Source organism: Deinococcus ficus (assembly GCF_003444775.1).
GTDB classification, from domain to species: domain Bacteria; phylum Deinococcota; class Deinococci; order Deinococcales; family Deinococcaceae; genus Deinococcus; species Deinococcus ficus.
Genome location: NZ_CP021081.1, coordinates 2,199,651 through 2,254,063 on the forward strand (window position 1 = coordinate 2,199,651; position 54,413 = coordinate 2,254,063).

General features: G+C 69.2%; 58 protein-coding genes and 2 tRNA genes (1 of these 60 only partly in view). 32 read left to right on the plus strand and 28 right to left on the minus strand.

What is annotated here, in order from left to right; translation table 11 throughout:
- Positions 1 to 103 precede the first annotated feature (103 nt).
- Complete coding sequence (locus DFI_RS10690; protein ID WP_027463093.1) at positions 104 to 1,321, minus strand: erythromycin esterase family protein; 1,218 nt, start codon at positions 1,319 to 1,321, stop codon at positions 104 to 106.
- Positions 1,322 to 1,712: 391 nt separating this feature from the next.
- Here DFI_RS10690 and DFI_RS20210 point away from each other — a divergent pair, with 391 nt between their 5' ends.
- Entirely contained in the window at positions 1,713 to 3,218 is a 1,506-nt protein-coding gene (locus DFI_RS20210) for a P-loop ATPase, Sll1717 family (protein WP_155864557.1), read from the plus strand.
- A gap of 91 nt (positions 3,219 to 3,309) precedes the next feature.
- On the opposite strand, the gene DFI_RS20215 is transcribed toward DFI_RS20210, so the two are convergent.
- From DFI_RS20215 to dgt, 4 genes are all read right to left on the minus strand, one after another.
- Complete coding sequence (locus tag DFI_RS20215) at positions 3,310 to 4,512, minus strand: hypothetical protein (protein ID WP_155864558.1); 1,203 nt, start codon at positions 4,510 to 4,512, stop codon at positions 3,310 to 3,312.
- 455 nt (positions 4,513 to 4,967) lie between these two features.
- On the minus strand, positions 4,968 to 5,861 hold the full coding sequence (locus DFI_RS10695) for a tyrosine-type recombinase/integrase (protein WP_027463094.1): 894 nt from the start codon (positions 5,859 to 5,861) through the stop codon (positions 4,968 to 4,970).
- A gap of 132 nt (positions 5,862 to 5,993) precedes the next feature.
- Positions 5,994 to 6,070: transfer RNA gene (locus DFI_RS10700), tRNA-Ile, on the minus strand.
- Between the two features lie 162 nt (positions 6,071 to 6,232).
- On the minus strand, positions 6,233 to 7,417 hold the full coding sequence (gene dgt / locus DFI_RS10705) for a dGTP triphosphohydrolase (RefSeq protein WP_051307812.1): 1,185 nt from the start codon (positions 7,415 to 7,417) through the stop codon (positions 6,233 to 6,235).
- Between the two features lie 60 nt (positions 7,418 to 7,477).
- Here dgt and DFI_RS10710 point away from each other — a divergent pair, with 60 nt between their 5' ends.
- From DFI_RS10710 to DFI_RS10735, 6 genes are all read left to right on the plus strand, one after another.
- A complete protein-coding gene (locus DFI_RS10710) occupies positions 7,478 to 8,014 on the plus strand; it encodes an NUDIX domain-containing protein (RefSeq protein ID WP_043778203.1) in 537 nt (178 codons plus the stop codon).
- A gap of 5 nt (positions 8,015 to 8,019) precedes the next feature.
- A complete protein-coding gene (ribF, locus tag DFI_RS10715) occupies positions 8,020 to 8,913 on the plus strand; it encodes a riboflavin biosynthesis protein RibF (RefSeq protein WP_027463095.1) in 894 nt (297 codons plus the stop codon).
- Positions 8,914 to 8,924: 11 nt separating this feature from the next.
- Positions 8,925 to 9,257, plus strand: coding sequence for a DUF7079 family protein (locus DFI_RS10720; protein WP_051307814.1), 333 nt, complete (start codon positions 8,925 to 8,927; stop codon positions 9,255 to 9,257).
- 65 nt (positions 9,258 to 9,322) lie between these two features.
- Positions 9,323 to 10,189, plus strand: coding sequence for a 1,4-dihydroxy-6-naphtoate synthase (locus tag DFI_RS10725; RefSeq protein ID WP_027463096.1), 867 nt, complete (start codon positions 9,323 to 9,325; stop codon positions 10,187 to 10,189).
- Positions 10,190 to 10,275: 86 nt separating this feature from the next.
- Positions 10,276 to 11,214: an ABC transporter ATP-binding protein gene (locus tag DFI_RS10730; protein WP_022801316.1), complete on the plus strand. Its 939-nt coding sequence runs from the start codon at positions 10,276 to 10,278 to the stop codon at positions 11,212 to 11,214.
- 1 nt (position 11,215) lies between these two features.
- The gene (locus DFI_RS10735) at positions 11,216 to 12,010 is read left to right on the plus strand and encodes an ABC transporter permease (protein WP_027463097.1); all 795 of its coding nucleotides are present in this window, start codon (positions 11,216 to 11,218) and stop codon (positions 12,008 to 12,010) included.
- Between the two features lie 105 nt (positions 12,011 to 12,115).
- On the opposite strand, the gene mglA is transcribed toward DFI_RS10735, so the two are convergent.
- Together mglA and mglB are read right to left on the minus strand one after the other, a co-directional pair.
- Positions 12,116 to 12,703, minus strand: coding sequence for a GTPase MglA (mglA, locus tag DFI_RS10740; protein WP_022801314.1), 588 nt, complete (start codon positions 12,701 to 12,703; stop codon positions 12,116 to 12,118).
- A gap of 115 nt (positions 12,704 to 12,818) precedes the next feature.
- Complete coding sequence (gene mglB / locus DFI_RS10745) at positions 12,819 to 13,304, minus strand: GTPase-activating protein MglB (RefSeq protein WP_022801313.1); 486 nt, start codon at positions 13,302 to 13,304, stop codon at positions 12,819 to 12,821.
- A 147-nt stretch (positions 13,305 to 13,451) separates the two neighbouring features.
- Between mglB and DFI_RS10750 the strand changes: the two genes are divergently transcribed.
- On the plus strand, positions 13,452 to 15,416 hold the full coding sequence (locus DFI_RS10750) for a phosphodiester glycosidase family protein (RefSeq protein WP_244940264.1): 1,965 nt from the start codon (positions 13,452 to 13,454) through the stop codon (positions 15,414 to 15,416).
- An 18-nt stretch (positions 15,417 to 15,434) separates the two neighbouring features.
- On the opposite strand, the gene DFI_RS10755 is transcribed toward DFI_RS10750, so the two are convergent.
- Positions 15,435 to 16,160 carry an HAD family hydrolase gene (locus tag DFI_RS10755; RefSeq protein WP_051307816.1) on the minus strand — a complete coding sequence of 242 codons (726 nt, stop codon included), beginning with the start codon at positions 16,158 to 16,160 and terminating at the stop codon, positions 15,435 to 15,437.
- Complete coding sequence (locus DFI_RS10760) at positions 16,157 to 16,708, minus strand: 3'-5' exonuclease (RefSeq protein ID WP_051307817.1); 552 nt, start codon at positions 16,706 to 16,708, stop codon at positions 16,157 to 16,159. The genes DFI_RS10755 and DFI_RS10760 overlap by 4 nt, the downstream gene beginning before the upstream one ends.
- A gap of 119 nt (positions 16,709 to 16,827) precedes the next feature.
- Between DFI_RS10760 and mnmA the strand changes: the two genes are divergently transcribed.
- Both mnmA and DFI_RS10770 read left to right on the plus strand, forming a co-directional pair.
- Positions 16,828 to 18,015, plus strand: coding sequence for a tRNA 2-thiouridine(34) synthase MnmA (gene mnmA / locus DFI_RS10765; protein ID WP_027463100.1), 1,188 nt, complete (start codon positions 16,828 to 16,830; stop codon positions 18,013 to 18,015).
- 164 nt (positions 18,016 to 18,179) lie between these two features.
- Positions 18,180 to 19,649 (plus strand): FAD-dependent oxidoreductase, encoded by a 1,470-nt coding sequence (locus tag DFI_RS10770; protein WP_051307819.1) that lies wholly within the window; start codon positions 18,180 to 18,182, stop codon positions 19,647 to 19,649.
- 9 nt (positions 19,650 to 19,658) lie between these two features.
- On the opposite strand, the gene DFI_RS10775 is transcribed toward DFI_RS10770, so the two are convergent.
- Genes DFI_RS10775 through DFI_RS10790 form a run of 4 tightly spaced genes read right to left on the minus strand, consistent with a single transcriptional unit; the run spans position 19,659 to position 22,927 of the window.
- Positions 19,659 to 20,582, minus strand: coding sequence for an NAD(P)-dependent oxidoreductase (locus DFI_RS10775; protein ID WP_027463101.1), 924 nt, complete (start codon positions 20,580 to 20,582; stop codon positions 19,659 to 19,661).
- On the minus strand, positions 20,554 to 21,129 hold the full coding sequence (locus DFI_RS10780; protein ID WP_022801307.1) for a GNAT family N-acetyltransferase: 576 nt from the start codon (positions 21,127 to 21,129) through the stop codon (positions 20,554 to 20,556). The genes DFI_RS10775 and DFI_RS10780 overlap by 29 nt, the downstream gene beginning before the upstream one ends.
- Entirely contained in the window at positions 21,126 to 22,178 is a 1,053-nt protein-coding gene (locus tag DFI_RS10785; protein WP_043778207.1) for a 3'(2'),5'-bisphosphate nucleotidase CysQ, read from the minus strand. The genes DFI_RS10780 and DFI_RS10785 overlap by 4 nt, the downstream gene beginning before the upstream one ends.
- The gene (locus DFI_RS10790; RefSeq protein WP_244940265.1) at positions 22,175 to 22,927 is read right to left on the minus strand and encodes an endonuclease III domain-containing protein; all 753 of its coding nucleotides are present in this window, start codon (positions 22,925 to 22,927) and stop codon (positions 22,175 to 22,177) included. The genes DFI_RS10785 and DFI_RS10790 overlap by 4 nt, the downstream gene beginning before the upstream one ends.
- Before the next feature lie 111 nt (positions 22,928 to 23,038).
- Here DFI_RS10790 and DFI_RS10795 point away from each other — a divergent pair, with 111 nt between their 5' ends.
- A complete protein-coding gene (locus tag DFI_RS10795) occupies positions 23,039 to 23,647 on the plus strand; it encodes a DedA family protein (protein ID WP_027463103.1) in 609 nt (202 codons plus the stop codon).
- A gap of 123 nt (positions 23,648 to 23,770) precedes the next feature.
- A complete protein-coding gene (locus DFI_RS10800; RefSeq protein WP_043778210.1) occupies positions 23,771 to 24,751 on the plus strand; it encodes an aldo/keto reductase in 981 nt (326 codons plus the stop codon).
- A 116-nt stretch (positions 24,752 to 24,867) separates the two neighbouring features.
- On the opposite strand, the gene DFI_RS10805 is transcribed toward DFI_RS10800, so the two are convergent.
- Positions 24,868 to 25,530 (minus strand): hypothetical protein, encoded by a 663-nt coding sequence (locus tag DFI_RS10805; protein WP_027463105.1) that lies wholly within the window; start codon positions 25,528 to 25,530, stop codon positions 24,868 to 24,870.
- A 37-nt stretch (positions 25,531 to 25,567) separates the two neighbouring features.
- On the minus strand, positions 25,568 to 26,155 hold the full coding sequence (locus tag DFI_RS10810; RefSeq protein ID WP_027463106.1) for a hypothetical protein: 588 nt from the start codon (positions 26,153 to 26,155) through the stop codon (positions 25,568 to 25,570).
- A 49-nt stretch (positions 26,156 to 26,204) separates the two neighbouring features.
- On the opposite strand from DFI_RS10810, the gene hisZ reads away from it, so the two are divergent.
- Positions 26,205 to 27,395 carry an ATP phosphoribosyltransferase regulatory subunit gene (gene hisZ, locus DFI_RS10815; RefSeq protein WP_027463107.1) on the plus strand — a complete coding sequence of 397 codons (1,191 nt, stop codon included), beginning with the start codon at positions 26,205 to 26,207 and terminating at the stop codon, positions 27,393 to 27,395.
- The gene (gene hisG, locus DFI_RS10820) at positions 27,392 to 28,030 is read left to right on the plus strand and encodes an ATP phosphoribosyltransferase (RefSeq protein WP_027463108.1); all 639 of its coding nucleotides are present in this window, start codon (positions 27,392 to 27,394) and stop codon (positions 28,028 to 28,030) included. Before hisZ ends, hisG begins: the two co-directional genes overlap by 4 nt.
- 64 nt (positions 28,031 to 28,094) lie before the next feature.
- Here the strand turns inward: hisG and DFI_RS10825 are convergent, their stop codons facing one another.
- Complete coding sequence (locus tag DFI_RS10825) at positions 28,095 to 29,276, minus strand: MalY/PatB family protein (RefSeq protein ID WP_027463109.1); 1,182 nt, start codon at positions 29,274 to 29,276, stop codon at positions 28,095 to 28,097.
- A gap of 89 nt (positions 29,277 to 29,365) precedes the next feature.
- On the opposite strand from DFI_RS10825, the gene DFI_RS10830 reads away from it, so the two are divergent.
- Genes DFI_RS10830 through DFI_RS10845 form a run of 4 tightly spaced genes read left to right on the plus strand, consistent with a single transcriptional unit; the run spans position 29,366 to position 31,784 of the window.
- Entirely contained in the window at positions 29,366 to 30,055 is a 690-nt protein-coding gene (locus tag DFI_RS10830) for a 5'-methylthioadenosine/adenosylhomocysteine nucleosidase (protein ID WP_022801297.1), read from the plus strand.
- An 8-nt stretch (positions 30,056 to 30,063) separates the two neighbouring features.
- Complete coding sequence (locus tag DFI_RS10835; RefSeq protein ID WP_022801296.1) at positions 30,064 to 30,474, plus strand: CidA/LrgA family protein; 411 nt, start codon at positions 30,064 to 30,066, stop codon at positions 30,472 to 30,474.
- Positions 30,471 to 31,136, plus strand: coding sequence for an LrgB family protein (locus DFI_RS10840; RefSeq protein WP_027463110.1), 666 nt, complete (start codon positions 30,471 to 30,473; stop codon positions 31,134 to 31,136). Before DFI_RS10835 ends, DFI_RS10840 begins: the two co-directional genes overlap by 4 nt.
- Before the next feature lie 57 nt (positions 31,137 to 31,193).
- Entirely contained in the window at positions 31,194 to 31,784 is a 591-nt protein-coding gene (locus DFI_RS10845; protein ID WP_022801294.1) for a TetR/AcrR family transcriptional regulator, read from the plus strand.
- Between the two features lie 10 nt (positions 31,785 to 31,794).
- Here the strand turns inward: DFI_RS10845 and DFI_RS10850 are convergent, their stop codons facing one another.
- Entirely contained in the window at positions 31,795 to 32,529 is a 735-nt protein-coding gene (locus tag DFI_RS10850; protein WP_027463111.1) for a helical backbone metal receptor, read from the minus strand.
- 98 nt (positions 32,530 to 32,627) lie between these two features.
- Here DFI_RS10850 and DFI_RS20945 point away from each other — a divergent pair, with 98 nt between their 5' ends.
- The 3 genes from DFI_RS20945 to DFI_RS10865 all read left to right on the plus strand — a co-directional run bounded on the left by DFI_RS20945 (position 32,628) and on the right by DFI_RS10865 (position 35,903).
- On the plus strand, positions 32,628 to 33,251 hold the full coding sequence (locus tag DFI_RS20945; protein WP_027463112.1) for a c-type cytochrome: 624 nt from the start codon (positions 32,628 to 32,630) through the stop codon (positions 33,249 to 33,251).
- Between the two features lie 113 nt (positions 33,252 to 33,364).
- Complete coding sequence (gene sppA, locus DFI_RS10860; protein WP_027463113.1) at positions 33,365 to 34,972, plus strand: signal peptide peptidase SppA; 1,608 nt, start codon at positions 33,365 to 33,367, stop codon at positions 34,970 to 34,972.
- Positions 34,973 to 35,102: 130 nt separating this feature from the next.
- Positions 35,103 to 35,903: a class I SAM-dependent methyltransferase gene (locus tag DFI_RS10865; RefSeq protein ID WP_027463114.1), complete on the plus strand. Its 801-nt coding sequence runs from the start codon at positions 35,103 to 35,105 to the stop codon at positions 35,901 to 35,903.
- A gap of 55 nt (positions 35,904 to 35,958) precedes the next feature.
- On the opposite strand, the gene DFI_RS10870 is transcribed toward DFI_RS10865, so the two are convergent.
- The 3 genes from DFI_RS10870 to DFI_RS10880 all read right to left on the minus strand — a co-directional run bounded on the left by DFI_RS10870 (position 35,959) and on the right by DFI_RS10880 (position 39,207).
- Positions 35,959 to 37,743 carry a M3 family oligoendopeptidase gene (locus DFI_RS10870; protein WP_043778213.1) on the minus strand — a complete coding sequence of 595 codons (1,785 nt, stop codon included), beginning with the start codon at positions 37,741 to 37,743 and terminating at the stop codon, positions 35,959 to 35,961.
- An 88-nt stretch (positions 37,744 to 37,831) separates the two neighbouring features.
- Positions 37,832 to 38,497: a phosphate signaling complex PhoU family protein gene (locus DFI_RS10875; protein ID WP_051138456.1), complete on the minus strand. Its 666-nt coding sequence runs from the start codon at positions 38,495 to 38,497 to the stop codon at positions 37,832 to 37,834.
- A gap of 59 nt (positions 38,498 to 38,556) precedes the next feature.
- A complete protein-coding gene (locus DFI_RS10880) occupies positions 38,557 to 39,207 on the minus strand; it encodes an MBL fold metallo-hydrolase (protein ID WP_051307821.1) in 651 nt (216 codons plus the stop codon).
- 71 nt (positions 39,208 to 39,278) lie between these two features.
- Here DFI_RS10880 and DFI_RS10885 point away from each other — a divergent pair, with 71 nt between their 5' ends.
- The 3 genes from DFI_RS10885 (at position 39,279) to DFI_RS10895 (ending at position 41,471) form a co-directional block, all read left to right on the plus strand.
- The gene (locus DFI_RS10885; protein ID WP_027463117.1) at positions 39,279 to 39,875 is read left to right on the plus strand and encodes a peroxidase-related enzyme; all 597 of its coding nucleotides are present in this window, start codon (positions 39,279 to 39,281) and stop codon (positions 39,873 to 39,875) included.
- Positions 39,876 to 39,953: 78 nt separating this feature from the next.
- On the plus strand, positions 39,954 to 41,303 hold the full coding sequence (gene ffh, locus DFI_RS10890; RefSeq protein WP_027463118.1) for a signal recognition particle protein: 1,350 nt from the start codon (positions 39,954 to 39,956) through the stop codon (positions 41,301 to 41,303).
- Positions 41,304 to 41,395: 92 nt separating this feature from the next.
- Positions 41,396 to 41,471: transfer RNA gene (locus tag DFI_RS10895), tRNA-Lys, on the plus strand.
- 811 nt (positions 41,472 to 42,282) lie between these two features.
- Here the strand turns inward: DFI_RS10895 and dtd are convergent.
- From dtd to DFI_RS10915, 4 genes are all read right to left on the minus strand, one after another.
- Positions 42,283 to 42,729, minus strand: coding sequence for a D-aminoacyl-tRNA deacylase (dtd, locus tag DFI_RS10900; protein ID WP_027463119.1), 447 nt, complete (start codon positions 42,727 to 42,729; stop codon positions 42,283 to 42,285).
- Between the two features lie 2 nt (positions 42,730 to 42,731).
- Positions 42,732 to 43,028: a DUF1844 domain-containing protein gene (locus DFI_RS10905; RefSeq protein ID WP_027463120.1), complete on the minus strand. Its 297-nt coding sequence runs from the start codon at positions 43,026 to 43,028 to the stop codon at positions 42,732 to 42,734.
- Between the two features lie 29 nt (positions 43,029 to 43,057).
- Positions 43,058 to 43,636, minus strand: coding sequence for a uracil-DNA glycosylase (locus tag DFI_RS10910; protein WP_420810870.1), 579 nt, complete (start codon positions 43,634 to 43,636; stop codon positions 43,058 to 43,060).
- Positions 43,637 to 43,731: 95 nt separating this feature from the next.
- The gene (locus DFI_RS10915) at positions 43,732 to 44,103 is read right to left on the minus strand and encodes a hypothetical protein (RefSeq protein ID WP_027463121.1); all 372 of its coding nucleotides are present in this window, start codon (positions 44,101 to 44,103) and stop codon (positions 43,732 to 43,734) included.
- Positions 44,104 to 44,458: 355 nt separating this feature from the next.
- Between DFI_RS10915 and DFI_RS10920 the strand changes: the two genes are divergently transcribed.
- Positions 44,459 to 45,103: a C40 family peptidase gene (locus DFI_RS10920; protein WP_022801281.1), complete on the plus strand. Its 645-nt coding sequence runs from the start codon at positions 44,459 to 44,461 to the stop codon at positions 45,101 to 45,103.
- 88 nt (positions 45,104 to 45,191) lie between these two features.
- Here the strand turns inward: DFI_RS10920 and gatA are convergent, their stop codons facing one another.
- Together gatA and DFI_RS10930 are read right to left on the minus strand one after the other, a co-directional pair.
- The gene (gene gatA, locus DFI_RS10925; protein ID WP_027463122.1) at positions 45,192 to 46,649 is read right to left on the minus strand and encodes an Asp-tRNA(Asn)/Glu-tRNA(Gln) amidotransferase subunit GatA; all 1,458 of its coding nucleotides are present in this window, start codon (positions 46,647 to 46,649) and stop codon (positions 45,192 to 45,194) included.
- Between the two features lie 66 nt (positions 46,650 to 46,715).
- Complete coding sequence (locus DFI_RS10930) at positions 46,716 to 47,483, minus strand: DUF4388 domain-containing protein (RefSeq protein WP_027463123.1); 768 nt, start codon at positions 47,481 to 47,483, stop codon at positions 46,716 to 46,718.
- Positions 47,484 to 47,580: 97 nt separating this feature from the next.
- Between DFI_RS10930 and DFI_RS21035 the strand changes: the two genes are divergently transcribed.
- From DFI_RS21035 to DFI_RS10955, 6 genes are all read left to right on the plus strand, one after another.
- The gene (locus DFI_RS21035) at positions 47,581 to 47,871 is read left to right on the plus strand and encodes a hypothetical protein (RefSeq protein ID WP_338030642.1); all 291 of its coding nucleotides are present in this window, start codon (positions 47,581 to 47,583) and stop codon (positions 47,869 to 47,871) included.
- Complete coding sequence (locus DFI_RS21040) at positions 47,789 to 48,010, plus strand: GNAT family N-acetyltransferase (RefSeq protein WP_338030641.1); 222 nt, start codon at positions 47,789 to 47,791, stop codon at positions 48,008 to 48,010. Before DFI_RS21035 ends, DFI_RS21040 begins: the two co-directional genes overlap by 83 nt.
- 42 nt (positions 48,011 to 48,052) lie before the next feature.
- Complete coding sequence (locus DFI_RS10940) at positions 48,053 to 48,625, plus strand: GNAT family N-acetyltransferase (RefSeq protein WP_051307823.1); 573 nt, start codon at positions 48,053 to 48,055, stop codon at positions 48,623 to 48,625.
- 70 nt (positions 48,626 to 48,695) lie between these two features.
- Positions 48,696 to 49,034, plus strand: a complete 339-nt coding sequence (gene yidD / locus DFI_RS10945; RefSeq protein WP_027463124.1) for a membrane protein insertion efficiency factor YidD — start codon at positions 48,696 to 48,698, stop codon at positions 49,032 to 49,034.
- A gap of 68 nt (positions 49,035 to 49,102) precedes the next feature.
- Positions 49,103 to 50,242: an LCP family protein gene (locus DFI_RS10950; RefSeq protein ID WP_043778217.1), complete on the plus strand. Its 1,140-nt coding sequence runs from the start codon at positions 49,103 to 49,105 to the stop codon at positions 50,240 to 50,242.
- A 114-nt stretch (positions 50,243 to 50,356) separates the two neighbouring features.
- Positions 50,357 to 51,997, plus strand: coding sequence for an alpha-amylase family glycosyl hydrolase (locus DFI_RS10955; protein ID WP_051307825.1), 1,641 nt, complete (start codon positions 50,357 to 50,359; stop codon positions 51,995 to 51,997).
- 52 nt (positions 51,998 to 52,049) lie between these two features.
- Here DFI_RS10955 and DFI_RS10960 read toward each other — a convergent pair whose 3' ends face one another.
- Positions 52,050 to 52,520: a hypothetical protein gene (locus tag DFI_RS10960; protein WP_022801273.1), complete on the minus strand. Its 471-nt coding sequence runs from the start codon at positions 52,518 to 52,520 to the stop codon at positions 52,050 to 52,052.
- An 85-nt stretch (positions 52,521 to 52,605) separates the two neighbouring features.
- Here DFI_RS10960 and mnmE point away from each other — a divergent pair, with 85 nt between their 5' ends.
- Positions 52,606 to 53,925, plus strand: coding sequence for a tRNA uridine-5-carboxymethylaminomethyl(34) synthesis GTPase MnmE (gene mnmE / locus DFI_RS10965; RefSeq protein ID WP_027463127.1), 1,320 nt, complete (start codon positions 52,606 to 52,608; stop codon positions 53,923 to 53,925).
- A gap of 52 nt (positions 53,926 to 53,977) precedes the next feature.
- Here the strand turns inward: mnmE and DFI_RS10970 are convergent, their stop codons facing one another.
- Positions 53,978 to 54,413, minus strand: the final stretch of a protein-coding gene (locus DFI_RS10970) for an insulinase family protein (RefSeq protein ID WP_027463128.1). The gene runs 2,486 nt beyond the window's last position; the window shows 436 of its 2,922 coding nt (coding positions 2,487-2,922); its start codon lies beyond the right edge, outside the window — the gene reads right to left on this strand; its stop codon occupies positions 53,978 to 53,980.

The following is a 54,413-nucleotide window of genomic DNA, read 5'->3' on the forward strand; positions in this document are numbered from 1 at the left end:
AGCAGTCCTCAAGATCCGGACTCCCCCCGCCGGACCAGCCGCACCCCGGGTGCTCAGGCACGCGGCATGACCGCCGGTGGAAAGTAAGAAAGCGCGCCGGACGTCAGCCCTCCGCAGCCGGCAGGAACAGCAGACCGTCCATCCGGTCCAGGCCCTCCGGCTTCAGGGGCACGTAGGCGAAGGACGTGTCCGATCGTCGCACCAGCGAGGCCGGCAACTGGGCCGCCAGCCTCGGCGCCGCGTACAGGACTGGTCCTTCTCCCTGCGCCTTCAGGTGACCTTCCAGGGTGTCCGGCGCCGGGTCCGGCAGGCCCCCCCCGTTCCCCAGGGTGGACGCGATGAACGCGTACGCCGGTCCCAGGCGACGCGATAGGTGCGCGCCCGCCCCCCACCACTGCACCTCCCCGTGCGGCGGCGTCAGGCGCAGCCGGCCGGGCGTCCGCTGCAGATGCGAGTTGTGCGCGAACACCAGCGTGGGCCCGCGGCCCTGCTCGCGCCGCATAATCGTTTCCAGGGTGTCGGCCATCATCAGGTCCCGCAGCGCCAGCATGTGCGCCACCCGCGCCGGGCCGGGCGTGGCCATGTTCGCGTGGTACCGCAGCAGACCCAGCGCCGTCCGGGCGTGCACCTCCGCCAGCCAGAAGTCCGGCCGGTCCTGCAGTTCCGGAGCCTCGCGGGTCAGCAGGGTCAGCAGATCGTCCGCGATCACGCGCAGGGCCTCCGCCGTGGCCTCCCGGCCGACAGACTGCGCGGGGTCCAGGGCGGCGGCCTCATTCGTCCAGCGGGCGTCCTCCCCGCAGAGGTCCTCGATGGTGCCCGTGGGGGTAACCGGGACCAGGCCGTGCTCCGTCAGGAAGGCGTGCGCGGCAAGCAGGTGCAGGCGGGGACTGGCGGCCCACATGTTCTCCATCGGCGCGTCGAAGCCGTAGAAGTGCACGCGGTCGGTTCCCGACCGGGCGGCGTTGAAGGCCCGCAGCCACGCCACCAGTTCCCGGTTCTCCTCGAAGCGGCCGAAGCCGTGGCTGAACCCCCGGGCCATCACGTCATCCAGGTTGTCGGGGCCGCCCAGCACGAAGTCGTTCACACGCTGGCCCGCGTAAAAGTCACTTTCCAGGGCGATGGACCGGTAACCATGCTCCCGCACCAGCCCCTGAAACAGCCGGTTGCGCCAGCGCGGGAAGTCCGGGGTGCCATGCGTCGGTTCGCCCAGGCCCAGCAGCTTAGGCCGGGCCGGCAGGGTGGTCAGCAGGGCGGCAAGGGCAGGCTCCGGGGCGGCCGGGTCAATCGCCCAGCCGGCAGGCAGGGAGGAAAGGATGGTCATGTTTGGCTCCTTTGCCAGAGGGCGCGCCCGCAATGGCCCTCCCAGCATTCCTGTACCTCATGTGAGCCGGCTTACGAGAAAGCTTTCATGGGAGCTTCATCTTGCGAGTCGTGGATGAGGGTCCGTGTACGCCACGGCATGCCCCACCACCCGTCCACGACGAAAAAGCCCCCGCCGGGCGGGGGTCTTCTCTTGGTGCGGATGCCCAGACTTGAACTGGGGACCTCACGCTTATCAGCGGTGGGAAATCTACTGCGTAACGAAAACACTGTCCAGCACAGGATATACCAAAAAATACAGGCGTGGCAAAACTTGCTGGAACTCACGACATTCGAGGGTTAGAGTGTTGAAGCAGCCTATTAAATTTCCCGTTCGAACTCCTAGGAGAAGCATGAAGCAATTGGGCTCTGTTAATGACTTTGGATCCGTAGATGCTGACAACGATAGACTTTTAAGAGAGGCATTTGAGGATCACGAGGCATATAAGAATGTTCTCAATCGTAGCCGTTTTTTGGTGATCGGCAGGAAAGGAACAGGTAAAACAGCGATTTATAGGAAGCTAATAACCCTAAATTCGCATGATACTTTTACATATGGATTTACTTTCGTAGACTACCCATGGCATCTACATGACATTCAGACGAAAATGGGCGTTCCAGAATTCGAAAAATATAAGCACAGTTGGACATACTTTATTCTAATGAGTCTTTCAAAACTGATATTAAATTATGATCAGTCTATTCCTGCTAGCCAAGAGGCTTTAGATTCTTCCGCAATTCTCGAGAATTTTGTATTAGATACTTACGGTAGTCGAGATGTGGACATTACTAGGGTTTTTACTCCAGCATACTCCATTAAATGGAATGCTTCTGTCGAGGCAAATGCAGGATTTGCTAAAGCTGGGGCAAGTACTCAGAACGTTCCTATGAAGGAGCTTCCCTCAATAATCTCAGAAGTAAATAGTACGATAATGTTTCACACATTACGCTCCCTCAATCCTGATCACAAATATATAATTGCATTCGATCAGCTTGATTACGGTTTTAAGCCATCAGACGAAACATATAAACAGCGTATAATTGGACTCATTCTTGCAGCAAAGGAGTTGAATAATGCAGCCAGAGAAGAGGGAATTAATCTACTAGTTACTGTCTTTCTCCGGGATGATATATATTCAATCCTTCAATTTGAAGATAAAAACAAAGTCACAGTCAATTTTGTATCTCTTATTGAATGGGATACTCCACGCACCAACCACACTCTCAAAAATCTAATGGAAAGGAGATTCCTTGAGCTTCTAAGAGAAGGCGGGGAATCGGTCGATTGGGATAATGTTTTTGATGAAACCCGCGAAATGCCGGGACGTCAAGCCAAATATAAATATATCTTAGATCGAACTTTTAACAGACCGCGAGATATGATTATGTTTTGCAATTCTATCTTATCCAAGTATAAGGATAGAGGTGGAGTTAGGGATGTTCCAAACAAGTTCAATAATGCCGATATCAACGACGCAAAGGCAGATTACAGCACCTATTTTCTAAACGAAATCGACGACGAGGTACATAAGCACATACCTGACTACAAGAGATATCTAGATGTTATCAGGAGAGTAGGCGTATGGTACTTCGACTTAGAGGATTTTTCTCACTCAATGACCATCGAATTTGGTCCAGGCAAAGATCACGTCCAAGCTTTAAAAGATCTTTTCGAATTTTCAATTATCGGCTTCCTGCGGTCAGGTGGTCGCGCTGGGGGAACCACAACTATTTACAAGTACAAAGAGCCGAACGTTAGCTTTGACCATGCTGCCAAAAGATTCCGTGTTCATCCAGGCCTGATTGAGGTTCTTGATTTAAGAAGGAACAATGCTAACAACGATACAGATGACGAATGAGTTGAATAAATCAGATCGTTGATAATCCAACTTACCACCGGAAGGAGGGAGAGGCGCACGGCCTTTCCCTCTTCTTTCTGCTTATGCTGCTTTAGGTAAGCCAGTTACTCAGTAAGCGATTCATCCGTTCAGCTGGAACATAGAGCTCTATCGGTTGATTTGTCCTTATCCTTGTTCTCCAGAGCCATTGGAGCATTTCAGACAGAGCCCACATGTCTTCGCCGCTGGGCTGTCTGCCACTGCGTCTCTTATAGCTAATACCCTTCTTGGATAGGAATTTAGTAATTCCAGGATTCAGATACTTATCTAGTGCATAAGCGGCTGCTACCACGTTTTGATAATCATTAGTCCCTCGGCTAGTATGTTGCAAAAAGTTCGTCGCGTCATGCAACGGTCTATTACGAGAGCCTGAAAATTTACCCATCGCAGTCTTGTATGTCGTCCACAATCTATCTTGTTTATTGGCTTTACTTCTATTAGCATCAAAAAATCCACTGATAGCCCTATTAACACGCGCTGCCTTTTTCGTATTCATCCTCGATACAGAAGATGATGAAAGTTTTATCCCCTTCAATATTCTTCTTTTAGCCTGATCTATTGAGATCAAGTTCGCAAACTGCTTACCAGTAAATACAGGCAACTCATCCATTTCTTTTCCATTACGTAAAGTTCTGATGACGGTATGAAGAGAGTAAAACTCAAAGTATTTATATAGAAGAGAGTATTCTGCCATATACGTTAACACTATGATCGAATCAAACGCCACAAAGAGATCCTTACATATTAGACCAACAGCAAAGGAATCATCTCCCGCATAAGCCTCACCCTTGAGGCATGCATCTCTTAGGGATACACGATCTTCATACTCTAAGCTGCCTAGCCACTGAATCTTCCCCGTAGTACCATTTATATCAATCAGATCAGCCGCCCGCAAAGTCTTCAAAGTATCCTTCTCTATTGCCAAAGGATATATAGGACTAGATAGAACTTCGTCTAATATGAGAATGTATTCTTGCTGTTTTATACTCTGTAATAAAGCCTTATTTTCACTCATAGATAAAAAGAGGGCATGCGTGATAACCACACTTTCACCGTTTTTAATTCGATTTTCTAAGTCATTCATCTTGCTGAACTCCGAATGAGGCTGAGGCAAGTCGCAGGCTTGCGAATACCTCTCAACCTCCGACAATGTGATTGCAGCGATTATAAACTTCGTATTTTCTCTACTCTTGACATACTGAATCGCATATGTCGATTTCCCACTACCCATAACAGCATCTATAAACTTGATCATTTCACACTCCATGCTAGAATTAATTGCCAAAAAACACGAAAAATGCCGCTCCAGACGGCATCAATCGAGTTCATCATCTTATATATAAATCACGTTTATTCTCTAATAAACAGGTCAGGTAAGGGAATTTAGCAAATATCACCTACTACTTCCTCATATCCATACAAGTAGAACTCCTCCCCGTCTTTTAAATGTGATCCCTCCTCTTGACAAGCTCAGTCACTTCATCGGATATTTGAACCTACGGAGCTAAACAACAACAAAATTCCTTACCCGCCGCGTAGCGGCCCCGTCCCCGCCCGCGTCCCCACCCCGCGCCTGGGCTATCTGTGTAACCAGTGGAACCCCGGGGGTATTTTTTTTTAGGTAACGGAAAAAATACGATCTAGTAGGTACTCAAACTATCGGCGCGAATTTCGCTAAAAACATAATCTATGCAGCATATTTAGGAACCTCTAGAGCCTGTCCACAGGCGAGAAGCGCAGGTGGGCTGCCTTGAGGTCATCGTCAAGAAAGGTCACGTACCGACGGGTCATATCCAACGAGCTGTGTCCCATGATCTGCTGCAACGTGAACACGTCCCCTCCATTGCGAAGGAACTCCACAGCGAACCCTCTGCGGAAGGCGTGAGGCGCACACGCTTCCCGCTTGATGCCGCTTGCTTGAGCCAGCTTGAAAAGCCGGATACCAACCCCTGCTCGGGTAAGCCCCTCACCACACCGATTGAGGAACAAGGCTCTGATCCCGGCATGCTTCTGCCGTCGCTCACGCCGGATATAGGCGTGGACTGCGCTCATGGTCTTGGAGCCAATGGGAACAAACCGTTCCTTCTGTCCCTTCCCCATCACCTGCACAAGCCCGCGCTCAAAGTGGAGCTGATCCAATGTCAGCCCCAGAAGCTCGTGAACCCTCAAGCCAGTGTCGAACAGCATGAGCACCATGGCCTTATCCCGGAGCGGTTGCTCGACGTCTTTGCAGGCCTTGAGCAGCTTCTGCACAGTCTCAACGGTGACAGTCGGCTGACGCTCTCTAGGGAGGGTAGGAAGCTCTAGACGCTTTGCCGGATTCTTCTCCAGCATCTCTTCCCGGTAAGCCCAATTGAACACCGCCTTAACGGCTCTGGCATGGGCATGAATGCCTCCCACTCCTAGCCCCTGACCTTCCAGCCACATCAGGAACCCCCGCAGCTCCATGACCGTTACAGAGTCCGTATCGGCAGCATGGGCAGTCTCGGCCAGGTACCTCAACAGCGTGCGTTTGGACACGTCGTAGAAGCCGATGGTATGGGGGCTTCTGCGCTTGATCCGCAGGTGGTAGGCGAAGTGGTCGTACAGCGTCGAAATCAGCATGGGGTGCTCCTTTCGACAGTGTTTGTGAGGCTGGTGGAGAGCGCACAACAACGAGAATCGTTGGTGTCAAACCCCCAAGCCTGATAAGCGCCTAAACGAAAGAAACCCCGTCGTAGACAGGGTTTCCATTCTTGGTGCGGATGCCCAGACTTGAACTGGGGACCTCACGCTTATCAGGCGTGCGCTCTAACCAGCTGAGCTACACCCGCAGGTGGTGTGTCGTCTGCCCGGTTGGGCAAGCGGCAGTCAATGTATCAGTGAAGCGTGAAGGTGTCAACGCCTTCACTTGAGCCCCGGCTCCGGACGGCCTGCGTACGGATTTTGTGGCAGGGAGATAGGCACCCTACCCTTCCTTTTCCTGCACGGGCAGTTCAGTGGGGCCAGCTGGGGGTGGCGGCAGGGGGCGTGAGGGCGGCATGGGTTTCCAGGGCGTAGCGGTCGGTCATGCCGGCGATCTGGTCACAGATGGCGCGCGGCAGGCCGTGACGCTCGGCGTTGACGCGGGCCTGGGGGGGCAGCATGCCCGGGCGGTTCAGGTAGGCGTGGAACAGGGTGTGCAGCGTGCGCTGCGCCTGCTCCACCTGCATTTCCACGCGCCAGTGACGGTACAGTCGCTCGCGCAGGAACGTGCCGGTGTCGCGCAGCAGGGCGCGCATGGGGTCGCTGTACGTGATGAGGCGGTGCGGCCACGCGCGGGCCTGCGCGGCGGTTTGCACGCCGCTGTCCTGAATGCTGCGGGCGCTGGCTTCGGTGAGGTCGGTGATCAGCCAGCCCAGCAGTTCGCGGTGCAGCATGCGGCGGTCCAGGGACGTGAGGGGCGGGGCGTTCACGCCGGTGCGGGCCAGGAGCTCCTGCCAGAGCGGCAGGTCCATCAGCTGGTCCGGGGTGAGCAGGCCGCTGCGCAGGCCGTCGTCCAGGTCGTGCGCGGTGTAGGCCAGGGCGTCGGCGGCGTCCACGAGTTGCGCTTCCAGGCTGGGCTGGCCCAGGCCGTCGCGTTGGTGTTTGTTCAGGCCGTCCAGCGTGTCGCGGGTCAGGTTCAGGCCGGGGAAGTGCCGGGAGTGCCGTTCGAGTTCCGTGACGATCCGGCGGGCCTGGGTATTGTGGTTGAAGCCCCCGTCCGCGGCGAGGAGGCTGTCCAGCAGGCGTTCCCCGGCGTGCCCGAAGGGGGGGTGCCCGAGGTCGTGGGCCAGGGCGACGGCCTCGGCCAGCGTCTCGTTCAGGCCGAGGTTCACGGCGACGCTGCGGGCGACCTGCTGCACTTCAAGGGTGTGGGTGAGGCGGGTGCGGTAGTGGTCGGCGCTGGCCGCCTGCGAGAAGTTCAGGAACACCTGCGTCTTGGCTTCCAGGCGGCGGAAGGCGGGGGTGTGCAGCACCCGGTCGCGGTCTTTCTGGAAGGCGGTGCGGCCCGCACTTTCGGGTTCCGGGTGTTCGCGGCCGGCGTGGTCACGGCTGAGGGTGGCGTACGGGGCGAGGGTGTCGGCCTCGCGGGCTTCGAGGTCCTGGCGCGTGACGAGGGCCGTGACCCGTCCCCCGCTTCCCGCTTCGCGCGTGCTCATGGGGTCAGTGTGGCACGCAGGCCCCGGCGTCTCTGCCCGGCGGTGCTTTACAGTCACGTCATGACGAGCGGGAATGGCGGCGCAGAAACGCAGGTGGTGTACGACGGGCACATCGTCCGCCTGGAACTGCTGGACGGCAAGTGGGAGGTCGTGCGGCACCGGGACGCGGTATCCGTGCTCGTCCTGAACGAGCACGGCGAGATGCTGCTGGTCAGGCAGACCCGCCGGGCGCTGGGCACCGTGACGGTGGAGGCGCCCGCCGGCCTGATCGACGCCGGGGAGACGCCCGAGCAGGCCGCGCGCCGCGAACTGCAGGAGGAAGCCGGGCTGGACGGCGACGTGACGCTCCTGACGCGGTTTTACGCCAGTCCCGGCTTCTGCGACGAGCAGCTGTTCATCTTCCGGGCGCGGAACCTGCGCGAGTCGCGCTTGCCGATGGATGAGGACGAGGACATCGAGACGCTGTGGATGACGCCGGAGGCGGTCCTGGCCGGCCTGCGGGACGGGACGCTGGTGGGGAGCGCCACCACGGTCGTCGCAGCGCAGTTCGCGCGGCTGGAGGCCCTGGGGGCCGCGCAGGAGCACGCGCCGTCATGAACGCCATGAAGACCTTCGTGTCCCCTGCCCAGCGGCCCGACACGGGCACCGTGGTCGCCATCGGGTCCTTCGACGGCGTGCACCTGGGCCACCAGGCCCTGATCGCGCAGCTGAAGGCCCGGTCCCGCATTCACCGGGTGCCGAGCGTGGTGTACACCTTCGACCCGCCCACGCGGGTGCTCACGCAGGGCGTGGAGTTCCTGTGCACCCTGCCGGAGAAACTGGAGCTGCTGCAGCGTTACGGCGTGGACGAGACGGTCGCAGTGCCCTTCACAGCGGAATTCGCGTCCCGGCCGAAGGACGAGTTCCTGAACGACCTGCGCCTGCTGCGCCCGCACGTGATCGTGGTCGGGGAGGACTTCCACTTCGGGCGGGGCCGCGCCGGGGGCGTGGAGGACCTGCGGGCGGTCGCGCCGGTGGAGGTGGTGCCCATTCACGGCCTGAGCGGCGAGGACATCAAGAGCACCCGCATCCGCGAGTACCTGCGCGAAGGGGACGTGGCCGGCGCCCGGCGGCTGCTGGGCCGGCATTACGACGCGCAGGGCGTGGTGGTGCAGGGCGACCAGCTGGGCCGCACGATCGGGTGGCCCACCGCGAACATCCGCGTGCCGGAAGGCAAGGCGCTGCCGCTCGGGGTGTTCGCGGTGGTGGTGCTGGGGCCGCGCGGGGAACGCTGGCACGGCATGGCGAACGTCGGCATGCGGCCCACCGTGAACGGCACCGAACGCCGCTTCGAGGTGCACCTGTTCGGCGTGCAGCAGGACCTGTACGGGCAGGAGCTGCACGTCAAGTTCTTTACGCACCTGCGCGGCGAGCAGAAGTTCAGCGGCCTGGACGAACTGAAAGCGCAGCTGAGCCGGGACGCCGCGGCCGCCCAGACGGCCCTCCGCGACGCCTGAACGCGGGTCCGGTGCCGGCCGACCTGGACCTGAGCGCCCGCCGCGCGGCGTGGGCGGCCCTGTCCGAGCTGTTCCTGGACACCGAACCGGACCTGGACGGCATCGCCCGCGCCCTGGCGGCCACGGGCCTGAGCGTGGCGCAGCTGGAGGTGGTCCTGCGCCGGGAGGTGGCGCCGGTCCTCGGCCCGAACCTGCTGAGCGTGGCGGGGGTGTGGCAGGCGTTCGACCTCACGCCCGTGGAGGAGCGGTTCCGGGCAGGGCGGGCGCGGGCCACGCTGGGTGGCTGGTGGGCGCTGCGGGCCGTCCGGGCGGACTGGGCGCGGATCGTGGCGGCGCTCTCCTGACGGCGGGGCCGGGAACCGTGCGCCCGAACCGGAGCGGCCGGCGCCTCGTGGCGTAGCCTGCAGGGATGACCGAGCCGACCTCCGCCCTGCCCGCCGTGCTGGACCTGGGCTACTCCCTGTGCCCGAACGACACGTTCATCTTTCACGCGCTGCACGCCGGCCTGACGCCGTCGCCGCTGCCGGTGCGGGAGGTGCTGGAGGACGTGCAGACCCTGAACGACTGGGCGGTCGCGGGACGCCTGCCCATGACGAAGATCAGTTACCGGGCGTACTTCGGCGTGATGGACCGCTATGTGGCGCTGCGGGCCGGGGGCGCGCTGGGGCGCGGCGTGGGCCCGCTCATCGTGACGCGGGAGGCGCTGGGCGACCTGAACGGCGTGCGGGTGGCCTCCCCGGGTGCCCTGACGACCGCGGAACTGCTGCTGCGGATGATGTACCCGCAGGTCGAGGTGGTCCGCATGCGCTACGACGAGGTCATGCCGGCCGTGCAGCGCGGCGAGTACAGCGGGGCGCCCCTGGCGGCGGGCCTGATCATTCACGAGTCGCGGTTCACGTACCCCTCGTTCGGGCTGCTCAAACATCTGGACCTCGGCGCGTGGTGGGAGGGCGAGACGGGCCTGCCGCTGCCGCTGGGGGCGATCCTGGTGCGCCGGGACCTGCCGGCCCAGATGCAGTGGGCGCTGAACGGCGCGGTGCGCGAGAGCCTGGAGTACGCGTACGCGCACCCGGACGCGTCCAAGGAGTACGTGCGGCAGCACGCGGCGGAACTGTCAGACGAGGTGATGCAGGCGCACATCGACCTGTACGTGAACCGCTTCAGCCTGGACGTGGACGAGGAAGGCGAGCGGGCCGTGCGGGAACTGCACCGGCGGGCCGTGGCGGTGGGCGCCGTGCCGGCGAGCGGCCTCCCCCTGTTCGTCAGCGCGCCCTGACCACCCCCCTCAGGCTTGAATGAGGAGCATGAAAAAAGAGAAAAACTCCCGTCATTTCTGACGGGGCCCTGCGTTACGCTGGGCGGGTGACGACCTCCGCCACCTCCGCCCCGCCATCCATCGAGGTCCGCGAGCTGACCAAAAGGTACGGTCCGCACACGGTCCTGGAGGGCGTGAACCTCACCGTCCGCCCGGGCGAGGTGTACGCCCTAACCGGCCCGAACGGCTCCGGGAAAACCACCCTGATCCGCACCATGACCGGCCTGGCCTTCCCCACCGCCGGCACCATCACCCTCCTGAACCGCAACGTGCACACCGAAGGCAACCGCGCCCGCGCGTACCTCGGCGCCGTGGTGGAAGCCCCCGCGAAGTTCTACCCGCAGTTCACCGGCACGCAGAACCTGCAGATCCAGGCGAACCTGGCCGGCATGGGCCCCGGCGGCGTGAAGGTCACCCGCGACCGCATCCGCGACGTGCTCGCGCAGCTGGAACTCACCCGCATGGCCGACCGCAAGGTCGCGGAATTCTCCCTCGGGCAGCGCCAGCGCCTGGGTGTGGCCAGCGCCATGCTCGCCGACCCGAAGGTCCTGATCCTCGACGAACCCACCAGCGGCCTCGACCCGGTCGGCATCGAACTCATCCACCGGATCGTCACCGGCCTCGCCACCAGCGGCTGCGCGGTGATCCTGAGCACGCACCACCTGCGCGAGATCGCCACGTACGCCCACACCGTCGGGATCCTGTCCGGCGGGCGGCTGGTGGACACCGTGGACCTGCGCGCCCGGCAGGCCGCGTACCGCTTCCGGGTGGACGACCCGAACCGCGCCGTCACGGCATTGCAGGGGCTGCCGTTCGTGCAGAAGGCCGTGGCGCGCGCGCCCATGGTGATCGCGTCCCTGGGCGCCGAGGCCCGCGTGCCCGAGGCCCTCTCGGCCCTGCAGGCGGCTGGCGTGAAGGTCTTCGAGGCCGCCCCCGACCACTTCGACCTGTACGAGTACTACCGCGACCGCGTGGAGAACGCCTGACATGCTGACCCTGCTCCCCCTGGAATTCCGCAAGCTGCTCGGCTTCCGCAGCGCCCGCCTGGGCCTCCTCGTGTCCCTGCTGCTGCCCATCGTGTGGGCGGTCGCGCCGCGCCTGAGCGCCGTGATGGGCGTGCCCATGACCAGCGGCTGGCACCTCCCCGCCGTCAGTTACGGCATCGCCATCCAGACCCTGATTCCCCTGTTCATCGCCGTCACGGTCGCGGAACTGATCGGCTCGGAAGTCACGCAGGGCACCCTCGCGCCCCTGCTGCTGCGGCCCGTGGACCGCGTGAAGATCATCCTCGCGAAACTCGGCGCGGCCCTCACCTACCCCGTCCTGCTGATCCTCGCCACCCTCATCGGCTCCCTGATCGCCGGCATTCCCTTCGGGTACGGGAACTTCACCGGCGGCACCGGCCTGGGCCCCGGCATGTTCCAGGGCGTCGGGGACCTCAGCAGCGGCGCCGCGTTCGCGCAGGTGCTGCGCGCCACGCTGCTCGCCATGGCCATGCTGCTGCCCGTCGCGGCCCTCGCGCTGCTGTTCGGGGTGCTGTACCTCAACACCGCCGCCGCCGCGCTCGCCACCGTCGCGTTCCTGAGCATCATGCGCCTGCTGGTCGTGTTCCCGGAAAGCATCCAGAAGGTGCTGCTCACCAACTACCTGAACCTCTACACCTGGTACGGCCAGGACCCCGCCACCCGCATGGGCCTGGGCGCCAGCCTGATCCTGCTGCTGATCTACACCGTGGGGTTCGCCGCCATGACCGTGTACGCCTTCGACCGCCGCGACGTGTAACTCCGAAAGCGAAGAGAAAGGCCCCTCCACTCCAGAGGGGCCTTTTCCATGCCGTGTGCAAGAAAACACCGCCCGCCGGGAAAGGCGGGCGGAGCAGTCGCACGCTCAGGACTTGCTGAGTTTCTCCAGCACCAGCCGGCTGACGGTCTTGAGCGTCTCGAACACGCCCACGCCGTTGTGCGCGGTGGATTCGAAGATGGTGAGTTCCTTCTTGGGGTCCACCACGGCGCGGATCATCTCGGTGGGCAGCGCGCCGGGCAGGTCGCGCTTGTTGATCTGCAGCACGATCGGCACGTCCTTCACGTCGATGCCGTGCTCGGCGAGGTTCTCACGCAGGTTGCGCATGCTCTCGGCGTTGGCGCGCAGGCGGTCGGGGCTGCTGTCGGCCACGAACACGATGCCGTCCACGCCGCGCAGGATCAGTTTGCGGCTGGCGTTGTAGAACACCTGCCCCGGCACGGTGTACAGGTGGAAGCGGGTCTTGAAGCCCTTCACGGTGCCCAGGTCCAGCGGGAGGAAGTCGAAGAACAGGGTGCGTTCGTCCTCGGTCGCCAGGGACACCATCTCGCCGCGCAGGTGACCGGGAACCTTGGAAAAGACGTGCTTGAGGTTGGTGGTCTTGCCGCTCATGCCGGGACCGTAGTAGACGATCTTGCAGTTGATTTCGCGTGCTGCGAAGTTGATGGTGCTCATGCGTGACTCCTGATGCGTCCTGCGTCGTCGGTGCAGGTCCGGTGCAGTCTGCGCGGGGGCAGCCTGCAGGTCGTGGGCCTCGGGGTGTGCGGGGTGGGCCGGGGGCGCGCGGCCCTCAGCCGAGCAGGTCGTCGAGCAGGGACGTGGCGCCCTGGCTGAAGTCGTCACCCAGGTTCACGGGGGGCAGGTCCTTGAGTTCGTCCAGGATGCTGGCGACCTGGGCGACGGTCTTCTTGGCGTACACCTTCACCTTGCCGAGCGGCACGGACGCGTCGAAGATCAGGGTGAGCAGGGCCTCGCTGCCGACGGACTCGACGTACAGCGTGCCGTTCTCGCCCTGGTGGATCTGTTCACTGAAGGTCGTCTCGCCCAGCATGTTCGCCAGGGCGGCGGTCGCGGCGGCGTTGCTGGCGACCAGCGTGGCGACGCTGTCCAGGGCCGGGGGGCGCGGCGCCCAGAGGGCTTCCTTGTGCGAGAGGACGAAGCCTTTGCGGTCGACCAGCAGGCCGTAACGAACGCCCGTGACATCCAGCAGTTCCTGAATGTGCTGATCCACGCGGTCGTAGGCCTCGCCGTAAAGTGCCAGTGAAGGTTCGATCATGTCGCCTGCCAGTATAGGAAGCCTTTCATACAGGGTTATGACGCGCCCCGCGCCGCCCTGGCCCGGCCCGGGCAGGCCGCCCTTTCTGAGGGCGTGGTGTGCGGCTGCTCACGCCCGCACGGCAGGGCGGACGGTACACTCGCCCGCGTGAAGGGCAGGAACACGCGCATCCCTCAGAGCACCACTCCCACCCCAGGCCACCCCGCCCCCCGCCGGGTGGCCTGGCGCCGGGCCTGGGTCCTGGGCGCGCTGCTCGTCGGCTCGGCGCTGGCGGCCGCGTCGGCCCGCACCGTGGCCATCGGTGGCGTGGTGCAGAGCGCCGGGGTGGCCTCCCGCATGAATGGCGCCGCCGAGCTGCTGGCGGTGTGGACCCTGCCGCGCCTGGGCGTCAGCGTGCGCAACGACGCCAGTGACCTGCGCCTGCAACTCCCGGGCCGGGAACTGCGCTGGCGGCCCGGCACCGGCTGGCAGGCGCTGGGCTTCGCGCCGCTGGGCACGCCCCTGAACGCCCTGCCCGCCCCGCAGATCCTGAACGGCAGCCTGCACGTGGCCCTGGACGCCCTGCGGGTCCTGGGCGTGCGGGTGATCGCGGACACGCCCACCCTGCTGGACTTCGCCGCGCCGACCGCCCAGGGCGACACCCTGCCGCCCTCCGCGGACCTCGCGCCCGTGGCGGGCACGCCGGCCGTGCCGCCCAGGGCCACGGTACCTGCGCCTGCACCCTCGCCCGCGCCCACCCCGGCGCCCGTCACGCCCACGCCGACCCCGGTGACCCCCACGGCCCCCACCGGACCGGCCCTGACGGTCGTGCGCGTCAGCCGCACGCTGTACCGCACGGTGGAGGTGCAGCGCGTCGTGCTGGAACTCAGCGGCCCGGCCGCGCACACCGTCACACGCGAACAGAACGGCCTGAGCATCACCCTGCCGGGCGTCAGCGCGGGCAGCAGCAGCCAGACCCTGCCGTCCGGCGACACGCTGAGCGTCACCGCCGGCGCGCAGGGCGCCCGCGTCACGCTCGGCACCGGCGGCGGCCGCAGCGAGATCTTCACCCTGGACGACCCGCACCGCGTGGTGATCGACACCACCACCTACACCGACACCCGCGTGCCGCCCCCCGTGAACCCCGACGCCCTCCCCGCCGGCATCACCTACCGGCAGACCGGGCGGCTGCACCTGCTGAGCTTCGACCCGCAGAAATTCCAGCCCCGGGTCGTGACCGCCCCGCAGGGCAAGCTCACGGACGTCGCGCAGCTCGTGAAAAGCGTGGGCGGCGTGGCCGGCGTGAACGGCGGGTACTTCGACCCCGGCAGCGCCCTCCCGGTGGACTTCGTGGCCGTGGGCGGCCTGATGACCGCCGGCAGCCTGGAAAAACGCGGCACGCTGGCCTTCACCTCGCAGGGCGACGCGCTGTTCGGGTACCCCCGCCCCCGCTACTTCCTTCAGGGGGCGTTCGGGCAGGTGATGGTGAACGCCGTGCGCGCCTCCCCCAACCCGGGCCTGCTCACCGCGTTCGTCGGGGACGGCCGCACCAGCGTGGGCGCCGACACCCTCACCACGCTGTACGTGCAGCCCGGCGCCACCAGCGTCCAGCGGGCCTTCACGGGCGTCGTCACCCCACCCACCGGCGTGCTGGCCTTCACCTTCGACCCCGCCCGGTACCCGCAGCTGCCCCGCGCGGCCGGCCAGCCCCTGACCGTCAGCCTGAACTACCAGGCGCACGACCAGCCGTGGGAAACGGCCGTGGACGCCCTGAGCGCCGGCCCGATGATGGTTCAGGCCGGGAAGGTCGTGATCGACCCGCGCCGCGAGGACTTCAACACCCTGGAAGGCGTGTGGCGGCCCACCCGGCAGGTGGCGTTCGGGCTGCTGTCCGGCCAGCCGACCATCGCGTACTTCGAACACGGCACCCCCGAAGCCTTCGCCGCGGCCCTGGCCGGCGCCGGTTTCCGCGACGCGGTGCGGCTGGACAGCGGCAGCAGCGCCACCGCGTACCTCTCCGGCGGGTACCTGAACCTCGGCGGGTACCTGAACACCGTCTGGAGCCGCCCCGTCGCCAACGCCATCGTGTTCGTCCCCAGAGACAGCGCGAAAGACAGCGTCGCGCGGAAATAACCGCCAGAGGTCAGGGCGTCAGGCCGACGTGGACAGGGCGAGCAGGGCGCCGACCTCGTCGAGATTCGCGGCCACGGCCGCCGCACCGAGCCGACGGGCCCGGTCCTGCACCCTTGGGTGCGGGTGAACGAGGAAGGCTGGCAGGCCGACCTTCACGGCGCCTTCCACGTCGTGCGTGGGCGAGTCCCCGACGTACACACCCCCGCCGGCCGGAAGCTCGAGCCGGTCCAGCATGGCCTGGAAAGGCCGCGGATGGGGTTTCAGGTGGCCGGTTTCCCCCGCGATGACGATGACGTCGAAGGGCTGCTCGGGAAAGCAGGCGTGAATCCGGGCACGCTGCGCGGGGCCGTCGTAGGCGTTGCTGAGCAGGGCCAGCGGCACCCCCCGGGCGCGCAGGGCGGTCAGGAGGTCGGCCGCGCCGGGCATAGGCACGGTCGCGCGGAGCAGAGCCTGCGTGTAGAGATGCAGGTGGCCGGGCGTGCAGGTCACCCCGCAGGCGTTCAGGGTGCGTCCCAGCCGCTCCTCATCCATGTGCAGCGGGTCACCGAGGCCCGCCTCCACGCGGGCGTGGAAGGCCATGATCTCGTCCACGGCGCGCGTCAGGAACTCCCCGAACGGCGTGCTCAAAGCGCAGTGGGCGTGGAGATCCCGCAGGGCCGCGGTATCGGCCTGCACGTAATCGGTGAGGGTGCCGTCGAAGTCGAAGGCGACAAACCGCAGCCCGGCGGGGTCCAGGCTGTTCAAGCCTGCACGGCGAGAAGCTCCATGAGTTGCAAGTAAGCCTGCGCGGTGACCTGCACGTCCCCGAAACTGCGGTGCCGGCCGCCGGGCGCGAAGGTCAATCCCAGGCGTTCGGCGAGCACGGAGAGGTTGTGGGCGCGTTCTTTCGGGAAGGCGCGGCGGGAGAGTTTCACGGTGCAGAGTTCCGCCGCGGGGTTCCATTCGAGGCCCAGGCGGCGGGCGTTGGCGCGCATGAAGCCGCCGTCGAAGCCGATGTTGTGCGCGACGACGGCGCGGCCGCCCACCCAGTCCAGGAAGTCCGGGAGGACCTCGCCGATGGTGGGGGCGTCGCGGACCATCTCGTCGGTGATGCCGTGCACGCGCTGAGCATGCCAGGGGATGCGCATGGGGGCGCCGTCCGGGGTGGTGGGGCGGACCAGGGTCTCGTACTTCAGGTGCTCGGCCACGGCGCCGTTCACGACGCGTACCGCGCCGATTTCCACCACGGCGTCCTTTTCCGGGGACAGGCCGGTGGTTTCCAGGTCGAACACGACGATCTCGGTGGCGCTCACCCGTTCAGCGTAGCGCGAAGGGCCGGGGCGGGGCCCGCCGGGCCTGCTTGCAGGGACCGGACCAATTGACGTCCGCACCACTGCCCGCTTTGGCAGGGGGTGTTAAGCTGCGCGGCTGTATGACGACGGCCCCGCCCGCCCCTGTGACCTCCGCCTTCCCCGCCGTGCCTGAAGCGGTGCAGGGGGAACGGGTGCTGTGTGCCATGTCGGGCGGGGTGGATTCCAGCGTGACGGCCGCGCTGCTCAAGGATCAGGGGTATCAGGTGATCGGCGCGATGATGCGCTTCTGGCCGGACGACAAGCGGGTGGACACCTTCGACACGTGCTGCTCGCCGGACGCGGCGTACGAGGCGCGGCGCGTGGCGGAGCAGGTGGGTGTGCCGTTTTACCTGCTGGATTACCGCGAGCAGTTCCAGCGGCACATCGTGGGCCCGTTCCTGGACGAGTACAGCCGGGGCCGCACGCCGAATCCATGCGTGAACTGCAACACGAAGGTGAAGTTCGACGAACTGGTGAAGAAGGCGAAGATGCTGGGGTGCCGGTACGTGGCGACCGGGCATTACGTGAAGCGCGTGGAGAACGCCCGCGGCGAGGTGGAATTCCACCGGGGTGACGATCCTCGCAAGGACCAGACGTACTTCCTGTGGGGCACGCCGAAAGACGCGCTGCCGTTCATCCTGTTCCCGGTGGGGGAACTGGAAAAGCCCCGCGTGCGGGAGATTGCGGAGGAACGTGGCCTGCTCACGGCGCGCAAGCCGGAGAGTCAGAACATCTGTTTCGTGCCCGGCAAGGTGCAGGACTTCGTGGCCGAGCACCTGCCCCAGATGCAGGGGTACATCCGCGAGATCGCCACGGGCGAGGTGGTCGGGGAGCACCTGGGCACGCAGTTCTACACGCTGGGCCAGAAGAAGGGCCTGGGCCTGTACCAGTCGCACCGGGTCCGGCACGTGGTGCACCTGGACCCCGGGTCGAACACCGTCTGGGTGGGCGATCACGACGACTGCCTGTGGACCGGACTGAAAGCCGCGGGGGCGAACTACCTGCTGGACCTCGCGGAGTTGCCGGGCGAACTGGAGGTGCAGGTGCGGTACCGCACGGCGCCCGTGAAGGCCCGCGTGGTGCACGCCGACGAGCACGGCTTCGAGCTGGAGTTCGCGGAACCGCAGTTCGCGGTGGCGCCCGGCCAGAGCGCCGTGCTGTACGCCGGGCCACGGCTGCTGGGCGGCGGGCTGATCGTGGATCACGTGCGGACCCTGCCCACCCCGCAGGCCCCGCCGAAGAAACGGCCGGCTGTCACCCTCAGCTGACCGGGCACGCCGGTGAGCCGGCTGTTCCCCAATGCGTCGGGCGCTGACGGGCAGGTCCCCGTTTCCTGGTTAGGGCTTTCTGGCACATTTCCTCTTCTTTATCGTTCGTCAGGAGTGCGTGGCGGGCTCTTGCAGGCGCGCTGGACTCCTTCATACCGTGGCGTATGACGACCTCCCACTGGGCACTGCCGATGCCGACCTTCGAGCCGCTGGACCGCGACGTGCAGGTGGACGTCGTGGTGGTGGGCGGCGGGGTGGCCGGGCTGACCACGGCTGTCCTGCTGGCGCAGGCGGGACGGTCGGTGGTGCTGCTGGAACGGAACGAGCTGGGCAGCGGGGAGACGACCCGCACGTCCGCGCAGCTCACGGCCAGCCTGGACACCCGGTACTACGAACTGGCCGATCTGCACGGGCCGGAGCGGACGGCGCTGATCGCGCGGAGCCACACCGAGGCCATCGGGCAGATCGAGCGGCTGGTGCAGGAGGGGGGCATCGAGTGCGGGTTCCGGCGGGTGCCGGGGTATCTGTTCGCTCCGGCCGGGCGGGAGGCCGAGCTGGAGCGGGAGCTGGAGGCGATGCGGGCGGCCGGGCTGGACGTGCGGATGACGGCGCCGTCGCCCGGCACCCGGAACCTGGGGCCGTGCCTGCGGCTGGAGGCCCAGGCGGCCTTTCACCCTGCGCGGTACCTGGTCGGGCTGGCGCGGCTGGCGGTGGGCCTGGGCGTGCGGATTCACACGAGGTCGTTCGTGACGGAGTACGGCGAGGAGGGCGTGACCACGGAGCGGGGGCCGCGGGTGCGCAGCGAGCAGGTGGTCCTGGCGACGAACGTGCCGGTGGCGGACCGCGTGAGGTTCGCGGCGCGGCTGGAGCCGTACCGGACGTACGCCCTGACGCTGGAGCTGACCGGGCCGGTCGAGGAGGCGCACTGGTGGGACACGCTGGACCCCTACCATTACGTGCGGCCGGACGGGGACGTGCTGCTGGTGGGCGGGGAGGATCACGTGGTGGGCCGCGCGGACGACGCGGACGACCGCTACGACCGGCTGGAGGCCTGGGCGCGGGAGCGCTTCCCGGTGGGGGCGCGGCGCGAGGCGTGGTCCGGGCAGGTGGAGAACACCCCGGACGGCGTCGCCTACCTGGGCCGGGCGGGGGCCGGGTACGTGATCACCGGGGACAACGGCAACGGCCTGACCTACGGCACCATCGGGGCGATGCTGGTCCGGGACCTGATCACCGGGCGGGAAAGCGCCTGGGCGGAGGTGTACGACCCGGAGCGGCTGCCGCGCGGGAACCGGGGGGCGTGGCTGCGCGAGGGCCTGAACGCCATGTCGCACCTGCGGGAGTGGCTGACGCCCGGGGAGGACCTGGCGGATCTCGGGCCGGGCGAGGGCGTGGTGGTGCGCCGCGGCCTGCAGAAGATTGCCGTGTACCGGGACGAGGCGGGAACGCTGCACCCGAGAAGCGCGGTGTGCACGCACCTGGGGTGCGTGGTGCACTGGAACTCGTCGGAGCGCAGCTGGGACTGCCCGTGCCACGGGTCGCGGTTCGCGCCGTCCGGGGAGGTGCTGCACGGCCCGGCGCCGGAGCCGCTGGCGGAGGTCACGGACTTCCAGGCGGAGGTGGACCGGCCCTGAGCGGCCGGGTCAGTACGTCCGGCTCGGGTCCACGCGGCCCGGGGGTTCGTGGCCCTGGTCGAGGTCCAGGATGAAGTCGCGGGTGAGGCGGGCGCCGCGGTGCAGCAGGTCGCCGGTGCTGCTGGCGATGTGCGGCGTGAGGATCACGTTCTCGCGGGTCCACAGGGGGTGGTCCCCGGGCAGGGGTTCCGGATCGGTGACGTCCAGGGCCGCGCCGCCCAGGTGCCCGCCGTCCAGGGCGGCGAGCAGGGCGTCCTGGTCGATCAGGGTGCCGCGGCCGACGTTGCACAGCCAGGCGCCGGGCTTCAGCAGGGCCAGGGTGTCGGCGTTCACGATGTGCTGCGTGTCGGGCGTGCTGGGCAGCAGCAGGATCACCCAGTCGGCCAGGGCCAGCAGGCGGTCGCGTTCCTCGCGGGGGGTGGCGCTGCGGATGGTGTGCACGTCCGCGCCGAACGGGCGGAGCAGGCCGTCCAGTTCCCGGCCGATGTGCCCGTAGCCCCACAGGACCACCTGCCGGCCGTCCAGGGTGGTCAGGCCGCTGTCCGGCAGCCGGGTAACGGGGGTGGGCGCGGCCCAGGTGCGGGCGTGCTGCGCGTCGCGGTACGCGTGCAGGCGGCGGCTGGCGGACAGCATCAGGCTGACGGCGTGCACCGCGACCGCGCGGTCGTGCAGGCGGCTGGCGTTGAACAGGGCCACGCCGGGCGGCAGCTGCCCCTGCACATGGTCGATCCCGGCGGTCAGCGTGAGCAGCCAGGACAGGCCGGGGCGGGCGGCCAGCTGCGCCCTCACCTGGGGGGGCGCGAACCACAGTACGGCGCCGTCGGCGGGGCCGTCCGGGACGTGCTCCCGGGTGTAGAACCCGAAGGTGGCGCCGGGCACGCCCTCGTCGGCCAGGGCGCGGAAGTCAGGAAGGTCCGGCAGAAGGACGTGCATTCAGCCATTCTGCCCGAAGGATCTCCATGTGCACGTCCGTGCGGTGCAGCTGCTCGTAGCGGCCCACCTCGCGGAACCCGCAGGCCAGGAAGGCCCGCTGCGCGCGGCGGTTGTGGCCGAAGGTGGTGAGCCGCACGCGTTCCAGCGGTTCCTCGCGCACGCGAAAGGCCCACTGCAGCAGGGCGTGCACCGCCTCGCGGCCGTAGCCGTGGCCCCACAGGTCCTTCAGGCCGATCATGACGCCCAGTGTGGCGCGGGTGGGCCGGGCGGGCGGGGCGGGCCGCAGGTCGTACAGTTCGGCGCTGCCGATCAGCTGCCCGCGTTCGTTCAGGATGCCGAACCCGGCGCGTTCCCCGCTTTTCTCCTCGTCCTGCATGACGCGCCGGAACAGCCACTCCGGCAGGCGGATGGGCCGGGCGTCGTTCCAGTCGGCGAGCTCCCGGTCGCGGAAGAAGCCGTGCAGGGTGCGCCACTCGGCCGGCGTGAAGGCCGTGACGGGTTTCAGGGCCACGCGCTCCCAGCGGGAGACCACGTCGTCCGGGGTCATGCGGGCGCCGCCGGGGGGGCGAAGGTGCCCAGGGCCCGGGTCACGTCCCGACTGAGGCGTTCGAGGTGAAAGGCGTCCCCCTCGGCGCGCTGCACGTCACCGGTGCGGGGGTCCACGACCAGCAGGGCCAGCACGCGCCCCCCCGCGGCGCGCAGGGACACGGCGGGGTGGCCGGCCAGCGCGGCCCGGTCCGCCTCGGGCAGCAGCGCCCAGGCGGGGTCGGCGGGCGTGACGCCCAGGTGAGCGCTGGGCAGGTCGTGGCGGCGAAGTTCCTCGTCCAGCCACGCCACGGCGTCCGAATGCCCGGCGATCAGGCCCTGCTCGATGTGCGGCCGGGGGCGGTTGTACGTGACGGGCCGCCCGTCGCGGCGGCGCAGGTCTCCCCCACCGGCGCGTAGCAGGGCGTGCCCGGCGGCGAGGTCCCACTCGCTGCGGGGGGACATGGTGAAGGTGGCGTGCAGTTCGCCCGCCGCGATCCGCGCGAGTTTCAGGGCGATGCTGCCGCTGGGGTGCATGCCGGGCAGGGCGCTGCGGTGCAGTTCCCGGCGGTGCTCGGTGCTGGACACGCTGATCTGGTACGGGGGCGTCACCCTGAGCTGCACGGGCACGCCGGCCTTCCACACGCCCCGGCCCACCACACCCGTGAACAGCTCGTCGGTGGCGGGCGCGTACACCACGCCCAGCACCGGCGCGCCGCGCACGCACAGGCCGATGCTGACCGCGAACCCGGGTTCGCCCTGCGTGAACTCGCGGGTGCCGTCGATGGGGTCGATGATCCACACCCGCTCCCGCGTGAGGCGCTCCGGGCTGTCGGTTTCCTCCTCGCTGAGCAGGCCGTCGCCGGGGAACGCGGCGTGCAGGCCCGCGACGATCAGCGCGGACGCCTCGCGGTCCGCGGCCGTGACCGGGTCGTCCGCCGAGGTCTTGTAGTCCACGGTCAGGCCCGCGCTCAGGTGCCGGCGCAGCACGTCCCCGGCGGCGCGGGCCAGGCGCACGGCCACGTCCAGTTCACTGTTCAGGGCCGCGGGGCCGGGACCGTCAGACGTCATCCCCCCGAGCATACCGGGCGGCCGGGCGTGCCCGCCGTCACCTCCGGTGAGAGCAGCGGCGCGGACGGGCACAGGTCCAGCAGCGGGCACGCCGGGCAGCGCGGATTCCGGGGCAGGCAGGTGTGCCGCCCATGCCGGACACCCGCCACGTGCAGCGCCGCCCGCAGCGCCCACTCGCGCGACACGACCCGGTCGAACCAGCGTTCCGTGCGTTCCGCGCTCCAGTTCGGCGGCACGAACTCCAGGCGCTTGAGGGTCCGCTCGATGTTCCCGTCCACCGGCAGGGCCGGGCGGATCAGGTCGAACAGCAGCACCAGCGACGCCGTTTTCAGCCCCACGCCCGGCAGGGCCTCCAGGGCCGCGCGGGCCTCGTCGTCCGGCAGGTCCCGCAGGAAGCGCAGGCTCAGCTCGCCGCGCGTCTCCTCCAGGTGCGCCAGGATGCCGTGCAGGTAAGCAGCCTTCACGCGCGCCAGCCCACCCCCGGCGGCCTTCAGGGTCGCCTCGATGCCTTCCGGGCCGTCCAGCAGCGCCGCTTCCCAGCGCGGGTACGTGAACGTCAGCGCCTCCCACTGCCGCTGCGCCACCGCGTTCGTGTTTTGCTGGCTCAGGATGACGCGCAGCACGCCGTCCAGCGGGTCCCGCACCGGGCGCGGCACCGGCGGGTCCGGGTGCTCGGCCGCGATCAGGCGCGCCACGACCTCCGGCACGTGCTCCGGAGGCGGGCAGAGGGAGAGCAGGTCGGCACGCACCGCCCCACCCTACCCGCGCGCCCTGGGCACGCACCGTAACCTCCCGCGGGTCTTCACTGCACCTTCCGGCTGACGCCGCCCCCCGCCCGCAGCCTGTACGCTGGCCCGCATATGGCCGAATGGATTCAACACCTGATGGACAGCATGGGGTACCTGGGCGTGCTGCTGCTCATGGTTCTGGAAAACCTCTTCCCGCCCATCCCCAGCGAGTTCATCCTGCCGTCCGCCGGGTTCGCCGCGGCCCGCGGCGAGATGTCCCTGCTGGGCGTGATCCTGGCCGGCACGGCCGGCAGCGTCCTGGGCACACTGCCGCTGTACTACATCGGCCGGGCGTTCGGCGAGGAACGCATCGTGGCGTGGGCCGACCGGTACGGCAAGTGGCTCACCCTCCGGGGTGAGGACATCCGCAAGGCCGACGACTGGTTCGACCGGTACGGCACCAAGGTCATCCTGTTCGGCCGCATGGTCCCCGGCGTGCGCAGCCTGCTGAGCCTCCCGGCCGGCATGAGCGAGATGCCGCTGCCGAAATTCCTCACGTACAGCACCATCGGTTCGGCGCTGTGGGCCACGCTGCTCACCAGCGCCGGGTACTTCCTCGGCGAGAACTACGACCAGGTCGAGCACCTGATCGGCCCGGCCAGCAAGATCATCCTGGGGCTGCTGGTGGCGTGGGCCGTATGGATCTTCATCAGGCGCAAGAAAGCCCAGGCGAACGAGTAATTCAGGAGCCCGTAGGCCCGGCCCGCTCTTCCCGGCGGGCCGCCCCACATTCCGCGTGCCCCCTGTCCCGATCATGGGCCGACCGTGAAGACCGCCGGCCCCACGCGGGGGTATATCAGGAGGATGACCATTCATCATCGGCCGCTGGGACACACGGGACTGCAGGTCACCGAACTCGGGTACGGCGCATGGGGAATCGGAGCGGACATGTGGAAAGGCGCGCAGGACGACGAAAGCCTTGCCGCGCTGCGCCGCTACATCGAACTGGGCGGCAACTTCATCGACACCGCCATGGGCTACGGCAGCGGCCACAGCGAAACGCTGGTCGGGCAGGTCGCCCGCGAATTCCCCGGCACGATTGTCGCCACCAAGATCAGCCCCAAGAACATGCAGTGGCCCGCCGCGCCCCACACCACCGCCGACGAGGCCTACCCCGGCGAGTACGTCATCCGGATGACCGAGGCCAGCCTCCAGCGCCTGGGCACCGAGAGCATCGACGTGCAGCAGCTCCACGTCTGGAACGACAGCTGGCTGGGCCAGGGCGACTGGCAGAACGCCGTGAACGACCTCAAACGCAGCGGCAAGATCCGCCACTTCGGCATCAGCATCAACGACCACCAGCCGCACAACGCCATCCGCGCCGTCGAACAGGGCGCCGTGGAAACCGTGCAGGTCATCTACAACATCTTCGATCAGTCCCCCCAGGACCGCCTGCTGGACGCCTGCCTCGCCCACGGCGTCGGCGTGATCGTCCGCGTCGCCCTGGACGAGGGCAGCCTGACCGGCACCATCCGCGCCGACAGCACCTTCCCCGAAGGCGACTGGCGCAACAACTACTTCGGCGGCAACCGCAAGGCCGAACTGCAGGACCACCTGCGCGCCATCGAACGCGACCTGGGCATCGAGACGCCCCAGCTCGCCGAGACCGCCCTGCGCTTCGTGCTGTCGCACCGCGCCGTCAGCACCGTCATCGTGGGCATGCGCTCGGTGCGCAACGTAGAACGCAACGCCGTCATCGCCGACGGCCAGGGCCTGAGCGACGAGCAGGTCACGCGCCTGCACGCCCACCGCTGGGACCGCAACTGGTACACCCCCGCCGAGTGATGGCAAGGAGAGCGCCCGCACGGAGTACAGACGGGACTGCCTGACGCTCTTCCTGGGTCAGGTCGCCGGTGAAGCAGGATTCGTGCGCGCCAACTGCTCTTGGGGGTCCCGGCCCCTTACCGGAGCACCGGCAGCAGCCACCTCTTGCGTGGCAGTGGTGACGTGTACGGTTCGAGCACGCCTCTCACCTGGAAGCGCACGCCGGGCGTTCGGGTCTGCCTGTCGGTGATCCAGCGGGTGGCCTGCTCCAGTTGCTCGAAGCGGCCCGGGGTGTCGGTCAGGTCCAGCGCGCCGCCATCGGTGGTGACGTGCAGCAGCCGGGTGTGGAACCAGATCAGGTCCAGAACGGGTTTCACGTCGGTGATGTCCCGGAGGTCCACCTGTCCATCGTCGGCCACCTGAGCGTCGTAGGGCGGCTTGTTGCGGAGCAGGTTGATTCGGACGCCGCGTGGCACGTCATCCAGAACGTGGTAGGAGAACAGCAGGCAGTGGTCGGTGCTCTGCCGCTTCACGAAGTCCAGGGCCGCGCTGAGGCAGAGCGTGCGGTCCTGAGTGAAGGTGTATTGGCCGATCATCAGCGGCGTCTGGTCGGGCTGGCGTTCGAGTACCTCCACGCCGGTCAGCAGGCCGATGTCGAGTTCAGCCAGCCGACAGAGGAAGGCCGGGGCCTGCGGGACGGGAACGATCAGCTCCGGCTCCACCCAGGCGGGCGTGTCTGCTCTCAGGGGCAGGGCTTCGAACTCCTGCAGCAACAGGCGGTCTTTGCTGGCCGCGTCCATGGGGCATGTTGGCATACCCAACCCTGAATCCCGGTTATTACTGGGCGCGTTTCTTGGTGATGTTGCCGGCGTTGTCGCGGACCTGCAGGTCGGCGTAGACACCGGTGGTCTCGGCGTAAAACTCGACGATCGGGCCGGGGGTGATGTTCAGGCGGTTGCCGTCCACGGTGATTTCCTGGATGCTGTCGTTGTCCTTGGCGGTGCCGGAGACGCGCACGACGTTCCCGGTGCGTTCGAAGCGGGTGACGTTGATGATGGGGGGCGCGGTGTCGATGGTGACGGGGAGGTTCATGACGTCCTTGTTCCCGGCGGCGTCGCGCGCGACGATCTTGTAGGTGCCCTTGCCGCCTTTGACGTCGGCGGTGAAGCGGAAGCGGGCGAGTTTGCGGCTGCCGGGTTCGATGGGGACGGGCCGGTCGTCCACGGTGATGCTGGTGACGCCGGTGTCGTCGAGGACGTAGCCGGTCACGGTGAACACCTTCTGCTGGCTCACGCCGACGCCGCCTTTGCCGCTCTGGATGGTGATGCGGGGCTTGAAGGTGTCGGTGGTGCGGTTGCAGCTGCCCAGCAGGGGGATGAGCAGCAGCGGCAGGGCAAGCAGCGGGCGGGCCGCCAGGGAACGCATGCCCGGCAGTATAGGGGCGCGGCGCGGGGGGGCGGGGCGCGCCCCTAGAATGCGGCGCGTGAGTGGGCCTGTGTCGCGTGCTGTTGCTGCTGCTTTTTCGTCGGCGATCCCGGAGGGAACGCGGGACGTGCTTCCGCCGGAGTGGGCGCAGCGGGACCATCTGCGTGCGCAGCTGTCCCGGGTGTTCGCGGCGTGGGGGTACCGGGGGATCGAGGTGCCGTCCCTGGAGTTCGCGTCGGCGGCGCATCCGCAGGACGCCCGGGCGTTCAAGCTGATCGACGCGGGCGGGCAGGTGCTGGCGCTGCGCAGCGAGTTCACGACGGCGGTGGGGCGGCTGGTGCGCTCGCGCTTCCCGGCCGGGCCGTTTCCGCTGCGGCTGCAGTACAGTGGGCGGTTGTGGCTGCGCGCGCAGACGAGTGAGCTGGGCCGGTTGCGGGAGTTCAACCAGTCGGGTGTGGAGCTGATCGGGGTGCAGTCGGCGGCGGGGGACGCGGAGCTGCTGCTGCTGGCGCGCGCGGCGCTGCGGGAGGTGGGGGTGGAGGCGGTGCTGGAACTGGGCTTCCCGGGGTTCGTGGACGCGGTGCTGGAGGACGCGGGGTTGCAGGGGGCGGCGCGGGAGGCGCTGCATGACGCGATCGACCGCAAGAGTGGCGCGGACGTGGACGCCCTGGCGGCCCGGGACGGGCTGAGCGCGGACGTGACGCGCACCCTGCACCGCCTGACGGACCTGTACGGCGGCGCGGAGGTGCTGGACGCCGCGGCGGCCCTGGCGCGGGGGGAGCGGGCGCGGGGCGCGGTGGCGCACCTGCGGGAGGTGGCTGCGCACTACGAGGGGGCGCTGGCCGGGCTGGGCGCGGCGGGCGACGAGTTGCTGTTCGACCTGGGCGTGAGCCGGCGGTACACGTACTACACGGGCCTGACGTTCCGGGCGTACGCGGCGGGCCTGAACCAGCCGGTGCTGGGCGGCGGGCGGTACGCGCTGGAGGGCGGGCTGCCCGGCGCGGGGTTCGCGGTGGGCCTGGAGCGCCTGACGGAGGTGGTGGCGCCGCTGCTGCCGCCGGAACCGGAGCTGGTGCTGGCGCTGGACCTGGCGGGCGCGGAGGCGGCCCGCGCGGCGGGCCTCACGGCGGAACTGGCCTGGACGGACGACGAGGCGGCCCTGCGGGCCTTCAGCGAGGCGCGCGGCATCCGGCGCTGGGCGCGGGGCGCGCAGGTGTTCGAGATGGGGGGCGTGGCGTGACGCCGGCCGCGAGCCGCCCGGAGGGGCACCTGACGCTGGCCCTGCCGAAGGGCCGGATCATGGAGGACGCCATCGCGCTGCTGTCCCGCGCGGGGTTGCCGCTGCACGTGCCGGCGGCGTCGCGGGCGCTGCGGCACGAGTTTCCGGGCGTGACGCTCCTGGAACTGCGCAACCAGGACGTGCCGGTGTACGTAGACCTGGGCGTGGCGGACGCCGGGATCGTGGGCAAGGACGTGCTGCTGGAGTCGGGCCGGGCGGTGTACGAGCCGGTGGACCTGCGTTTCGCGGGGTGCCGGCTGTCCCTGATCCGGGAGGTGGGCGCGGAGGGCCCCATTCACCGGGTGGGCACGAAGTACCCGCGGATCACGCGGGCGTACCTGAATGCGCAGGGCCTGCCGGCGGAGATCGTGAAGCTCAGCGGCAGCATTGAACTGGCGACCCTGACGGGCCTGGCGGACGCGGTGGTGGATCTGGTGCAGACCGGGGGGACGCTGCGGGCGAACAATCTGGAGGAGCGGGACGTGATCCTGCACTCCAGCGCGCGCCTGGTGGTGAACCGCGCGGCCATGAAATTGCGGCGGGACCGGCTGCGGCCGCTGATCGAGCGCCTGCGGGAGGTCGTGCAGGAAGGCTGAGCCTGAAGGACACAGCACCGCCGCCCGCCGGAAGAACCTGGCGGGCGGCCCTCTTCAGGGAATCTCAGGGCAGGTCGCGGTTCAGGGTGTCGCGCATGCGGGTCAGGGCCTCTTCCAGCAGGGGGCGGCTGGTGGCGAAGTTCACGCGCACGAACCCCTCGTACAGGCTCTTCTGGGCGTCCGGGGCGAACAGCGGGCCGGGGTGCACGGCGACTTTGGCCTCGTCGAGCAGGAACGTCTGGATGTCGTGCGCGCGGGGGTGGGCGCGCAGGTCCAGCCATTGCAGGTACGTGGCCTGCACGGGGAAGAATTTCACCCAGGGCAGATGCTCGCGCAGGTACGCGGTCATGAAGTCGCGGTTGCCGCGCAGGTAGGCCACGGTGTCCTGCAGCCAGGGCGTGCCGCCTTCCAGGGCGGCCTGCCAGGCGGTGCGGCTCAGGGCGCTTTCGTGGCCCATCAGGCCGGTTTTCAGGCGGGCGATCAGGCGGGGGTCGTGGCTGATCATCGCGCCGATGCCCAGGCCGGCGGTGTTGAAGGCCTTGGCGGGGCCGGTCAGGGTGACGGTGCGGGCGCGGACCTTGGGGTCGGCGGCGAAGGCCTCGAAGGGCGTATCCGCGTAGCGCAGGTCGGCGTGCAGTTCGTCACTGACGACGAACAGGTCGCGTTTCACGACGATGTCGCGCAGGCGGTCGAGTTCGTCCGGCGTCCAGTCCCGGCCGGTGGGGTTGTGGGGGTGGCACAGCAGCAGCAGCCGGGCGTTGCGGGCGGCGTTGTCCAGCCCGAACCAGTTGATCTCGTACCCGTCCTCGCCTTCCTTGAGGGGCACGCCCACGCTGCGCCGGCCCTGTTCGGTGGTGGCGAGGTGAAAGGGGTGGTAGATGGGCGTCATGGTGACGACTGCCTCGCCGGGCGTGGTGAGCGCGTTGATGGCGCTGTAGATGCCGGGCACGACGCTGGGCGTGAAAGCCAGGCCGTCGTCCGGGAGGTCGGTGAGGCCCTGCGCGGCCAGTTTGTCCTTCAGGGCGGCGCGCAGTTCGCGGGGGTCGCCGGGGTAGCCGACGCTGCGGTCCAGGCGGGCGCGCAGGGCGTCCAGGATCACGGGGGCGACCGGGTAGTCCATGTCGGCGATCCACATGGGGATCACGCCCTCGGGGTGCAGGGCCCATTTCACGGAATCGGGGTGACGCAGCCGGGCGGGGTCGAGTCCGGCGTGGGGGTCGCCGGCGACGTCGGGCGTGGTGGTCATGCGGCCCAGCTTACGCGCCGCGCGTGAGGACGCGCCATGTCAATTCAGACGTGCCCGGGCGCGTGCGGGCGGGGCGTACACTGGCGGGAATGCTGGCGATCATGGGCGCGATGAACGAGGAGATCGAGCTGCTCCTTTCGGAACTGAAGGGTCGGGAGGACCTGACCTACCCGGGCGTGACCCTGCACCGCGGGCGGCTGGACGGCGTGCCGGTGCTGGTCACGAAGGGCGGGATCGGGAAGGTGAACGCGGCGATGACGGCCACGTACCTGCTGGTGAACGGCGCGTCCCGGGTGATCTTCACGGGCGTGGCGGGCGGCGTGCACCCCGAGCTGCGGGTCGGGGACATCGTGGTGAGCACGGACTGCGTGCAGCACGACGTGGACGTGACCCCGCTGGGTTACGAGCCGGGCACCGTGCCGGACGAGTCGCCGAGCTGGGCGGCCGACCCGGAGCTGCGGCGCGTGGCGATGGAGGCGGCGCAGGAGGTGGAGAACATCCGCGTGGTGGAGGGCCGCGTGGCGAGCGGGGATCAGTTCATCGCGTCGCAGGAGGGCGTGCTGCGGCTGTGGAAGAACTTCGGCGCGGCCTGCGCGGAGATGGAGGGCGCGGCGGTCGCGCAGGTGTGCGCCAAGTCCGGGGTGCCGTTCGTGGTGATCCGCAGCGTGAGTGACACCGCCGACCACGACGCGAACGTGGATTACCGGACGTTCATGCCGCTGGTCGCCCGGCACGCCAAGCAGGTGGTGCGCGGCATGCTCTCCCGCCTGGGCGCGTAGGGGCGGGCGTGGCGCCGGAACTCGGCTTCCCGGAGGGGTCGGTCACGGCGCGCCTGCCGGCCCCGGCGCGGTTCGTGCTGGGCGCCGGGATTCTGACGGGCTTCGCGGCGCTCGGGGAGGGGCTGGTCGCGTGGGCCGGGTGGCCGCTGCCGGGGCCGGTGGTGGGCATGGCGCTGCTGTGGGCGGCGCTGGGGCTGCGGGTGGTGCGCCTGCACTGGCTGCTGGAGGCCGCCGATGGGCTGCTGGGTGTGCTGGGGCTGCTGTTCGTGCCGGCCACGGTGGGCGTCATTCAGTTCCTGTCGGCGGGCGCGGCGTGGGGGGCGTGGCTGCTGGTGCTGGTGGCGGGCCTGCTGGCCGGCGCGGGCGTGGCCGGTGTGGTGGCCGCCCGGCTGGTGCGCCCCGAAGGCGGGCCCGGGTGACCTGGACGGCGCTGACGCTGGTGGCGTTCGTGCTGGGGGTGCTGCTGCAGGCGCGCGTCCGGTCGCCGCTGCTGAACCCCACGCTGGTCGCGACGCTGGCGGTGGTGGCGGCGCTGCTGCTGACCCGCGTGCCGTACGAGACGTACGCGCGGGACGTGCGGCCGCTGACGTTCCTGCTGGGGCCGGCGGTGGTGGCGCTGGCGGTGCCCATGTACCGCCTGCGGGCGTTGCTGGCGCGGCAGTGGCGGGCGCTGCTGGTGGGCGGCCTGGGCGGCACGCTGTGCGCCGTGGCGGTGGACCACGCGCTGCCGCGGGTGCTTGGGGTGGGCGTGGACGCGGCGCGCGCGCTGGGCACGGCCCCGGCGACCAGTCCGGTGGCGTTGCAGCTCGCGCAGTTCACGCAGGCGCCGCCGGCGCTGGCGGCCACGCTGGCGGTCCTGTCGGGCCTGCTGGGGGCGCTGCTGCTGCCGGGGTGGCTGTCGCTGCTGGGCGTGCGGCATCCGCTGGCGCGGGGCGTGGCGATGGGCAGCGTGTCGCACGGGGTGGGCACGGCCCGCGCGCGGGAGGAAGGAGAACTGGCAGGCGCGGCCAGCAGCCTGGGCATGGGATTGGCGGCGCTGGCGGTGACGCTGGTCGTGGCGCTCCTGAGCGCGGGGCGCTGAACGGCGCGGGCCGGAAGCGGGTTTGACTCTGCCCGTCGCAGCCGGGATGCTGGGGGCGTGGCGCGGACCGTGAACCCCATTCAGGACCGGCAGCGGCGCGCGGCGCTGGAGCGGGCGGCGTACCTGGCGATCTACGAGCGAGGGTACGCCGGCGTGACCCTGGCGGACATCGCCGCGCACGCGGGCGTGAGCCGGGGCACGCTGGTGTACCACTTCGGGAGCCGCGCGGGGCTGCTGTCGGCGGTCATGCGGCGCTTCACGCGTACCATCACGGCCGCCACCCGCCGCGCGCTGCGGCAGGCGGGCACGCCGGACGGGAAGCTGCGGGCGTTCGTGGACAACCAGTTCTACACGGTGGAGTCCACCCGGCGCTTTTCCACGGTGTCGCTGGACTTCCTGGCGGCCGCTACCCGCGACCCGGAGCTCATGGCGGTGCAGCGGGATTTCCTGCGGGAGACGCTGCGCCTGGACCTGGAACTCGCGGCGCTGGGCGGCGCCGGGGACGGGGCGGGCGCGGTGGGGCGGGCGCGGCGGCTTCGGGCGCTGATCGAGGGCCTGAGCGTGCAGTTCCTGGCCGACCCGGCCCCGGACCTGGAGGCCTACCGCGCCGACTGCCTGGAGGGCCTGCGGGCCATCCTGGGCCGCTGAGCCGGGAAGCTCAGAGGGTCAGGGCGTCCATCGCGGCGCGCAGGGCGCGGGCGCCCTCGATCAGGCGCGGGCCGGGGCGGCCCAGGCCGCTTTCCGGGATGCAGGTGACGGGCACACCCAGGCCGCGGGCCTCGATCACCTCGGGACGGAGTTTCCTCGCGCCGCACCAGGAGCACACGATCAGGTCCGGGCGGGCGTCCCGGACCTCATGCAGGTGCAGGGGGGTGCTGCGCCCGGGCCGCTCCGCGAAGGCGTTCACGGCGCCCAGGCCGGCCAGCAGGTCGGTCACCCAGGAGTCGCGGGTGGCCGCGATGATGGGTCTGGGCCACCATTCCACCACCACGCGCGGCGGGCGGGCGTACGTGCCGCGCAGCGCCGCGAGGTCGGCTTCCAGCGTGCGGGCGGCCGCCTCGGCCTGGGCGGGCAGGTTCAGCGCCTCTCCCACGGCGCGCAGGTCGCGCAGCACGTCCGGCACGCTGACCGGGTCCAGGATCAGCAGGGGCAGCCCGGCGGCCTGCACCTCAGCGATCACGCGGTCCATGCCGGGCACGCTGAGGCTGCCCAGCACGAGGTCCGGGCGGGCAGCGGCGAGTCGGGGCACGTCGATGTCCAGATCCTTGCCGAGGCGGGTGACGTGCTCCAGGCCGGGGGCGTCGCTGTAGTCGTCGGTGGCGACGAGCAGCGGCGTGGCGCCCAGCGCGGCGACGATGTCGGTGTTGCTGGAGACGAGGGAGGCGACGCGCATGCCTGTCAGGGTAGCGCGGGGTCATGCGGCGGTGACGGCCTGGAGCGGCTGGGCGGGGGCCGGGCGGGCCCTGACCGTGTGGTAGGCTGAGGGGAGTTATGAAGAACACTTTCGCTGTCACGGCCACCCTGCTGGCGGCCTTCGTTATCGGGGGCTCCATGCTGGCCTACAACCGTGGCACGGCAAGCCACCACGGCGCCGAGACGGAAACGCACGGCGCGGCGAACACGGCCGGAAGCCATGAAACCACCGCCAACACCGAATCCCACGAGTCCGGCACCACCACGGCCGAACCCGCGCAGGAAGGCGACGCGCCGGTCGCGGGCAGCACCGTGGACGGAAGCGAGGCCGGCGAGACGCCCGCCGGGAACCCCGAGCCCGTGAGCAGCACCGACGCTGGCGCCGTGGCCGGCGCGACCGGCGCCACCGGCGAGGAACCCAACCAGACCGCCCGCGCCGCCGAGCTTGAGGGCGACGAGACCGCCGGCGGGAAGACGTTCGCCAGCAGCTGCGCCGGCTGCCACGGCGCCGAGGGCCAGGGCGGCGTGGGCCCGGCCATGACCAAGGAAGCGAACACCTGGACGCTGGAGCAGTTCACGTCCGCGGTGCGCGAGGGCAAGGCCCCCGGCCGCGACCTGGGCGCGATGATGCCGCACTTCACGGCCTCGCAGCTGACCGACACGGACCTGCTGAACCTGCACAAGTACGTCCAGGGCCTCTAAACCCAGCTGAAACTCCGGTGGGCCGCTCCTGACGGGGCGGCCCGCTTTGCTTGCGCCGGGGAACCGTGAGCGGGACCGGAACCCTGGGGGGGTGGGGCGCGTACTTTACGGGTATGAGCCTGAACCTCCCGTTCCTGAACAAGCTGAACCTCCCGGACGGCGTGTCGCATCCGACGTGGGTGGTCCTGGACCTGACCGGGCCGTACCCGGAGCGGTCGCCCACGCAGCCCATCCAGGCGCTGCTCAGCCGCACCGAGTCCCTGGAGGCGCTGCGCGCCCGGGTGGACGCCCTGGGCAATGCCGAGTGGCTGCACGGCGTGCTGGTGCGCGTCAGCGAGTTCACGGCGTCCCCGGCGACCGCGCACGCCATCCGCAGGCTGCTGCGGCGCCTGTCGGAGAAGAAGCGCACGGTGGCGTTCCTGCCGCAGCTGACCATGACCGCCCTGATTGCCGCGAGCGGCGCGAAGGAACTCGTGGCGCCCGAGTCCGCGGACGTGATGCTCACCGGCTTCGCGGTGGAACCCACCTTCATGGGTGAATTCCTGAAGAAGCACGGCATCGAGTTCGAGAACCTGCGCATCAAGGAGTACAAGGCGGCCCTCACGCGCTTCAGCGAGGACCGCATGGACGACCACAACCGTGAGCAGCTTCAGGCGTACCTGGACAGCGCCGAAACCGCCTGGGTGCGTGACCTGGCCGAGGCCCGCGGCGTGGGCGAGGACGTGGCGCGCGGCTGGCTGGACGCGGACTTCACCAGCGCCCGCGCCATGAAGGACGCCGGGCTGCTCGACAAGGTCGCGTACGAGGACGAACTGGTCGGCCCCGGCACCCGGCCCCTCCAGGCGGTCGTGGACCTGCTCGCCGCGCAGTTCGGCAAGGCCGGCGGGAAGAAGGACCGGATCGCGGTGGTGCCCGTGATCGGCACCATCGTGCCCGGCAGGAGCAAGCACAACCCCCTGCCGCTGCCGCTGCTGGGCGGCCCGATGGCCGGGTCGGACACCGTGGTGGGCGCCCTGAAACGCGCCAAGGACGACAAGCACACCAAGGCCATCGTGGTGTACGTGAACAGTGGCGGCGGCAGCGCCCTGGCCAGCGACCTGATGTGGCGCGAGATCGAAACGAGCGACAAGCCCGTGGTGGTGGTCATGGGCGAGTACGCCGCCAGTGGCGGGTACTACCTCGCGGCCGGCGCGGACCACATCGTCGCCTCGCCGTACACCCTGACCGGCAGCATCGGCGTGGTCAGCGGCAAGCCGGTCATGGAGAAGTTCAACGAGCGGCACGGCCTGCGGCCCGAGGGGGTGGGCCGCGCCAGCGCCCTGAAGTTCACCACCAGCCGCGCCTTTACCGACGAGGAACGCGAGCACATGCAGCGCGGCATCGCCGAGGTGTACGACCGCTTCACCACCCGCGTCGCCGAGGGCCGCGGCCTGAGCAAGGAGCGCGTGAACGAGATCGGCCGCGGCCGCATCTGGTCCGGCGCGGACGCCCTGGACCTCGGGCTGGTGGACGAGCTCGGGGACCTGCACACTGGCGTGCAGCGCGCTGCCGAACTGGCCGGCCTGCCCCTGGACGCCCCCACCTGGACCGCCGCCCCGAAAAGCCACGGGCCGCTGCCGGAGTTCGTGCAGGAAGTCCGGGACGCCGCGCAGGTCAGCGTGTGGCCGTTCGGGCAGGAGCGCGTGCTGACGTGGCTGGACCGGGACCTCAAGGTCCGCTGACCGCCCCCAGCCGGCCTCTCCCCTCCCCCGCCCGGGAGGGGAGTTCTGTTTGCCCGGGCAGCTGGTACGCTGAAGTCTCTCCGGTCTTCGAAACCCAGCAGGACGCGTCCCGCCCAGAGGAGGGCCTGGCATGACCGACAGCGCACCGAAGGAACTGTGGGGAACAGGCCACGCCTACGAGCAGTACGTGGGCCGCTGGAGCCGTCAGGTGGCCGGGCCGTTCCTGGCGTGGCTGGCCGCCCCGGCAGGCGCGGCGTGGCTGGACGTGGGGTGCGGCACCGGCGCCCTGGTGAGCACCATCCTGGACCGCACGCGGCCGGCGTCGGTACTGGGCATCGACCGGGCCGGGGGCTTCGTCCAGGCGGCGCGGGCGCAGGTGACGGACCCGCGGGCGCAGTTTCTGGTGGGGGACGCCACGCAGCTGCCCACCGACGCCCGGCATGACGTGACGGTCAGCGGCCTGGTGCTGAATTTCGTGCCGGACCACGCCGCCATGCTGCGTGAGATGGTGCGCGTCACCCGGCCCGGAGGCACGGTGGCGGCGTACGTGTGGGATTACGCGGGGGGCATGCAGATGATGCGGCACTTCTGGGACGTGGCCCTGGAGCTCAGCCCGGACGACGCCCAGGTGGACGAGGCGGACCGCTTTCCGATCTGCGCCCCGGACGCCCTCGCCGCCCTGTGGGAGGCCGGCGGGCTGACGGGCACGACAGTGACAGCCATCGAGATTCCCACGGTGTTCCGGGATTTCGACGACTACTGGCAGCCGTTTCTGAGGAAGCAGGGCGCGGCGCCCGCATACCTCGCCACGCTGGACGCTGGCGTGCAGACGCAGATCCGGGAGCGGCTGGAGGCGCGGCTGGCACGCACCGGGGACGGCCGCATTCCCCTCACGGCGCGCGCCTGGGCGGTGCAGGGCCGCGTACCCTGAGCACAACGGACCGCAGGCGCCAGGGCAACTCCCCGGCGCCTGCTCCCGTTGGCCCTTACGCGCCGACGGTGCGGACGTACTCGTCGATCTGCGCGCGGATCACGTTCAGGCTGCCTTCCCAGAAGTCCGGGGCGTGCAGGTCGATCCCGAAGCGCTGCGCGAGGCTGCGGGCGTCGCCCAGGCCGGTGCTGGCGAGCAGGTCGTCGTACTTCGCCTGGAATTCGGCCTCACGGCCCTCGCTGCGGGCCTGCACGTACTGCGCGTACACGCCCAGGCCGAACAGCAGCCCGAAGGTGTACGGGTAGTTGTAGAACTGCATGCCGTAGTAGTGGGGTTTCACCGCCCACATGTAGGGGTGCAGGGTGGCAATGGTGTCGCCGTACGCCTCACGCTGCGCCCAGGTCATCAGGTCGCACAGTTCCTGAGGGGTGAGGTCGCGCTGGGCGCGTTTCTCGAACACAGCCTGCTCGAACAGGAAGCGGCTGTGGATGTCCACGACGACCTGCGAGGACCCGAGCAGCTGGGTTTCGAGCACGTACAGCTTCTCGGCGCCCTGCGCGCCGGCCTGCGCTGCGTTCTGGATGATCGTCTCGCAGAAGATGCTGGCGGTTTCCGCCAGGGTCATGGGCGTTTCCTTCTGCAGGGGCGTGCGCGCGGCCTTCACGAGGTTGTGGTACCCGTGCCCGAGTTCGTGCGCCAGCGTGGACACGCTGTCCAGGCTGGGGGCATGGTTCATCATGATGCGGCTGGCGTCGCCTTCCCAGCCCATGCAGAAGGCCCCGCCCCGCTTACCGTCGCGGGGGCCGGCGTCCACCCAGTCCTCGCGGAAGGCGCGGGCGGCGAAATCCCCGAGTTTGGCGCTGTAGGTGCGGAACTGCTCTTCCACGAACGTCATGCCGGCGCCGTAGGTCCATTCGGTGGCACTCTGCCCGGCCGGGGCGGTGATGTCCCACCAGTCCAGTTTCGCTTTACCCAGCGCTTTGGCCTTGGCGCGGTAGTAGCGGTGGAAGTCCGGGAGGCTGCGCACGACGGCGGCCTGCATGGCGTCCAGTGTCTGGCGGTCGATGCCGTTCATCAGCAGGCTGGGCTCCACGGCGTCCGCGAAGCCGCGGCGGGCCGCCAGGGTGCCCTGTTCGCCCTTCACGCCGTTCATGCAGGCCGCGCAGACCATCTCGGCTGTCTTCCAGGCGGCGATCTCGGCGTCGAAGGCGTCCTTGCGCACCGTTTCGTCCGGGTCGCTCTGCATGCCGCGCAGGGTGGTGACCGGCAGGGGCTGGCCGCGGTACTCGCCGGTGAGCTGGCTGGTGTAGTTGCCGTGCAGTTTCGTCCAGCCGCCGCCGGAGCTGGGGTGCAGGCGCGCGGCGAGGTCCTCCTCGGGCGGGGTCATCTGGTGCCGGGCGTACTTCACGCTCTTGCGGATGAAGTGCTCGTGGTCCCGCGCGGTCGGGGAGTCGGCCAGCAGGGCGCTCAGGGCGTCGTCGTTCAGGCCCCCCAGCCAGGCGGTCAGGCGGGAGCGCAGCGGGCCGATGGGCAGAGTCGCGGTGACCAGTTCGCCCATCTTCTGCTGCGCCAGGGCGTTGCGGCTGTCCACGCTGGTGAAGGCGTTGATGTACGAGCCCAGCGGCAGGCGCCGGGCGGTCAGGGCGTTCATGGCGTCCAGCACGCGGTCCAGCGTTGCGGGCGTCACGGGGGCGCCCTGGCGGATGTCCAGGTTGTCAAACAGCGTTTCCAGTTCGGTCACGCAGGTCTGGATGGCGCTCAGGTCAGCCGTGAAGTTCGTGTCGTCCAGGCCGGCGTACAGGTCGTCCGTCCGCCAGCGCGGCATCTCCAGTGTGGTCATGCCCCCGAGTGTAAGTCCCGGTGCAATCCCGCGGCTGAGCGCCACCCGCGCCTCCGGGTAGGTCAATTGGCCTACCCGGACCGGCGCCTCAGTGGGAGTTCAGCAGGCGGTGCGTGTGGCTGTGGCCCATCACGAGCCGCTCCAGGCGCTCGGCGATGTTCACGAGGTGGTCGCCCAGGCGTTCGAGGTTGCGGGCCATGCGGCCGGCGGTGAGGGCCACCTCGTTGTCCTCGGGGCGTTCCATCAGGCGGGTCAGGCTGGCGCGCTGCATCTGTTCGTACAGGGCGTCCACCTGCTCGAAGTCCAGTTTCATGACCTCGCGGGCGGCCTTCACGTCCCGCTCGGCGAAGGCGAAGGCCAGGGTTTCCACCATCTCCTTGAGCAGCGTGACCAGCGGCAGCACGTCCTGCAGGGTGGCGCTGCGGGCGCGCGGCGCGAGGGATTCGAGGTCCTGCGCGACCTTGAAGGCGTAATCCCCGACGCGTTCCAGGTTCGTGAGGCTGCGGAACACCAGCAGGTGGAATTCCAGCTCACCGGGTTCCAGGCCGCTGGCGAAGGCCTGCAGGCAGGCGTCCTCGATTTCCAGTTCGAGGGCGTTCGTCTCGGCTTCCAGGGTCCGGGCTCGGTCGCCCAGGCCGGCGAACTCGGCGCGGGCATTGGCGTCGCGCACGGCGTCCAGTTCCTCCAGAGTGATGCTGAGCATCCGGAGGAACCTCCCCGTGATATGGGCGCTGCTGCTGCGGGCGTCCGGCATGGCAGGAGTATCTTAGTGGGTTGTGATCCGTCCGTCAGGAGCACGGGGGCCGCGTCCCTTCATGAAGGCGTCTGGGGGTCGTCGCGGACCGCCCGGGCCCGCACCTGCGCGGGGGTGAGCGGCCCGCCGTGCCCCGGCCACACCACCCGCGTGTCCAGGCCGGCGATGCGCTTCAGGGTGGCGAGCGCCTGAGCATGGTCGGCGTTGTACTTCGGCTTGGGCAGGTGCGCGCCGTCCGGGCCGGCCAGCACAGCGTCCCCAGCGATCAGGTGGCCGTCCCTCCACAGGCCGATCTGCCCGGCGGTGTGGCCGGGCAGGTGCAGCACCTCCCAGCCGAGCACGTGGTCGCCCTCCTGCACGGCGCTCACCGCTCCGGCCGGCACCTTGGGCGCCGCGCCGAACAGCGCCCGGGCTACCCCGGGCCGCCCGGCCGGGTAGGACAGGTCCGTTTCCCGGCCGGTGAGGCGCGGGATCTCCAGCGGGTGCGCCAGGACCGGCAGGCCCAGCCGGGCGGCGAGGAAGGCCCCGCCCAGGTGATCGAGGTGCGCGTGCGTGACCAGCAGCGCGTCCGGCCGGAAGGCGTGCAGCAGCCGCGCAAACAGGGGGGCGTGCAGGGGGCCGCCGGCGTCCACGAGCAGCCGCCCAGCGGGGCTGTTCAGCAGGTACACGTTGGCGTACAGCGTCCGGACGTGCAGGGTGAGGCCGCTCATGCCCGGGACTGTACCCCACTTCTTGAACCCGGTTCAGAAATCCGGGCCCTGCGCGCTCTATACCGCGTGACATGACGACCACCAACCGCATCTCCTGGCTGAGCGTTCCCGACGAAGACGGTGCCCACGAGGGCGTGCGCAAGCTGTGGGCGAAGGCCGAGGCGAACATGGGCTTCGTGCCCAACGTGTTCCGCGCCCAGGCCCTGAACGGCGAGCAGTTCCTGGCCTGGTGGACCTACTTCAACCTGCTGGTGAACAAGGAAGGCCACCTCAGCAACGCCGAGCGGGAATTGCTTGCGGTGGTCGTCAGCGGCCTGAACCGCTGCGTGTACTGCGCCGTCTCGCACGGCGCGGCCCTGCGCCACCACACGCTGGACCCCGTGACCGCCGACACGGTCGCCGTGAACTGGCGCCACGCCCGCCTGAGCGAGCGGCAGGCCGCCCTATGCGCCTTCGCGGAGAAACTCACCCTCACCCCCGCCCAGATGCAGGAAGGCGACCTCGCGCCCCTGCGAGCGCAGGGCCTGACCGACGCCGAGATCCTGGAAGCGGTGCAGGTGATCGGCATGTTCAACATGACCAACCGCGTGAGCAGCGCCCTGGGCTTCACCCCGAACGCCGAGTACCACGAGCAGGCCCGCAGCGCCCCCGACCAGCAACCCAGCTGAGCGCACCCTGACCGGAAAGGCCCGCGCCGGCCGGTGTGCGCGACAGTTGGCCGCGGGCCTGCGTGGTAGCCTCGCAGAATGTTTGAGGCGCTGGGCAGCAAGTTGCAGGACATTCTGGACCGGGTCGGCCGGGAACGCCAGCTGACCGAACCGCAGGTCAAGGCCGCCATGCGCGAGATCCGCATGGCCCTGCTGGAAGCCGACGTGAACTTCGGCGTGGCGAAGGACTTCGTCGCCCGCGTCAGCGAGAAAGCCGTCGGGCAGGAGGTCATGGGCTCCCTGAACGCCGGCCAGACCGTCGTGAAACTCGTCCACGACGAACTGATCGAAACGCTCGGCGGCAAAACCCACCAGCCGGAACTCAAGACCGACGGCAACGTCTGGTTCATGGTCGGCCTGCAGGGCGCCGGGAAAACCACCAGCACCGGCAAGCTCGCCGCGCACTACAAGGCCAAGGGCCGGCGCGTGCTGCTCGTCGCCGCCGACACCCAGCGCCCCGCCGCACGCGACCAGCTCGAGGTCCTCGCCAACCAGGTCGGCGTACCCGTCCTGAAAGTGCAGGACGGCGAGACGCCGCAGGAAACCCGGCGCCGCCTCGACGAGCACCTCAAGACCGACTACCGCGACCTCGTGATCGTGGACACCGCCGGCCGCCTCCAGATCGACGAGGCGCTCATGGATCAGCTCGCCGCGCTGCAGGACGAACTCAAGCCCACCGAGACGCTGCTCGTCGTGGACGCCATGACCGGCCAGGAAGCCCTGAACGTCGCGCAGACCTTCGACCAGCGCGTGCACCTGTCGGGCCTGATCATCACCAAGATGGACGGCGACGCCCGCGGCGGCGCGGCCCTCAGCGCCCGCAGCGTGACCGGCAAACCCATCTACTTCGCCGGCACCAGCGAGAAGCTCCAGGGCCTCGACCAGTTCCACCCCGACCGCGTCGCCGGCCGCATCCTCGGCATGGGCGACGTGCTGGGCCTCATCGAACGCGCCCAGCAGGCCGACCTCAAGGCCATGGACGTCAAGAAACCCGGCGAATTCGACCTGGAAGACCTGCTCACGCAGCTGCGCCAGATCCGCAAGATGGGCCCCCTGGGCGACCTGATGAAACTCATTCCCGGCATGAGCCGCGCCCTGCCCGAAGGCTTCAACATCGACGAGAAGCAGCTGCAACGCATCGACGCGATGATCAGCAGCATGACCGCCAAGGAACGCCGCAACCCCAAGATCATCGACGGGCGCCGCCGCAAACGCATCGCGGCCGGCAGCGGCCACACCGTGCAGGACATCAACAAACTCCTGAAAATGCACGAGCAGATGAAGGAAATGATGAAAATGCTCCAGCGGTTCAGCGGCCCCGGCGGCAAGGGCATGCGCGGCATGAAACCGCCCCGCGCGCCCATGGGCCCCCAGAATCTCAAACGATAAGGCCCCATTCACCCCGCCCGATTGACACGCCCGGCAGCCCTCCGTATACTCACACCCGCTGCAAAAACGCCCCCCGCGGGCGCGGCAGTTCAGGGTTGTTAGCTCAATTGGTAGAGCAGCTGACTTTTAATCAGCGGGTTCCGGGTTCGAGTCCCGGGCGACCCACCAGGAAACCCCCGCCCCGCGCGGGGGTTCTTGCTTTTACCTGCGGTTGATCCGACTATTTGCTACGACGCAGACTGTTCAGTAAGCGACTTTCGCCAGCTCTAGCGTGCATTTCCCAATCAGGCTTGCTTTAACTCTGCTCGAGAGTCCATCGTAAAGAGTCAGATCGCCCTCGAAATGTGACCGTGTGTTGACTACATCACGAACTCGGCAGCTCTTAAAGATGGTCCCCCGTCTCAGTTGCGCTGTCAGCCCCGAATTGAGAGGTTGAGTCGACGAGGCGAAGGGGGGAGTGTAATACAGGACTGCTTCCTCACGCGGCGACGATTGAACGCCACTCAGAGGCTGGAAACGGCTCACACGCCCCCGAGAACTGGGGTCACCGATATCCTCCACCGTGATGTCAACTGATTCAGGGGCTCTGTCTGTCTCAAGGAGAGTGTATCGCCACACCTGACCCGTCCGAAGTGGCAGCGTCTCAACCTGATAGGAAGTTGTGGGCGCGCAGGCGGCAAGGGCGAGAGGCAGCAAGAAAAGGACACACTTCATCTCCGAAGATTTTAAGATGGAACGAAGCGCCTGTTCGAACGGAATGTACTCGGGGTAACACTGGCGGTTACGTGCCCGTGTGAAGCGCTTGTCTACCAGAGTGGAAGGGAACCCTCCGCGCACCTGAGTAACCCCTATCTAGCACACGATCAGGGCATGCTTATGAAGCTGAAGAAAGCCCCCGCCTACCGCCTTCACCCGGGCGGGTCTGTGATTGGGTTGCATGCAGGGTAGGGACCGGGCGTTAACTGGGGGTAAACGCCGGTCAGGCGATCTCGGTGTCCAGGAGGATGGTGACGGGTCCGTCGTTGCACAGGTCCAGGCTCATGTGCGCGCCGAAGACGCCCTCGGCCACCGGGAGGCCCTGGGCGCGCAGGGCGGCGTTGAACTCGTGGTAGAGAGTCTCGGCCTGGGCGGGCGGGGCGGCGCGGATGAAGCTGGGGCGGTTGCCGCGGCTGGTGTCGGCGTGCAGCGTGAACTGGCTGACGCTGAGGACGCCGCCGCCGATGTCCTGAATGCTTCGGTTCATCTTGCCCTGCTCGTCACTGAACACGCGCAGCCGGGCGATCTTGGCGGCGAGCGTCCGGGCGGTGTCGCTGGTGTCGGCGGGTGCGACGCCCAGCAGGATCAGGTAGCCGGGGCCGGTCTCCCCGGTGACCTGGCCTTCCACGGTGCAGCGGGCGTGCGTGACGCGCTGGAGAACGGCGCGCACGGTCAGTTGCCACGTTGAGGCGGGGCAGGCGGGGCGTCCTGGCTTTCCTGCAGGCGGGCACGGACGCTGGCGATGGCGTCGGTGAGGAGGTCGCTTTCGGTGAAGTCCAGGTTGCCGCGGGTCTTGTCGGCCAGCATGGTGAGGAGTTTGAGGCTGCGTTCGGCGGTCTGCCGGGCGCGCTGTTCGGTCAGGAGGCCGTCGCGGGCGGCGCTGGCGGTGGCGGCGTTCAGGTCGCCCAGGGCGGCCTCGGCGGTGGCCTGCAGGGAGTTGACGAGGCCGACGAATTCCGGGTGGGGCATGCCCGGCAGGATACTCGTCGCCGGGCGCGTCAGAACAGGCCGGGTTGCCCGGGCTCGTCCAGCGGGACGGGCAGGGGCGCTGCGGGCTCCCGCTCGCCGCGCAGGACGGCGGCGACCTCCTGGATGTCGTGCCAGGTGAGGCTCTTGGGGCTGCCGGGGGTGCGTTCGTCGCGGCGCAGCAGGTAGGCGGGGTGGTACAGGGGCCGCAGCAGGGCCTGGGACTGGCCGCCCTGGGCGTCCGGGTGGGTGAAGGCGTACCAGTGGCCGCGCAGGTCCGTGATGCCGCGGGTGGTGCGCAGCAGCGTCTGGGTGGGGGTGTTCCCCAGCGTGACGATGACGCGGGGCCGCAGCAGGCTGAGTTGCGGGTGCAGCCAGTGATCGGTGCAGGTGAGGATTTCCTGCGGGGTGGGGTCCCGGCCGGGGGGGCGGCATTTGACGGTGTTCGTCAGGTACGTCTCGGCGCGGCGGAGGCCGGCGGCGTGCAGGATGCGGTCCAGCAGCTGCCCGGCCGGGCCGACGAAGGGCCGCCCGGCCTGGTCCTCGGTGCGGCCGGGGCCTTCCCCGATGATGACCAGGGGCGCGTCGGCGGGGCCTTCGGCGACGACCACGCGGGTGCTGCCGGGCCGGAGGGGGCAGGCGGTGCACTCTAGGTTGCGGGCGTGCAGGGCGGCCAGGGTGGAGGGCGGGGCGCCGGGCGCGCCGTTCAGGGGGTGTCGCCCAGCTTCACGCGTTTGCTGCGGGCCTCGCGGCGGGTCTTGGGGTCCAGGCCGACCAGCAGGAAGAAGTTCTCCAGGGCGTTTTCCTGTCCCTTGATGTCCGGGTGTTCGTGTTCGGGGGTGCCGGTCACGAAGGGCAGGTTGCGGTAGAGCTCCAGCGCGCGGGTGATGACGGCCTGGGTGTCGTTGGCCTCGGCGTGTTCGCCGAGCAGGGCGTAGACCTCGCGGCGGCTTTCGGCGTGTTTCAGGAAGGCGTCCGGGTGGGGGGTCTCGGCGGCGCGGAGCATGTCCTGCCGGGCGATGCGGCGGTAGTGTTTCAGGCCCTGCTGGAGCTGTTCGGTGGTGATCAGTTCTTTCATGTGTGGGTGGACCTCCGGGGGTCGTGGGTGCGGGCGGGGGCCAGAGTTCCGGCCAGTATAGGTGGGGGCGTCCGGGTGGGGCCGGGCGGGGTGGACAGGGCTGGCCCACATTTCATAGATGAGTAAAATGAGAAAGTATAATAGTTCAAAGGCCGCTTTTTAGACGTGGTTCAGGGGAAATGTGGTGTTTTCCCAGTCATGAGGGTTTCTCTGAGAATCTTGAGCAGGAGCGCAAGATCGGCTCTCACACAGGCAGGCGGGCACCGCATAGCTGCCGTATAGGCGCATACAGGGCGCCACTTCCCCCGACAATTAAGACCGCATAAATAAAGATGCGTTAAACTTCCAGGCGTCGATGAACGCTTCCCGAATCCTCCTGACCCTCGCCGCTGCACTCAGCTTCACGGTTCCGGCCTCCGCCGCCAGCTACACCGTCAAGACCGGCGACACCCTTTACTCCATCTCCCGCAGCACCGGCATGAGCGCCGCGCAGCTGATGAGCCTCAACGGCCTGCAGAGCTCCACCATCCAGGTCGGCCAGGTTCTCAAGACCACCGCCGCCGCGAAGGCCGCGCCCGCCAAGGCCGCCAGCACCGCCGCCAAGCCCGCCGTGACCACCACCGGCACCGGCGGCGCCTACATCCGCACCGCCGCCAGCCGCTTCCTCGGCATCCGCTACGTTCTCGGCGGCACCGGCCGCGGCGGCATCGACTGCAGCAGCTACACCCAGAACGTGTTCCGCAGCATGGGCATCAGCCTGCCCCGCACCGCCGCCGCCCAGTGGGGCGCCGGGCGCTCCGTCAGCCGCCGCGACCTGCGCGCCGGGGACCTGGTGTTCTTCAACACCACCGGCCGCACCGCCAGCCACGTCGGCATCTACCTCGGCGACGGCATGATGGCCAACGCCAACAGCTACCACGGCCGCAGCATGATCGAGCCCCTGTTCGGCAACCCCTACTGGGCCGCCCGCTACAACGGCGCCCGCCGCGTCCTGAACTGAGCCTCCGGGCCTGAGGGCCGAGACCTTCATCGACAGCGAAGCACCCCCGCATCATCCGCGGGGGTGCTTCCTTTGATTGATTTGGGACTCAGCGCGCCGGCCGGGCCACCTGCACCGCGCCCACCGCCTCCAGTCCCCCGGCCAGGCGCACCAGCCGCTCGTCCTGCAGGGCCGGGGCGATGAACTGCACGCCCACCGGCAGGGCCACGCCGTCCACGGTCTCCATCCCGGCGGGCACGCTGAGCCCCGGCAGGCCCGCCAGGTTCACGGCGACGGTGTCCACGTCCGCGGCGTACATCGCCAGCGGGTCCCCGGTCTTCTCGCCGCGCCGGAAGGCCGGGAAGGGGCTGGTGGGCGTAACCAGCACGTCCACGTCCAGAAACGCGCGCGTGAAGTCGTCGGCGATCAGGCGGCGCACGCGCATGGCCTTGCTGTAGTACGCGTCGTAGTACCCGCTGCTCAGGGCGTAGGTGCCCAGCATGATGCGCCGCTGCACCTCCCGCCCGAAGCCCTGCTCGCGCGTCAGGGTCATGCTCTGCGTCACGTCGCCTGCCGCGGCGCGCGGGCCGTACACCATGCCGTCGAAGCGGGCGAGGTTGCTGCTCGCCTCCGGCATGGCGATCAGGTAGTACGTGGCGATGGCGTGGCGCAGGGTGGGCAGGCTCACCTCGCTGACCTGGGCGCCCGCGCCGCGCAGGGCGTCCAGGGTGGCGTTCAGGGCCGCAGTGACGCCGGCGGTGTTCCCGTCCAGACTCTCGCGGATCACGCCCACCCGCAGGCCCCGCAGGTCGTCGGCGGTGCCCGGCGCGAACTGCGGCGGGGCGTTCAGGCTGGTCGCGTCGCGCGGGTCGTGCCCGGCGATCACGTTCATCACCACCGCCAGGTCAGCGGCGGTGCGGGCAAACGGCCCGATCTGGTCCAGGCTGCTGGCGTACGCCACCAGGCCGTAGCGGCTCACGCGGCCGTAGGTGGGCTTCAGGCCGTACACGCCGGTCAGGGCCGCCGGCTGCCGGACGCTGCCGCCCGTGTCGCTGCCCAGGCTGACCGGCGTGAGGTCCGCCGCGACCGCGACCGCACTCCCGCCGGAACTGCCGCCCGGCACGCGCGCCGGGTCCCAGGGGTTCAGGGTGGGGCCGTACGCGCTGCTCTCGGTGCTGGAACCCATCGCGAACTCGTCCATGTTCGCCTTGCCGACGATCACCGCGCCCGCCGCGGTCAGCCGCGCGGCGGCGGTCGCGTCGTACGGGCTCACGTACCCCTGCAGGATGCGGCTGCCGCAGGTGGTGGGCGTGCCGGTCACGTTGATGTTGTCCTTGACGAGCACCGGCACGCCCGCCAGCGGCAGCCGCTCGCCGGCCGCGACCCGGGCGGCCACGGCGTCCGCCTGCGCGGCCGCGCCATCATTCAGGCTGACCACGGCGTTCAGGTCGCGGGCCGCCTCGATGCGGGCCAGGGCGTCCTGCAGCAGGGCCCGGGGCGTGGCGTCGCCGGTCGTCACGGCGCGGGCCAGGTCGGTGGCGGAGGGCAGCTCAGGGAACACGGGCATACCGCGCCAGTCTACCGGGGGCCGCCCGCGCGCGCCGGAACGCCGTGCAGACGGCGCGTCCCGGGGTCAGGCGGGCCGGGCCAGCACGCTCAGGCCGGCGCGCAGGGCGTGGCGCACCAGCACTTCGGGCGGGAGCAGCAGCGCGTTGCCCACGTCCGGCCCGCCGCGCACCGGGAAGACCAGCACCTGCCCGTCGTCCAGGCGCACCGCGACCTGACTTACCGGGCCGCCGCCCGACACCCGCCAGCGCTCCAGTATGGTCTCGTCCAGCACGGCCGCGCCGCGCACCTGCCGGGTCACGCCCAGCGTCAGGCGCGCCACCCGGGTCCTGCGGGGGGCGAGCAGGCCCAGGCGCACGAGTTTCGCCACCACCCGCGCGCCCAGCGGGTCGCCCGCGACCTCGCCGACCGGCTCCTGAGCCTCCAGGCGGCGGAGCACCGTGCGTTCCTCCGGGGAGCAGGCCAGCGCCGCCACCCGCTCCGGCGCGGTGAGGCGCCCGGGCCCGCTGAAATCCGGGGCGGGCAGGGCCACGGCGTCCAGCGCCTGCCAGGTCAGGTCGTCCAGGCTGACGTCCAGGTCCGGGGCGGTCACGCGCAGCCCAGGCTCGAACACGAACTGCCCCTGCGGCGCGCCGAGCATCCGGGCGAGCGCCGCGGCGCCCCGCAGCGGGCCGTAGGTGACGGCCTGCACCCGGCCGGCCGCCAGCCACAGCAGGAAGGGAGCCGACCCGGCCCCGGCGGGCTCGACCTGCATCAGGCCGGTCTTCCCCTGCCCGGACAGCATGAGCAGGAGTTCCAGAAGGTCGAAGGCGTCCAGGCTGGTGGTGTGCTGCATAGATGAGAACCGCCGCGGTTCGCTCTCATGGTATCCGAGGGCCGGGGGCCCCAGGCGTCCGTCAGGTGGCCGATGTCTGACCTGCCCAGGGCGCGCGATGCTGGTTGCGAATGCCCGCCCCCTGCCTGACCTGACCCTGCGTGACCGCTCCGAGGCCGACCTCCCCATCCCCTGGCACTGGTGCCACGCCGAGCGGAGCCCCGAGTGGCAGCAGTGGGACACCCCGTACGTTCACGGCGCGACCCGGCCGCTTCCATACGAGGCGTTCCTGGACCGGCAGCGGGTGGTGGAAGCTGGGCATCGTCATCTACGACCCACAGCTCTGGAGTGGCGGGCACGGCACGCGCGCCCTGCGCCTGTGGACCGCGGCGACCTTCGCGGGCACTGACGCGCACGTTCTCACCCCGACGACCTGGTCCGGGAACGCCCGCATGTTCCGCGCGGCGCGGCGCTGCGGGTACTGCGAGTGCGCCCGGACTCCCGAGGCGGCGGCACGACAGCGTGAAACTGGCCGCGCTGCGCCGTGACTGGCCGGGCGCGTCCGCCGGGTGCGAGAATGCCGGGCTGTGATGCCCGAGCTCTCCCCCACCGTGATCCGCGCCGCCCAGATTTTTGACGCGCCATTTGCCGCACCGCTGATTCAGGAGACGATCGGCGCCATCGGGCGGGCGCTGACGGGCACCACGTCGGACGGGGACGCGGCGCACGTGATCGCGGAGTTCTTCCCGCTGCGGGGGCACCGCCTGAGCTTCACGAACACCCTGATCGCCGAACGCGGCGGCCGGCCGGTGGGCCTGCTAGTGGCGTACCCGGGCGAGCTGGCGGTGATGCTGGACCAGCCGTTCCGCGAGCACCGCCGCAGCCTGGGCCTGCCCCCCACCGTGGATTCCGAGGGCCTGCCCGGCGAGCTGTATCTGGACACCCTGGCCGTCACGGCCGGGGCGCGCGGGCAGGGGGTGGGGTCGGCCCTGCTGGAGGCGGCCCCGGACCTGGCGCGGCGGGCGGGCGTGCGCCGGCTGGGCCTGCTCGTCGAGGACGGGAACCCGGCGGTGGGCCTGTACGCCCGGCACGGTTTCACGCCGGCCGGGGAGCGGGTGGTGGCCGGCGGGCGCTTCATGCACCTCACCCGCGACCTGGAGTAAGCCGGCCCTTCCTTGAGCGTCCCTTACCCCTCGGGGCGCTCCAGGCGGGCGCGCCCGTACGCTGGCCGGCATGAGGCCCTCTGCCCGGACCGTGGACGCCGCCGCGCTGCGTGGCATCCGGCTGTACCAGCGTTTCCTGTCGCCGCGCAAGGGGTTCCGCTGCGCGCACGCGGCCCTGACCGGTGGGGAGTCCTGCTCGGCTGCGGTCGCGCGGATCGTGCGGGAGGATGGGCTGATCGCCGGGCGGGGAAGGGTCGCGGCGCAGTTCCGGGCGTGCCGGGCGGCACACGCCGCGCTGCACGGGGGCCTGCTGCCCCACCCGGGCGCGTTCGGCTCGCAGGTGCAGGCGGGCCGCGTGCAGGGCGTGTGCTGCTGCGGGCCGGTGCCGATTCCCTTCCGCTGCGGGTAACGGGCGGGCGGCGGGGGTCCACCGGAAGTCGGATGTGAGCGGCGCGCCGGGGGCAGTATCTTCGGCGGGTGCGGCGTCGCGTGATTGGTCTGGTGGTTCTGGCGGGTCTGGTGGCCCTGGCCGCGCCGATGGCGCCGGCCGTGGCGAAGTACGGCGCGTTCCCGCAGAAGGCGGACGGGCCGGTGAACCTGCTGCTGGCTGGCGTGACCCCGCAGTACGACGAGAGTGCCGCCGTGTGGCCGTACCCGGCGAAGCCCGAGGCGTACACCGGGAACACGGACACGATCATCCTGGCGCAGCTGTGGCCGGACGGCCGCACGAATCTGCTGAGCATCCCGCGGGACTCGTGGATGAACGTGCCCGGCTACGGCTGGGGCAAGATCAACGGCGCAAACCCGCACGGCGGGCCGGACATGCTGGTGAACGCCGTGCAGGCCCTGACCGGCCTGCGGGCCGACGGCTACGCCCTGCTGTCCCTGCGGGCGGTGCGGGACCTGACGGACGCGGCGGGCGGCGTGACGGTGGACGTGCCGCAGCGCATGAAGTACGACGACAACGCCGGGAAGCTGCACGTGGACCTGCAGCCGGGCCGTCAGCGACTGAGCGGGGAGCAGGCCGAGGGTTTCCTGCGCTTCCGCAAGGACAACCTGGGGGACATCGGGCGGGTGGCGCGTCAGCAGCTGTTCCTGGGCGCGCTGGTGAACCAGGTGAAGAGTCCCCTGAACTGGTGGCGGCTGCCCATGGTCGTCAGTGCCCTGGACCGCAACACGAAATCGAACCTCACGCGGGACCTGAGCGGGAAGGTGCTGGGCGCGGCGCTGTCCGGGCCGAAGGTGCAGATGTTCAAGGTACCGGGCGATTTCGGCTGGGCGGGGAACCTGAGCGTGTGGCGGGTGGATCAGGCGGCGCTGCGGGCGCTGGTGCAGCAGGAGTTCCGGGACCCGAACGACCCGCGGAACCTGAGCGTGCAGGTGCTGAACGTGCAGGCCCCGGGCGGCAGCGCGCGGCGCATGAAGGCCCGGCTGGACGCGCTGGGGTACGTGAATGTGACCACCGGGAACAGCGCGGGCGTGCAGGGGGCCACCACGATTTCCGGGCCGGGCGCGGCGCGGGTCCGGGCGGACCTGGGCTTCGGGCAGGTGACCGGGGAGGCCGGGCCGGGCGCGGACGTGACGGTGCGGCTGGGCGCGGACACCCCCGCGAACTGAGGCGCCGGGGCCTTCACCTTTGGGCACTCCGCCGCTTTTCATGATGGAAGCGATACCATCCAGGGCACGGCTCGTGACGGAGCGCAGGTCCCCCCGGGGACCGGGAGGTCAGGCATGAACGACAGCAGCGGACGCGTGGCGAACCCCGCCGACCTGAAATGGTGGCAGAGCGGCATCATCTACCAGATCTACCCGCGGTCCTTTCAGGACAGCAACGGCGACGGCATCGGGGACCTGAAGGGCATCACGGCGCGGCTGCCGTACATCGCCTCGCTGGGCGTGGACGCCGTGTGGCTCTCCCCCATCTTCGTCTCGCCCATGCGTGACTTCGGGTACGACGTCGCCGACTACTGCGACGTGGACCCCATTTTCGGCACCCTGGAGGAATTCGACGCGCTGGTCGCCGAGGCGCACCGCCTGGGCCTGAAGGTGATGCTGGACTACGTGCCCAACCACTGCTCCTCGGCGCACCCCTGGTTCGAGGAGGCGCTGACCGGCAAGGACAGCCCCAAACGCGACTGGTTCGTGTGGCACGACGGCCGCATCGGCCCGGACGGCACGCGGTACCTGCCGAACAACTGGCGCTCCTTTTTCGGCGGACCCGCCTGGACGCTGGACGAGGCGAGCGGACAGTACTTCCTGCACCAGTTCCTGAGCAGCCAGCCGGACCTGAACTGGCGCAACCCCGAGGTCCGCGCGGCCATGTTCGACGCGCTGAGATTCTGGATGCGCCGCGGCGTGGACGGCTTCCGCGTGGACGTCATCTGGCTGCTCGCCGAGGACGAGGAGTTCCGCGACGAGCCCGTGCGCGCCCTGGACCCCGGCAGCCTGCTGGCCGTGTTCCCGGAACACGCCTCGCTGGAACACATCTACACGCAGGACCAGCCGGACACCCGCACCTACGTGCGCGAGATGCGGCAGGTGATCGACGAGTTCGACGACCGCATGATGGTCGGGGAGATCTACCTGCCGCTGGAGCAGCTGCTGGCGTACTCCGGCACGCCGGACGAACCCATGGTGCACCTGCCCTTCAATTTCCACCTGATCAGCATGACCTGGGACGCCGCGCACGTCCGCGCCTTCGTGGACGACTACGACGCCCGCAGCGTGCAGGCCGGCGCGTGGCCGAACTTCGTGCTCGGCAACCACGACCAGCGCCGCTTCAAGTCCCGCGTGGGCGAGGCGCAGTACCGCGTCGCGCAGACCCTGGTGCTCACCCTGCGCGGCACGCCCACCGTGTACTACGGCGACGAGATCGGCATGCACGACGTGGTCATCCCCCCGCACCGCCTGGTGGACCCCGCCGGGCTGCAGCAGCCGGGCAGCCCCGAGGCGGGCCGCGACCCGGAACGCACCCCCATGCAGTGGGAGGCGGGCCCCAACGCCGGGTTCAGCCCCGAGGGCGTGGAGCCCTGGCTGCCGGTCGCGGACGACGCCGACCAGATCAACGTGGCCGCCCAGGAAGCGGACCCGGACAGCGACCTGAACTACTTCCGGGCGCTGACCGCCTTGCGCCGCGCGCACCCGGCGCTGGTGGCCGGGTCGTACCGCAGCCTGGACACCGGGCAGCCCGACGTGTTCGCGTACGTCCGCGAGCATGAGGGCGAGACCGTCACGGTCCTACTGAACTTCAGCGCCGAGGACCGCCCCCTGACCGACCTGACGGCCACCCGCACGCTGCTGAGCAGCCTGAAGGGCAAGCCCGACCCGGCCGCGCCGCTCGGCCCGAACGAGGCGCGCGTCGTTCTCGGCTGAGCCGACTCCTGAAGGGGGGCCATCCGCCTGGCGGGGATGGCCCCTGCCCCGTTCAGGGCAGCCGCAGGCCGGCGTGTTTCAGGCGCAGCGCCTCCGCCCGCTGGCGCAGGTGAATCTGGTGCGTGAGCAGCGTCACGTCCGCCTGCTTCCCGCGCAGCGCCAGCGCGAGCGCCACCGCCGCCCGGTCGTGTTCCGGCAGGTCCCACCCGGCGCTGCTCACGTACAGCTCGAACTGGTCCTGATCCAGCCGGAACAGGCCGCCCGCGTCCGGCGCGGCGAACACCGCCGGCAGGTCTGCCGGCCGGGCCGGGCGCAATAGGTCCGTGAAACTGGGCGGGTTCAGCCACTGCATCGCCCCGTGAAAGCTGTTCAGGGTGCGCGTGGGGGCCGCCACCCACACTTCCGCGCCCCGTTGCTGCAGGTCCAGCAGTTGCGGCAGCAGCACCTGCTGCAGGGCGGGCGTGGACAGAATGCCCTCCACGGCATTCAGCATGGGGCGGTCCAGGACGAGGCAGGTGCTCATGGCTGCCCCCATTCTGCCCGGCCGGGAAGGGGGAAACATGCCCCCGGCGGGGCGGGGTGGGCGGCGCCCTGCTACCCTGCGGCTCGTGACACGCACCGGCCTGACCGACACCATCGCCGCGATCGCCACCGCGCCCGGCAGCGCGGGCGTGGGCATCGTGCGGGTCAGCGGCGAAGGCGCCCACGCCATCGCCGACGCCCTGTTCCGCGGCCGCCGCCGGCCCTCCCGCACGCCCGGCGGGCGCTTCCTGTTCGGGCACCTGCTCGCCGCGGACGGCGAGGTGCTCGACGAGGGCCTGTGCCTGATCTTCCGCGCGCCGCGCAGTTACACCGGCGAGGACGTCGTGGAATTCCAGTCGCACGGCAGCCCGGCCGTGCTGGGCCGCGTGCTGGGACGCGTGCTGGAACTGGGCGCGCGGCTGGCCCGGCCCGGCGAGTTCACGTTGCGGGCGTACCTGGCCGGCCGGCTGGACCTCAGCCAGGCTGAGGCGGTGCTGGGTCTGGTGGAGGCGCACACGGACGCCGCGCGGCGGCAGGCGAGCCTGGGGCTGAGCGGCGCGCTGGGCGCGCGGGTGGCGCGTATCGGCGCGAACCTCACGCGGACCCTGGCGGCCATTCAGGCCATGCTGGACTACCCGGACGAGGGCGTGCCCGAGGAGGACCGGGACGCGCCCCTCACGGCCGCCGAGGCGGACCTGTCGGCGCTGGTGGCGTCCGCCCGGGCGGGGCAGGTGGCGACCCGCGGGGCGCGGCTGGCCCTGATCGGCCGCCCGAACGCCGGGAAGTCCAGCCTGCTCAACGCCCTGCTGGGGTACGAGCGCAGCATCGTCACGCCCATTCCCGGCACCACCCGCGACTACCTGGAGGCTGGCGTGGAGCTGGCTGGGGTGCCGGTCACGCTGGTGGACACCGCCGGCATCCGCGACACCCGCGACGAGGTGGAGGCCGCCGGGGTGCGGCAGGCTGTGGCACTGGCCGGCGCGGCGGACCTGGTGCTGGCCCTGGAGGACGGCAGCCTGCCCCGCGAGGTTCTGCCCACCGAGTTGCCCGGGGGGGCGCGGGTGATCCGGGTGCGCACGAAAGCCGACCTGAGCGCCGCGTGGACGGACCCGGCGGCGCTGGACGTGAGTGCCGTGACCGGGGAGGGCCTCCCGGACCTGCGGGACGCGATCAGCGCGGCGCTGCTGGGCGACACGGCGCGCGGCGAGGCGTGGCTCACCACCGAACGGCAGGCCGATGCCGCCCGCCGCGCCCTGGGGCACGTGCAGGCCGCCCGCACCCTGCCGGACGACCTGGCCGGGTGGGAGCTGGAAGAGGCCCTGCGCGCCCTGTCGGACCTGACCGGCCGGGACGTGCAGGAGGACGTGGTGGACGCCGTGTTCCGGAACTTCTGCGTGGGGAAGTAAGACCACGCGGCGCCCAGGATTTCCTCCGGGCGCCGCGTGTCAGGAAGTCAGGTCAGATGCCCTGCACGTCGAAGGTCAGGCCGAGGTCCCGGGTGTCCTCGTTCGGGTCGCGCCCGGCGACCAGGGCGTAGGCGGCCCGTTCGGGCGTGAGCCACTCGTCCATGACGCGCCGGAGGTCGTCGTGGGTGGTGGCGAGCAGGCGGGCCTTGTACGTTTCGAGCACTTCCGGGGTGTAGCCGGCAAGGTCGCCGTAGAAGCGCATGCGGCCGATGGTGTCGGGGCTGGTGAGGGGGTCCAGGGCGGTGCTGGCGCTCAGGATCGCCTCGGTGAGTTCCCGCTGGCCGAGGTCGGTGTTCAGGAAGGCGCGGGCGTCGCGGAAGATCTCGTAGGTGCGGCGCACGTGCGGGTCGCGGTAGCTGAGCATGGCGAACACGCCCTCGCGCGGGTCGTAGGTGGCGAAGCCCCCGTACGCGCCGCCCTTCTCGCGC

Coding starts and splice junctions, on each gene's coding strand:
- DFI_RS10690 (WP_027463093.1), bottom strand. CDS start 1,321: ATGACCATCCTTTCCTCCCTGCCTGCCGGCTGGGCGATTGACCCGGCC.
- DFI_RS20210 (WP_155864557.1), top strand. CDS start 1,713: ATGAAGCAATTGGGCTCTGTTAATGACTTTGGATCCGTAGATGCTGAC.
- DFI_RS20215 (WP_155864558.1), bottom strand. CDS start 4,512: ATGATCAAGTTTATAGATGCTGTTATGGGTAGTGGGAAATCGACATAT.
- DFI_RS10695 (WP_027463094.1), bottom strand. CDS start 5,861: ATGCTGATTTCGACGCTGTACGACCACTTCGCCTACCACCTGCGGATC.
- dgt (WP_051307812.1), bottom strand. CDS start 7,417: ATGAGCACGCGCGAAGCGGGAAGCGGGGGACGGGTCACGGCCCTCGTC.
- DFI_RS10710 (WP_043778203.1), top strand. CDS start 7,478: ATGACGAGCGGGAATGGCGGCGCAGAAACGCAGGTGGTGTACGACGGG.
- ribF (WP_027463095.1), top strand. CDS start 8,020: ATGAAGACCTTCGTGTCCCCTGCCCAGCGGCCCGACACGGGCACCGTG.
- DFI_RS10725 (WP_027463096.1), top strand. CDS start 9,323: ATGACCGAGCCGACCTCCGCCCTGCCCGCCGTGCTGGACCTGGGCTAC.
- DFI_RS10735 (WP_027463097.1), top strand. CDS start 11,216: ATGCTGACCCTGCTCCCCCTGGAATTCCGCAAGCTGCTCGGCTTCCGC.
- mglA (WP_022801314.1), bottom strand. CDS start 12,703: ATGAGCACCATCAACTTCGCAGCACGCGAAATCAACTGCAAGATCGTC.
- mglB (WP_022801313.1), bottom strand. CDS start 13,304: ATGATCGAACCTTCACTGGCACTTTACGGCGAGGCCTACGACCGCGTG.
- mnmA (WP_027463100.1), top strand. CDS start 16,828: ATGACGACGGCCCCGCCCGCCCCTGTGACCTCCGCCTTCCCCGCCGTG.
- DFI_RS10770 (WP_051307819.1), top strand. CDS start 18,180: ATGACGACCTCCCACTGGGCACTGCCGATGCCGACCTTCGAGCCGCTG.
- DFI_RS10775 (WP_027463101.1), bottom strand. CDS start 20,582: ATGCACGTCCTTCTGCCGGACCTTCCTGACTTCCGCGCCCTGGCCGAC.
- DFI_RS10780 (WP_022801307.1), bottom strand. CDS start 21,129: ATGACCCCGGACGACGTGGTCTCCCGCTGGGAGCGCGTGGCCCTGAAA.
- DFI_RS10785 (WP_043778207.1), bottom strand. CDS start 22,178: ATGACGTCTGACGGTCCCGGCCCCGCGGCCCTGAACAGTGAACTGGAC.
- DFI_RS10795 (WP_027463103.1), top strand. CDS start 23,039: ATGGCCGAATGGATTCAACACCTGATGGACAGCATGGGGTACCTGGGC.
- DFI_RS10800 (WP_043778210.1), top strand. CDS start 23,771: ATGACCATTCATCATCGGCCGCTGGGACACACGGGACTGCAGGTCACC.
- DFI_RS10805 (WP_027463105.1), bottom strand. CDS start 25,530: ATGGACGCGGCCAGCAAAGACCGCCTGTTGCTGCAGGAGTTCGAAGCC.
- DFI_RS10810 (WP_027463106.1), bottom strand. CDS start 26,155: ATGCGTTCCCTGGCGGCCCGCCCGCTGCTTGCCCTGCCGCTGCTGCTC.
- hisZ (WP_027463107.1), top strand. CDS start 26,205: ATGCGGCGCGTGAGTGGGCCTGTGTCGCGTGCTGTTGCTGCTGCTTTT.
- DFI_RS10825 (WP_027463109.1), bottom strand. CDS start 29,276: ATGACCACCACGCCCGACGTCGCCGGCGACCCCCACGCCGGACTCGAC.
- DFI_RS10830 (WP_022801297.1), top strand. CDS start 29,366: ATGCTGGCGATCATGGGCGCGATGAACGAGGAGATCGAGCTGCTCCTT.
- DFI_RS10850 (WP_027463111.1), bottom strand. CDS start 32,529: ATGCGCGTCGCCTCCCTCGTCTCCAGCAACACCGACATCGTCGCCGCG.
- DFI_RS20945 (WP_027463112.1), top strand. CDS start 32,628: ATGAAGAACACTTTCGCTGTCACGGCCACCCTGCTGGCGGCCTTCGTT.
- sppA (WP_027463113.1), top strand. CDS start 33,365: ATGAGCCTGAACCTCCCGTTCCTGAACAAGCTGAACCTCCCGGACGGC.
- DFI_RS10865 (WP_027463114.1), top strand. CDS start 35,103: ATGACCGACAGCGCACCGAAGGAACTGTGGGGAACAGGCCACGCCTAC.
- DFI_RS10870 (WP_043778213.1), bottom strand. CDS start 37,743: ATGACCACACTGGAGATGCCGCGCTGGCGGACGGACGACCTGTACGCC.
- DFI_RS10875 (WP_051138456.1), bottom strand. CDS start 38,497: ATGCCGGACGCCCGCAGCAGCAGCGCCCATATCACGGGGAGGTTCCTC.
- DFI_RS10880 (WP_051307821.1), bottom strand. CDS start 39,207: ATGAGCGGCCTCACCCTGCACGTCCGGACGCTGTACGCCAACGTGTAC.
- DFI_RS10885 (WP_027463117.1), top strand. CDS start 39,279: ATGACGACCACCAACCGCATCTCCTGGCTGAGCGTTCCCGACGAAGAC.
- ffh (WP_027463118.1), top strand. CDS start 39,954: ATGTTTGAGGCGCTGGGCAGCAAGTTGCAGGACATTCTGGACCGGGTC.
- DFI_RS10905 (WP_027463120.1), bottom strand. CDS start 43,028: ATGCCCCACCCGGAATTCGTCGGCCTCGTCAACTCCCTGCAGGCCACC.
- DFI_RS10915 (WP_027463121.1), bottom strand. CDS start 44,103: ATGAAAGAACTGATCACCACCGAACAGCTCCAGCAGGGCCTGAAACAC.
- DFI_RS10920 (WP_022801281.1), top strand. CDS start 44,459: ATGAACGCTTCCCGAATCCTCCTGACCCTCGCCGCTGCACTCAGCTTC.
- gatA (WP_027463122.1), bottom strand. CDS start 46,649: ATGCCCGTGTTCCCTGAGCTGCCCTCCGCCACCGACCTGGCCCGCGCC.
- DFI_RS10930 (WP_027463123.1), bottom strand. CDS start 47,483: ATGCAGCACACCACCAGCCTGGACGCCTTCGACCTTCTGGAACTCCTG.
- DFI_RS21035 (WP_338030642.1), top strand. CDS start 47,581: ATGCTGGTTGCGAATGCCCGCCCCCTGCCTGACCTGACCCTGCGTGAC.
- DFI_RS10940 (WP_051307823.1), top strand. CDS start 48,053: ATGCCCGAGCTCTCCCCCACCGTGATCCGCGCCGCCCAGATTTTTGAC.
- yidD (WP_027463124.1), top strand. CDS start 48,696: ATGAGGCCCTCTGCCCGGACCGTGGACGCCGCCGCGCTGCGTGGCATC.
- DFI_RS10955 (WP_051307825.1), top strand. CDS start 50,357: ATGAACGACAGCAGCGGACGCGTGGCGAACCCCGCCGACCTGAAATGG.
- DFI_RS10960 (WP_022801273.1), bottom strand. CDS start 52,520: ATGAGCACCTGCCTCGTCCTGGACCGCCCCATGCTGAATGCCGTGGAG.